The sequence below is a fragment of the Agarivorans sp. MS3-6 genome (assembly GCF_054112545.1).
In genome coordinates, this window is sequence record NZ_CM134202.1 from 4,576,120 (window position 1) to 4,633,790 (window position 57,671).

Below are 57,671 nucleotides of genomic sequence, written 5' to 3' on the forward strand. Positions count from 1 at the left end.
CTTTGCCAGTTTGTTAGCGTGGTCACCTACTAGGTGGTTATTTTTCCTCGGTTGGCCTGCCTCGGTCATTAATGTCTGCGAACTTTGGTCAGTGACTTTTACATAGTTGATGCTCGGAGAGCTAAGTAATTGTTCGGCAAGCTCCTTTAGCACAGCCTTATTCTGACTATTTACTGCTTTTCTTGCACTTATCTCGAAAATACTCAGTGATGTTTTCACTTCACTTTCTATGTTGTTACGCTGTTGTTTATATAGAAAAGGTAAGCTTATAGCGACAAGGCTAGCGACCACGATGAGGCATACTAAATTAATCAGCAGGGCATTTTTAAATGTTTTACTCACAGTCATCCTTTGTACTGCTAGTTATCACTAATGGGTGAATCACGCTTTTTTACTTATCGAGTTAGAATGCATATCCAAGACGTAGATACAGTGTATCAAACTCAATTTTTCTGAAGGTTTTAGCATTGTCTTGGTCACGCTTATAATAGTTATAACCGCCACCTATGTCCCAGCGAGCATTAAACGCGTAATTCAAACCAATGTCCGTAGATACGAGTTCGCCATCACCATTATTTCCGTATTGGCCGCTAAATGACAGGTCAAAGTCGGGGGTGAATTTATAACCTAAAGTGGCATTGACTAAAGGATATAACAGCCATTCTTCGTCGCCGGAAATTTGTTGACTGAAACTAGAATCGGGATAAAGGGATGCTTGTGCGTACTGAACTAAAACACCTAAGCCAGCTTTAGCTATCCACTGCTTTGCAAGTTGTAGGTCATATTGCCAATTAACCATGTTGTCCCAAACTTGGTATTGAGCATAGACACTATCACCACTGTCGAGCTTACCTTCGTCTCGAGCTTCGTAAGGTTGTGACAAAAAGCTGAAGCTGTGGTGGGTATTTGGTGTCCAAGTCCAACGAACAGCTGCACTTGTAATAGTATCTTCTTGGCCAAATTCGATGCCCTGTTGGTCGCTAAAACTGCCTATGTCATTTGATTTTAATCTGGTAGGGCCCAATAGGAAGTCAAATCTAAATTTGGGGTCAAAGTGGGTGGCGGGTGTTTTAGAGCGCGTACCACCCTCGAAAAAACTGTTAGAGACAGACACTTGTAAACCGGTGGCATCGCCATCAACCATTGGGCTGACGCGTATATCTTCGCTTATTGGATTAACAAAAAATAAGTTACTCAGGGTCGCAATGCTGGCACCAGCAATAACATCATCCCAATAGTGTTTATCACCATGCACCCGGCTCCAGCCGGTATAGCCCGCTAACGCGTAGGCAGGGACGCCCCACGCAGAGCCATAACGAGTCTGAAAAAATGATGCGCCACTAAAGGCTGCAGCAGTATGACCAGAAGGAAATGAGTTATTAGTGGTAAAGTTTGGACGGCGCTTATCAACTGAAAATTTAATGCCATGAGTGAATATCATGGTAGTAGCAAAAGACTTGGTTAGTTGTAAGCTCCCATGGTAGTCACCCTTAGCTAAACTAACGCCTAGACCTCCAAGAGGCAAAAGAATTTGTGTGTAGTCACCTATCTGTACATAAGTGTCTTCTGCTACAGCATGATTACCTAACAAAAACAGTAATGCAGCACTGGCTGCTTTCATTTTTAGACGCATAAATATTCCATATTATAATCGTTCTTCCATGTTGTCTGTTTAGCCAACTTAGCCGATGATACCGACTGTCCAAGCTTTTATCTAGCATTTAACTACGGCAGCAAACAGGCCTCTGTTTCGGTGATTTAAGAAATTGAATAGGGAGGGTGAATTTTCACAAATTCACTGGTACATTAGCTTCGCTAAAACAAAGTGTAGTGGAAAATAATGAAATATAGCCCCAGTATAGACAGCCTCATCAAATCTTTACAAGTATTACCAGGCGTGGGCCCGCGTAGCGCTCAGCGTATGGCATTTGATTTATTAGAAAGGAAACGTCGCGATGGCCTAAAGCTCGCTGCGTGCATTAATAAAGCAATGGACGTGGTTGGCCACTGCAATGCCTGCCGCAATTTTGCTGAAGAAGAGCTATGTGTCATTTGCCAGTCACCCAAGCGGCTAAGTAAAGGTGTTATTTGTGTTGTAGAGACACCGGCAGATGTAGCCGCAATTGAGCAAACGTCACAATTTTTTGGTAGTTACTTTGTGTTGATGGGCCACTTATCTCCGCTAGATGGCATCGGCCCCAGTGAGTTGCACCTCGATAAGCTCGAGCTACGCCTACAAAACGAACAGGTGCAAGAGCTTATACTTGCTACTAACCCTACGGTAGAGGGTGAAGCGACGGCTTATTACATCGCTGACATGGCCAAACGATACCAAGTAAAAGTATCGAGAATTGCCCACGGCGTGCCTTTGGGCGGAGAACTCGATAGTGTCGATGGCACCACCTTGTCGCATTCACTGATAGGTCGACAAAGCTTCGATTAGTCAGACCAAATTATATTGCTGACAAAACGCTAAGGTAATCCTCTACGTTAGCGCCTTATATCATCTTCATTGCTTAGTCTTCTATCTAATGCCTCTTTTATTTTGCACAGTTTTTGGGCGATTAATGTTCAATCTGGTGCTTAGTTGTAACCATATTGCTTGATTGTTTCGCTCGTAATCGCCGTGAACGCTATCGGTTGTGCTATTGGTACATTTATTGAAATAAAAATTGTTAGTAAAGCACGACAAAAAGTCTTCAATAAACCTGTTGTGGATGGCACGGTCCTTGGAAGGTATAACTTGAACGGATTCGTTTTCAATTCAGGAGAAAGGCAATGAGTCAAACAAATGATTTTCCGCTAAGTGCTGTGCCAGATGACCAACGTAAGGGGTGGTGGTCTATGGCTTCTGTATTACTCGGTTTTACTTTTTTCACTGCTACCATGTGGGCGGGTGGAACGATTGGAACGGCTTTTAGCTTTAGTGAGCTGATATGGATTATTGTGATAGGTAATCTTTTACTCGGTTCTTATGCCGCAGGCTTGGCCTATGTGGCGTACAAAACGGGCTTAAACTCAGTATTGTTAGGCCGTTATTGTTTTGGCCTGAAAGGCAGTATGCTTTCTGACTTCGTGTTAGGTTTTACCCAAATAGGTTGGTATGCATGGGGCACCGCTACTATCGCCATTGTGCTGGTAAAACTATTAGGCTTGCCTGAAGGATTAACGATTCCATTAATGGTGTTGTTTGGTTTTGGTTTTTGTATCACCGCAACCATTGGCTACCGAGGTATTGAACTATTATCAAAAGTGTCAGTGCCTGCGATGTTGGTCTTTATTGCCATATCTCTTTTTCAAGGAGTGATTGATGTCGGTGGCCTAAGCCAATTAATAGGTATTGAGCCGACGAGTACTATGCCTATGGCAGCCGCCATTACGATGGTGTTTGGTACCTTTGTTAGTGGTGGGACGCAAGCGACCAACTGGAGCCGTTTTTCTAAGAGTGGCAAAATAGCTGTCACTACCACTTTGGTCGCATTTTTCATCGGTAATGGCTTAATGGTGTTTGTTGGCGCTTTTGGCGCGCTTGTTTACCAGCAAGCGGATATTGTTGATGTGTTGGTCGCTCAAGGGTTCGTATTAGTGGCGGTATTAATGTTGTTCACCAATATTTGGACAACACAAGATAATACTATTTATAACTTTGCAGCAGCAGGCTGTAATTTGCTACGCACCGATAAACGCCGTGCAGTCACCATTGGAGGGGCCGCCATAGGCACCTTACTGGCGATATTTGGCATGTACAATATGTTGATTCCTTTCCTCATATTGTTAGGCACATTTATCCCGCCAATTGGTGCGATTATCATGACCGACTTCTGGGTAAAATATAAAGCAGCACCACCAAGTTTAGAGCAAGTCTCGCTACCACAGTTTAATATGCAAGGGCTGGCCGCTTATGGCGTAGCATCGGCTGCTGCCTACTTTTCACCTTGGGTGGCGCCGTTGGTGGGTATTGTGGTTGCCAGCGCGTTTTATAGCTTATTGGTGTTTATTTCTTCAGCGCAACCTAGCTTAGCTAAAGAGGCCTAATGCCCTTAAAAGTAAGTGAAATAGCTGTTATTCCTGGCTTAGAAGCTTTTAAGCTTCGGGCTGGGGAGAGCGGTTTGAATAATATTATTCGTTGGCCCTATGTGGCGGAAAACCGAGAGCTTGGGCCCTGGCTTCTAGGGGGAGAGTTAATATTCGTTACAGGGATCAATCTTCAACGCAGTGTTGAAGAATATCAGCAGTTAATCCTTGAAGGGCAAGCTAAGTCTGCGGCTGGTATGGTAATTCTTACTGGTTCTGAATTTATACAGGTGATCCCAGAGGCCGTGTTACAGTTTGCAGATCGGCAAGGTTTTCCGGTATTTGAACAACCCTATAGTCTACCTATGGTGAAAGTCACAGAACTGATTTGCAACCGGATTATTCAAGTCGACTTAGCCGAACATTCCTTACGCTGGTTTTTAAGCCATGTAATTGAATCTCCCAGAGCTTTGCCGGCTTTAGCTATCCAACGCGCTGAAGCACTTAACTTAGACTTTGAACAGGCTTTGTTGGTGGCGTTTTTATTACCCTTAACAAGTGAAGGTTTAGATTCAAGTGCTTGGGCCTTTACTCTAAATCGATTATTAGAACCTTACCATCGGTGTTTGCCGGTTTTAGAGTATCAAGATGGATGGTACCTATTCCTTGGCAATCCAAAGCAGCTTAATCACGAGCAGCAAATTCACTTATGGACAGATATAGTTGATACATTGAACGAAGCCCAATTGTTTTGCTCGATAGGAGTGAGTGAAGCAGGACTCGGTTTTCGTCAATTGGGCTTAGCGGCCCAGCAAGCAAAGCAGGCTGCGCATTTTTCAAAAAATTGCTCTCGACAAACAGTACTGCACTATAGTGATTTAGGTATTAACAAGATATTTGTTGCGGTGGATAACCAAGAATTATTAACCGAGTTTTGCCGTCAGCACTTAGGGTCACTATATGCCAATACTGATGCGCAAGCGCTAATACTTAAACAAACTGTAGCAGCTTATTTTGACAACCTCTGCGGCGCTAGGCAAACCGCACAAAGCCTCGCTATTCACCGTAATACTTTGCAACATCGCTTGCAAAAGTTCCAATCTTTAACGGGGATGCAACTAAATAATGCCCAACAGCGATTGTCGGTACAAAACGCCTTAATGATGGAAGCGTCACTATTAAACGAAAGTAAGCACTATGGAAGATAAGCAATGAAAATTATTAATGCCCGCCTACGAGGTAAACAACCGTTATTTACTTTGCTAATCGAAAACGGTTTGTTTAGCCAGATTGAAGCGCAGCAAGGCGTATTAACGGACGACTCGGCGACCTATGATGCCAAAGGGAATCTATGCTGTGCGCCTTTTGTAGAACCGCATATTCACTTAGATGCCGCGTTAACAGCTGGCGAGCCAAACTGGAATATGAGTGGCACCTTGTTTGAAGGTATCGAGCGTTGGGCTGAACGTAAACCGCTACTTACCCGACAAGACGTTGAACAGCGCGTATTAAAAACAATTGAATTACTGGTAGCAAATGGGGTGCAGTATATTCGCACCCACGTAGATGTTACTGACCCTGACTTAGTCGCCCTAAAAGCGATTGTTGATATCAAACAGCGTATTAAAGACAAGATACATTTACAAATTGTGGCGTTTCCACAGGAGGGAATTTGGTCGTATCCAAATGGGCGACAATTAATGGAAAGGGCCTTAGAAGAGGGCGCTGATGTTATTGGTGGAATCCCTCACTTTGAGTTTACCCGAGAGTATGGGGTAGAGTCGATGCGGTGGGTCATCGAGCTAGCGCAGAAAACGGGTAAGCTGGTCGATGTTCATTGTGATGAGATAGACGATGGTGCCGCCAGGTTTTTGGAGGTGTTGGCCACTGCAGCCTTAGAAGCAAATTTGGGGCCTCGAGTAACCGCCAGTCACACAACAGCAATGCATTCTTACAACAACGCCTATTGCTCAAAGTTATTTCGATTATTGAAAATGTCCAAGATAAACTTTGTCTCTTGCCCGACCGAGAGTATTCACTTACAAGGGCGTTTTGATACTTACCCAAAACGTCGTGGCATCACCCGGGTAAAAGAGTTGCGAGAAGCGGGGCTAAATGTATGTTTTGCTCAAGATTCAATCCAAGATCCCTGGTATACCCTGGGTAATGGAAAGTTACTAAGGGTATTAGATTCAGGCATCCATAGTTGCCATATGATGGGGTATAGCGAGTTACAAAACTGCTTAGATCTTATTACTGATAATGGCGCTAAAACCCTACAAGTAGAACATGAGTATGGTATTGAGCTCGGTAAGCCAGCTAACTTAATTGTGTTACAAGGTGGCAACGATGTAGAAGTACTGCAGCAGCAGGGAGAAGTGTTGTTATCAATACGCCATGGTAATGTGTTACTTGAACGTAAGCCGGCGGAAGTCGTGAGCATGACCCAGTTTGTTGATAGTTAGGCTTGACGCCAAGAGCAGCCTGGATGCTGCTCTTGGTTTAGTAGACATCACTGTCACTTATTTGCTAGGTTTTTTTCGGGGCTTATAGTGACCTGAACCCTTATTCGATTTAGGACGAAAATTTAAAATCGAAACAGGGACTTCTTTAATCGGTGTAAACCCCTCAACCTCTTTTCGTTCAATTAATTGACCTAGGCGGCTTTCAATAGCACACAAATTTCTAAAATCATCTCGTGAAACAAACGATATAGCTTCACCAATAGCGCCTGCACGGCCAGTTCGACCGATTCGGTGAATATAATCATCGCTTTGATCGGGCAAGTCATAATTGACTACTCGGTCTAAGTCGTCAATATCGATACCACGCGCGGCTATACCGGTTGCAACGACAAACTGCACTTCTCCAGATTTAAAGTCCGCCAGTAATTTGCTGCGTGATGCTTGGCTCCTGCCACTATGAAAGGCCTCGGCTTTAATGCCTCGCTTTTCTAATTGGCTCACTAGTTTTGCCGAACCGTGTTTGGTTTGAATAAAGATCAACGCTTGCTGCCATTGGTTAGCAAGGATCATTTGGCTTAACAGCGCAGACTTTTTGTCTTTATCTACAGTAACCAGCCATTGGTCTATCTTAGGGGTGTTGTCACTGTTACTTGCAACGGAAATCTCTGTAGCATGCTCAATGGTACTTTTAGCTAACTGACGAATTTGCGGTGATAAGGTAGCAGAGAACAATAAGCTCTGACGCTGTTCAGGCAGTCTATCTACAATTTTCGTGATGTCATCGATGAAGCCCATATCGAGCATGCGGTCTGCTTCATCTAATACCAAGGTGTCTAATTGGTCAAAATGAACGGCCCGTTGATACATCATATCTAGCAGCCTACCCGGTGTAGCGACTAAAATGTCGATACCATAAATTAAGGCTTGTTTTTGTGGTTCAGAGTCAACACCACCATACATAGCTAGTGAGCTAATCTCTAAGTGTTTTGCATAATCAACGATGTTTTCTTCGACCTGAATAGCCAGCTCTCGGGTAGGTGTTAAAATTAATACCCTTACTCGTTTACCGCGTAATGCTTCTTGCTGTTCAGTCAGCTTCTGTAAAATGGGTAACACAAAACTGGCCGTTTTACCGGTGCCTGTTTGTGCTGCTGCTATCAGGTTTTTACCTGATAGCACTACTGGAATAGCCTTTTTTTGGATAGGCGTCGGTTGTTGATAACCGCATTCATTTAGCGCTTGAAGTATCGGGGTGCTTAATCCGAGTTTAGAAAATGGCATTGTAGATCTCAGGTGGGTAATAACAAGATAACTGTTACGGCCTTTGTCGATAACAGCTAATATCGGGGCATTATAACATGAAGCTAATTATTCACTGAGTAAAGTTGAATGTGACGGCGGGTATAGTGGCTTAGTAGAGTAATAATGGTTGTCACAAGACTCTGCAGTTCATTAGATAAGGCTTAGATTTTTTTAGCCAGTGCTTTATTGTTTATAACTTCGAAGCTGTGTTAGTACGCTGTTACAATTTATATGAGGACTTAGGGTGTGTTGGTAAATACGTTAGATAAAGTGTTGTTTGCAGTGTTGTTATTAGCCTTTTTCCAAATGCCAATCTTAACCGAGCATTATTTACAGTTTGTAAATGGCCAATACCACTCGGCAAAACAACAAGTGGACAATTTTCAAATCAATGCAGACTTGCACCAGTACGCCAGTATTGACGCTATGATTGATGATTTTAAACAAAATTCTAATCTTGCTGTGCGTACTGATGCAATGCAAAAACAGCAAACAATGGCCAATTTTAGGCAACTTGGTCAAGCAATTGAATTGTTTACCCAGGGGAATCTTTACCAAAAATCAATATATATGTTTAGCCCTGAGCGCTGGCAAACCTTAAAAAAAGTATTAGCAAACTTCACTCCGGGGATTTCCTTAAACCCGCTAACCATCGTTTATAGCGTGATCGCTGCATTGTTCTTAGGGGGCATGCTTATGTGGCCTATACGCCGCATGGCTGTCAATGCGACTAGTTAGCATCATTCAAACAAAATATGCAAAAAAGCCGAGTGATTCAACCCAGTACTAGAAATGGGGCCTAACACAACTAGGTAGTCACTAGCTAAACAAAGCCAGTATGATTCGAAATGTTGAAAGATATGGGGTTTAACGTAGGACCGGGCAGTAGCAGCAAACGCAACTTGAAATGGGGCGCTTTACTAAAAGCCTTACTTATGTGCTTTAATCGCCGAATAGCTGCTAACGCAACTAGGTAGTCACTAGCTAAACAAAATATGCAAAAAAGGCTGCGCGATGCAGCCTTTTACCGGATTAAGTATTAGCTATTAGAGTTTTGCCGCAGCATCAAACACGACATGCGTGTAAGCACCTTCTGGTACTTTAGTAATCACGGGTGACGAATCACTATCAAGTAGTACTTTTACGGTCCGGTCAAACGCAGCAGGTTCTAAATAACCCACACCTTTACCACTGCTAGCTAGTAATTTAGCCACTTCGCCAGCCATACGAATTTGATGTTCTTCGGTTTGCGCGCCGGTATCATCGTAATCTAATACGATTAAGCCCGCTTCTTTAGGGTTAGCTGCAGCCCATTCCCAACCTTGGATGGTTGCTTTTAAAAACTTAGCATAAGCGTCTAATTTCTTGGGATCTTTTAATGAATCTTCTAAGACATAAAGACCGTCTTCTAGGGTAGCTACACCTTCATCTTCGTATTTAAACAAAATGAGTTCGTCGTTGCTCAAACCACCATCTAGTACTTGCCCATATTCGTTGTAGGTCATGGTTGAAACGCAATCTGCTTGGCCCTGGAAAATTGGATCTACGTTGAAACCTTGCTTAAGAACCGTTACACCGTCTTCTCCGCCTGTGGTTGAGTAACCTAATTTAGACATCCAGCTTAAGAAAGGGTATTCGTTACCAAAGAACCACACACCTAATGTTTTCCCCTTAAAGTCTGCAGGACTGCTGATACCGCTAGATTTTAGACAGGTTAACATCATTCCAGACTTGCCGTAGATTTGTCCGATATTGACGAGTGGTAGGCCTTTTTCTCGAGTTGCGAGTGCTGAGGGTAGCCAGTCAACAACCACATCGGCACCGCCGCCGGCCAGTACTTGAGCGGGGGCAATATCGGGACCACCGGGTTTAATGGTTAAATCGATGCCCTGATCTTTATAAAAACCCTTGTTTAACGCGACATAGTAGCCAGCAAATTGTGCTTGAGTCACCCATTTTAACTGAAGGGTAAGTTTTTCAGCGGCGTTAGCCCCAAAACTGGCCGCTAATAGCGCGGCGCCAGATGCTAGTGAAATCAAAGTTCTATTCATAGTTAATTCCCTTTATTGCTACGATTATTAAGAGTGAGTAGTTAGTGTTTGTTGTTGCCTCGAAACGAGGGGTGCCAAAATAGCAGTGATTTTTCTAACAAGGCCAAAGCCCCATAACTGAGTGAACCAGCGACTGCTGCTACCACAATCGTGGCCCATACCATGTCCATATTCATTCGCCCAACTTCAGTAGAAATGCGAAATCCCATGCCAACGATAGGTGTGCCAAAAAACTCAGCGACAATCGCGCCTATCAGCGCAAGTGTTGAATTGAGCTTTAAAGCGTTAAAAATAAATGGCAGCGCCTGCGGTAACTGACTTTTGAAAAAAGTCTGCGACTTGCTGGCTGCGTAGGTATGCATCAAATCTTTATGCAGTGCATCGGTTGATTGCAGCCCCGTTAAGGTATTAATAAACATTGGAAAGAATGTCATTACAACGATTACAGCTGCCTTCGACTGCCAATCGAAGCCAAACCACATCACCATAATTGGCGCTATCCCAACAATGGGGATGGCTGACATAAAGTTACCTAATGGCACTAAACCCTGACGGAGGAAGGCGCTTTTTACTGCCCACTGCGCCATCAAGAAGCCTGATGCACAACCCAATAAATAACCCGCTAGCACCGCCTTTAAGTAGGTTTGCCTAAAGTCTGCCCATAATATTGGTAGGTTGTTAATTAGTGCGTCAAATATACTTGAAGGAGCGGGCAGTAAAACCGGCGAAATGGCGTAACCTTCAACAATGCTCTGCCAGGCTAATATCAACATGAAGGCAAATATTGTGGGTATTAAAGGCTTGATATAGCGAGCCTGATTTGGCTGTGATGAACACAATTGAGTCAATTGATTTAACAGCGCTGCAACGGCGTAAAACGACATCAACAACAGTAATATCAGGCTAGGGGAACGTTGATAGAAGCCAGCCTCGGCACTTGTCACCAGTACTAACTGTAATGCGATCAAGCCAAGGTGCAATGCACTAGCAAAATAATTAAGCATTAGTTAGGCCTCCGCGACGTTTTAATAAAGCCGTTTCAGCGAGGCCAACCAGCCAAACCAATATTGAGCCCAGTAGTGCTGCCATTAATAGGGCCGCCCAAATTTGTTGTGTTTGTCCGTAGTAAGAACCGCTTAATAGACGCGAACCTAATCCCCCTTGAGCGCCGGTAGGTAATTCAGCAACGATTGCTCCCACCAAAGCAGCCGCGATGGCCACTTTTAAACTAGCGAATAGATAGGGTTGTGCAGAGTACCAACGTAATTTCCAAAAGGTTTGTAATACACTGGCGTTGTAGGTATGCATTAATTCAACATGTAAAGTATCTGAAGCGCGTAGTCCTTTAACCATGCCGATGGTGACAGGGAAGAAAGATAAGTACATGGATATTACCGCTTTAGGTACCACGCCAGTGATGTTGAGCGCACCTAACACCACCACGATGATCGGTGCGATCGCAAGTATAGGAATAGTTTGTGATGCGATTACCCATGGCATAAGGCTCGCTTCTAAGGTTTTATTATGCACAATACCAATGGCAATCAACATGCCCAACATTGAGCCGAACACGAAACCTAGTAAGGTCGAGTTAAGGGTGATAACGCTATGAAAAACCAAGGAACGTTTAGAGTTCACTGAAGTATCAAACACTGATTTTTTTAGCTCTAATGCTACCTGATGAGGTGCCGGTAACATGGGGCGTTTAACTTGATAAGCTTGGCTCAAAATTTGGCTGTAAGTCCAATCTTGTTTTTTCCGCTCTAAGTTTTGTATCAGCTGATTTCCATTCATGATCAAAGCAGCTAAATACCATATAGCGATGATGATGACGATCAGGCTAACTAGCGGTAGCCATTTACGAACCGTGCTGTTGCTGTTCATATTTACTGATCTCCGCGTGAATTAATCAATGGCATGATCGTTCGCCAGTGCTGTGCGGATCTCTGCAGCTAAGTCATGAAAAGCCGCTTGGTCACGTAAGGCTAGGGTTTTTAACCTAGGTAATGGGCTTTCAATTACTTTAACAATCCGCCCTGGTCGCGGCGACATCACCACAATATGGGTGGAAAGAAGAACGGCTTCGGCTATCGAATGGGTAACAAATACCACGGTCTTTTGGGTTTCCTGCCAAATTCGCAGCAGTTCCATATTCATGTGGTCACGGGTTATTTCATCCAAAGCACCGAAGGGCTCATCCATCAACAACAATTCGGGATTAATACAAAGAGCGCGTGCGATAGATGCCCGTTGCTGCATGCCGCCAGATAATTGCCATGGAAATTTTTTATGAAAGTCTTGTAGACCCACCATCTTTAAATACTTGTCTATTTGCTTTTGCTGATGTGAGCCCGATTGACCAGAAATTTCCATCGGTAAGGCACAGTTTTGTTGAATCGTGCGCCAGGGTAATAAACCCGGTGCTTGAAACACGTAGCCGTAAAGCCGATTAAGCCTAGCGTCTGTTGGCGAGGTGCCATCTACCTTAATGGTTCCTGATGTTGCCTGTTCTAAATCGGCGATAACCCTAAGCAAAGTTGTTTTACCGCAGCCCGATGGGCCAATAAACGAAACAAAATCACCCTCGTTAATAGTGAGGTTAATATTGGATAGGGCGTTAACGGGGCCATCATTAGTATTAAAAACCAGCGAGAGATCCTCTACCGTGATCATCTCTCTCTTACCATGAGGGTCTTGCTCCATCGGTTGGTCTGTTATTGCTTGTTGTACTGCTAACATAGGTGTTGTCTCACTGTCTTAAGCTTCACAAAGCACTAGCGACTTACCGCTACGGGCGTCTTTGCTTGGTTATATTTTGTTACTGCATCAAAGATTGATGGGAAAGCAGGGCGTTTTATGTAACGGCCGGCGCCTTCTTCTACAAACAGTTGGCCGTCTTTAAACACAACCTTTCCTTGGCTTACGGTGATGTGAGGGGCGCCAAATACAGTCCGACCTTCGAAGATGTTAAAATCGATTTTTTGGTGATGCGTTTTTGCAGAAAGCGTATGTTGTTTGCTAGGGTCCCAAATCACGATGTCGGCATCTGATCCTGCTGCGATGCAGCCCTTTTGAGGGTAAAGATTGAATATCTTGGCACTGTTGGTGGAGGTGACGGCAACAAATTCTTGTTCGCTTAAGCGTCCTTTGTTTACACCTGAGTCCCACAACACCATCATACGGTCTTCGACTCCTGCTGTGCCATTGGGGATTTTACTAAAATCATCTTTGCCTGCGGCTTTTTGGTCCGCACAAAAACAACAATGATCGGTGGCGGTTGTTTGCAGCGTTCCGCCTTGTAGGGCTTTCCATAACACTTCTTGATGGCCTTTGGGCCTAAACGGTGGGCTCATAACATGGGCAGCTGCAGTCGCCCAATCTTCATGCTGGTAGACACTGTCATCGAGTTCTAAATGTCCCGCTAAGCATTCACCGTATACGCGTTGTCCTTCGTGGCGCGCTCGGGCGATCTCATCCACCGCTTCTTTGCAAGAAACATGAACAAGATAGAGCGGTACACCGAGAGATTGAGCAATTCGAATAGCGCGGTTTGCGGCTTCTCCTTCAACTTCAGTCGGCCGTGATAAGGGATGAGCTTCTGGGCCAGTTAAACCCGCTTCAATCAGTTTATTTTGTAAGTGATAAACTAATTCGCCATTTTCAGCATGTACAGTGGGCATCGCCCCCAATTCTAGACAACGGTTAAAACTGTTAACCAAGGTTTCATCTTCGGCCATAATGGCATTTTTATACGCCATGAAGTGTTTAAAGCTGTTCACGCCATGCTCGGTAACCAAGCGTCCCATATCTTGGTATACACTGTCATCCCACCACGTTACTGCCACATGGAACGAGTAATCAGATACCGAGCGAGAAGCCCAATCCATCCAAGTATCGAAAGCTTCCATTAAAGGCTGTTGCGGGTTAGGTATGACAAAATCGATAATCATCGTGGTTCCGCCAGCCAAACCCGCCGCGGTACCACTATAAAAGTCTTCGCTGGCCACGGTGCCCATAAACGGTAATTGCATATGGGTATGTGGATCAATGCCTCCTGGCATCACAAGTTTGCCGCTAGCATCGATTATTTCTGCATCGTTAGGGACGCATAAGTTTTCACCAACCGCTTTAATAACACCATCTTCGCAATAAACATCAGCAAAGATACTTTGATCGGCGTTGACAACTTTGCCACCTTTAATTAGTAAACTCATCACTAACAAACTCCATCTCAGTTTAATCAAAGGAAGTGCATCAAATTGAGTGCTTGATGTAAGTTCCTTGTTTGTTAGCTAACTATGCAATTGGTTGACCAACTGGACAGCTAGTAGCTGAGATGGCTTTCAAGGCCCCGTAATTACTCGCTTTAACTAAGATAGACAATGATTGTTATTGGGGCTTATAGGCCTTGATAACGCTCCATAGCAGGGCATTAAGTGCTTTTTTAGTGCATAAAAACTGAGCAGTTTGCTAGGGTATTTCCTTTTTACCTACCTTTATAACTAAAAAATTTTAAAAATACTCTTTAATTACAACGATATAAAATCATTTGCTCTATGACCTGTCCAAATGGTCAGCCTATTGCATGGCTATCGCTTAGCAGATTGATATTTTGCCCAGTTAGCGTCAGTTAACAGGCAACCTTTTGGTTATTGGAGGCCATGATGAGTAGCTTTAAAATTAACAGTGATCGCTTGTGGGACAGTTTAATGGAAATGGCAAAAATAGGAGCCACCGAAAAAGGAGGTTGCCGCCGCTTAGCCTTAACTGGTCTGGATAAACAAGGACGCGAACTATATATCAAGTGGGCCGAAGAGGCGGGTTGTGCAGTAAAAATTGATGCTGTAGGGAATATTATCTGTACGCGTCCAGGCGATGACATGAGCTTGCCGCCGGTAGGTACGGGTAGTCACTTAGATACGCAGCCATCGGGTGGAAAATTTGATGGTGTATTTGGTGTGCTATCGGGTTTAGAAGTGGTGCGCACAATGAATGACTTAGGCTTAAAAACCAAACACCCTATTGAAATTTCAGTTTGGACAAACGAAGAGGGTTCCCGCTTTGCTCCCGCAATGATGGGCTCTGGCGTGGTATCGGGGCGTTTTAGCTTACAAGAAATATTAGATAGCACTGATGTCGATGGCTTGCGCTTAGGGGATGAGTTAGAGCGTATTGGTTTCGCTGGCGATACGCCGGTCACGGGGCGCAAGTTTCACGCGTTCTTCGAAACTCATATTGAGCAAGGTCCCTATTTAGAAGCAGAAGAAAAACAAATTGGCGTAGTAACTGGTGGGCAAGGGCAGCGCTGGTTTAACGCTACCTTAACTGGCAGAGAATCACATGCTGGAACAACCCCAATGCACTTGCGTAAAGATGCATTGTTAGCCAGCACCCTACTGATTCAAAAAGTGGAACAGATCGCTAAGGCGCACCCTCCAGGTTGCGGCACCGTCGGATTTGTCCAAGTGCTGCCCAATTCACGTAATACCATTCCTGGAAAAATCGAAATGAGCATCGATTTACGCCACCCGCTTGATGAAGAACTTAGCGCGATGGATGTAGCCTTAAATAATGCAGTAGCTGAATTGATGGAGCAAACCGGGGTTGAAGTCTTATTAGACCCATTTTGGTACTACGAGCCAATTCATTTTGACTCAAATTGCGTAAATGCAGTACGTGACGCGACGGTAAATCTTGGTTACAGCCATATGGATATCATTGCAGGGGCTGGCCATGACGCTTGTTATGTCTCTGATTTTGCGCCAACTAGCATGATTTTCACGCCCTGTTTAGATGGTATCAGCCACAATGAAATTGAGAGTACCACACAAGAAGAATGCGAAGCAGGTTGCTCGGTGTTGTTAAATGCGATGTTAAGTATGGCTGAAATAACTACCCAAAGCTCAGCTGTGGAGCATCAAGATTTAGCGACCAGTAAATAAGACTGGTAGGGGAGCAGCACCAAGCTAGGTTGCTCCCTTGCACCACAAACATTCGGGCAGCAGCGTTGATCCAAACGGTGTTCTACAGCAGTTTAATACCGCAGCCCTTTAGTACTAATCGTGAAAGAAACTCTACGCCTGCTTCATAATCGCTGGCTTCCAAAGCTTCTTTATCCATCATCATGCTGCTTTGTAAGGCGTAGTCTGCATAGGCTTGGGTTGATGACCATATCATAAACAATAAGTGTTCTGGGTTGATGGGTTCCATCCACTGCTTAGCTATCCATTCGCGAAATACTTGGCAGGTTTTATCGAACTGTTGTTTAAGCTCGGTAGCGAGTTGCTCCCGCAAATAAGGCGCGCCATGCAATATTTCGGCGGCAAATATTCGAGAGGCATTAGGGTGCTCTTTAGACAATTTCATTTTTTGCAAAATGTAGTGTCTAAGTGCGATGTTGGGATGCTGTTCAGCTGTCATTTCATCCATGTGACTCATCCACACGACCAATAATTGGCTTAAAACACCCTTATACAACGCTTCTTTGGTTTTGAAGTAATAAAGCACGTTGGCTTTTGGCAAATTAGCTTTAGCCGCAATCGCAGCAATAGTCGTACCTGAGTAGCCATTTTCAGCAAAAAGCTGCTCTGCGACAAACAGAATTTGTTCTAGATTGTCTTTGCGTATATCAGCTAGTTTGCGGCGTTTAACCCCAGTAGCTTGTGATTTTGTCATTGTTTTGTTGGTCTCGACATCCTAAGGGCCTGCACTAATATGTCGCCAGCTGCCTTAAAAATGGGCAATGTAATTAACTACATATGGCTTAAAGCATAACCCTAATTGAGCCATGATGTAATAGTTCTAAACAGATGATTTAAAATATTATAAATTTTATGTAATTAAAACAATGTGTTAATCAGGTGATTCGCTTTGACCATTCATCTTCTGACCGTTTGGTCAGAAGGTGGTATGGGCTTTGCTTTGTTTTTATACAACGAGATTCGTTTATCTCAGTATTATAAAAATAGGGAGATCCCATGGTGATGAGTATGGAAAAGCCTGAAGGCTATTCACAGCAACAGCTAGCCCTTGATCAGATGTTCAAGGATATAAACCCCGCGTTAAGTGCCCGCCAAGCCGGAATCGAGAGTTCACGTTGTTACTATTGTTATGACGCGCCTTGTATCACCGCTTGTCCTTCAAAGATTAATATACCCAGTTTTATAGCCAGTATTCATGCTGATGATTTAACTGGAGCGGCAAAAACGATTTACCAAGAGAACATCATGGGGGGCAGTTGTGCCAGGGTATGTCCTACTGAAATATTGTGTGAACAAGCTTGTGTTCGCAATAAAGAACAAGAGCAATCACCGGTAAAGATTGGTTTGTTGCAACGCCATGCCACCGATAACGCTGTTTTTTCTGGTCACCCCTTTGAACGAGCCGCCTCTACTGGAAAAACCATTGCTGTGGTCGGTGCGGGGCCCGCGGGCTTAAGTTGTGCACATCGCTTAGCCATGCTGGGTAATGATGTTGAGATATTTGAAGCAGCGGCTAAACCGGGTGGTTTAAATGAGTACGGCATTGCTAAATACAAACTGACTGACAATTTTGCTCAACAAGAAGTAGAGTTTATTTTGAGCATTGGTGGAATCACGGTTCATACCGACACCGCCTTAGGTCGCGATATCAGCTTAGCTGAATTGAAAGGACAATTTGATGCGGTGTTTTTAGCAATAGGTTTGCAAGACGTTCAATCCTTGATGCTGGTAAACGAGAGCCACCCGCAGATCCTCAATGCTGTTGATTATATAAAAGAACTACGCCAAGCCACTGAACTAAGCCAACTTAACGTGCCACTAGATAGCGCAGTCGTGATTGGTGCTGGTAACACAGCCATTGATATCGCTTGCCAACTTAAACGTTTAGGCACTGAAGAAGTGACTTTGGTATACCGACGTGGTGCAGAGCATATGAGCGCGACAGCCCATGAGCAGCAAATTGCGAAGAACCACCAAGTCATCATTAAAACTTGGGCGAGACCTGAACAGATTAACCTCGATCATGATGGCGTGCTTCGTAGCATGAGCTTCCGCAAAACCTACAGTGAAGATGGCCAACTAGAAGATACAGATCAAACTTTTGATGTGGCTTGTTCTGCCGTATTTAAAGCGGTAGGGCAAAAGTTTACTTATCCAGATAAAGAGCAACTTATCCCGACTGTGAGTAACGGGAAAATTACTACTTTTGGTCAGCAAGTCACCAGCATTGATGGCGTATTTGCCGGAGGAGACTGTACCAGCGTGGGACAGGATTTAACAGTAGAGGCTGTACAACAAGGCAAGCTAGCGGCTTTAGCCATTCATCAACAAATTAACGCAGTGGAGGCATAAGACTATGGCCGATTTATCAATAGAATTTGCAGGAATTAAGTCTCCAAACCCTTTTTGGTTGGCATCAGCCCCTCCTACTGACAAAGCCTATAATGTAGAACGAGCATTTGAAGCAGGATGGGGAGGCGTGGTTTGGAAAACCTTGGGAGAGGATCCCGCGGCTGTAAATGTTTCATCGAGATACTCAGCCATTTACGACCACAATGGTGAAGTTGCAGGGTTTAATAATATTGAGCTAATTACCGACCGAAGTTTAGAGATTAACCTAAAAGAAATTGAAGCGGTCAAGAAAAGCTGGCCAGACAGGGCATTGGTGGTGTCGCTAATGGTGCCTTGTGAAGAAGAGGCTTGGAAAAAAATCGTTAAGCAGGTCGAACAAACTGGTGCGGATGGCTTAGAGCTAAACTTTGGCTGTCCACATGGAATGCCTGAGCGCGGAATGGGCGCAGCGGTAGGTCAAGTGCCTGAATATATTGAAATGGTTACCCGTTGGTGCAAAACCTACAGCAAACTCCCGGTGATTGTAAAACTCACCCCCAATATCACTGACATACGCTTTTCAGCGCGGGCAGCTAAGCAAGGTGGTGCTGACGCGGTATCATTGATTAACACCATTAACTCGATTACAGGCATAGACCTAGACAAAATGGCAGCCAGACCGGTTGTTGATGGTAAAAGTACCCATGGAGGTTATTGTGGGCCAGCGGTTAAACCGATTGCACTCAATATGGTGAGTGAAATAGCCCGCGATCCAGAAACCGCCGGTCTGCCTATCTCGGGCATTGGTGGAATTGGCAATTGGCGGGATGCGGCTGAGTTTATTTCGTTAGGCTCAGGTTCGGTACAGGTATGTACTGCGGCGATGATTTACGGCTTTAGAATCGTTAGTGAGATGCAAACCGGTTTATCTAACTGGATGGACAGTAAAGGCTACAAAAAGATTTCTGATTTTCAAGGTTTAGCCGTTCCGAATACTACCGACTGGAAGTATCTGAACATGAACTACAAAGTTGTGGCTGATATTGACGAAGATAAGTGTATTGGTTGCGGTCGCTGTTATATCGCTTGTGAAGATACTTCACACCAAGCGATTGATAAAACTGTTCGGGCCGATGGCAGCGTAGCTTTTGAAGTGATAGAAGATAAATGCGTAGGTTGTAACCTATGTCAAATCACCTGTCCTGTTGACCAGTGTATTAAGATGGAGCAAAAAGAAGCAGATAAACCTTATATGAACTGGACCCAAGACCCGCGTAACCCCTACAAGGACGCTTCTTAAGTTCAGTGGTGTCGTCACTTTGCTCTGCGATATTGCAGAGCAAAGTAATTAGCGTTTTGCTGTGAACCTAAAGAGGCTCTTAAAACTAGGTTTGTTGCTTGGTCATCTCTTTTTTAAGTTGTTTTGCAACATAATCCGGTGAATGAGTAGAGCGTGCCAGCAGTTGATACATCGCAGGAATGACCAGTAAACTGACCACCGATGCGAATGCCATTCCAAACAATACGACAGTTCCTACCGATATTCGACTTTCAGCTCCAGCACCGCTAGACATGATTAACGGAACTGCTCCGGCGACTGTTGTGAACGCCGTCATCATAATCGGTCGTAGGCGACGAGATGCGGCTTGTACCACGGCCTGGTTAAACGCAATACCTCGATCGCGCAGTTGGTTGGCATATTCTACGATCAGTATTCCGTTTTTGGTCACCATACCGATCAACATAATCATCGCAATTTGGCTGTATATATTAAGGCTTTCGTTCATTAGGTACATCCCGGCAAGACCGCCGAAAATGCCCATGGGAACGGTAAACATCACAACCGCCGGGTTAATAAAACTTTCGAATTGGGCCGCAAGTACTAAATAAGCAACAACTAAGGCCATACAGAAAATGATCACAGTACTGCTTTGATTTTCTTTGTAATCTTTAGATTCGCCGCTAAAGTCGATGGATATATCGCTGGGCAGGTTTTTAATGGCTAACTGCTCTAAGTGGTCAAGTGCTTCTCCCAAGGTATATCCCTGATTCATGGTCCCTGAAAGAGTCACCGCCCGTTGTTTATTTAGGCGACTCAAGCGATTTGCTGATGCGGTTTCAACCAGTTGGGTTACGCTATCTAAGGTGAGTAAAGAACCATTGGCTGCACGTAAGTAAATTTTGCTTAGATCAGTTGCACTATTAAATCCTTCTTCACCCCCTCGTATGTAAACATCGTACTCTTCACCGCGATCGACAAAGGTAGTTTCGCTGCGTCCACCCAGCATAATTTCTAAAGTATCTGATATTTCGCTAACACTTAAGCCCAATTCAGCCGCCCGCTGTCGGTCAATCTTAACCAGTAATTCAGGCGTTTTCTCAGAGTAATTGATATCAAGAGCGCCGATTGAAGGATGTAATTCAGCCTTTTGTAACATTATTTGCCCCCAATGATTGAGTTCTTCGAAGCTCGCTCCTGCTAAAACAAATTGAATAGGGTCATCAGATTTCCCGCCAAAGCCGGGTTGGCGTGGTCTAATAGAAATATCTGCAATATTGGCTAAGGTTTTTCGCAATAAATTTACCGCATCAGCCGCACTTTGCTCTCGTTGTGCCCAATCTTCTAATTGCACAATAATAAACGCTGTATTATCGCCGGCTTGACCGCCAAAAGCCGGTGTTTGCAGATTAAATGACTTGATTAAGCCTTGGCCAACCAAAGGCATGATTTGCTGCTCTACTTGGTCCATGTTGGTGGTCATTCTATCGTAACTTGTACCTTCAGCCCCTTTGACCATGATCTGTACTACTCCACGGTCTTCTACGGGGGCTAACTGTGCAGGAATCAATTGCATTAAACCAACGCTGCCTAAAATACATAGAATAATCGCGGTAGGTGCAGCAGTGCGTGATTCAATTATTTTGGTTAACAAACCTTGGTAAGCAGGGAGCAATTTGGCAAATAACTTCTCCAGGCCCTGGCTAACGCGACTAGGTTTGGCATTTAGACTGAGTAATTTACTGGCTAAAGCCGGCGTCAAGGTGAGTGCGATTAACGATGAAAAAACCACTGCGACCGACAGTAGTACTGAGAATTCAGTAAACATTTTTCCAACCATGCCGTCCATGTAAGCAATCGGCATAAATACCATCACCAATACTAAGGTGGTTGCTATAACAGCAAAACCCACTTCGCGGGTACCCCGATAAGCCGCTAATAAGGGTGGGGTGCCTTGCTCAATGTGATGGTAGATGTTTTCTACGACGACGATAGCATCATCAACCACTAAACCAATCGCAAGAATTAATGCCATTAGGGTTATTAAGTTGATGGAGAAGCCGAAACTTTGTGCGGCGATAAAAGCGGCAATAAGCGATACCGGCACCGTAACCGCCGGTATAATGGTAATTTTTGCCTGACCGAGGAAGATATACAGTACTAAAACAACTAAGCCACCGGTAATCATTAAGGTTTGATACACCTCACTAATTGCCTGCTCAATAAACACCGTGGAATCATAGTCAACTTTAAGTTCAGTGCCTTCGGGAAGATAGGTTTGCAAACGTTCTACTTCAGCGCTGACTTGCTGTGCAACGTTTAGCGGGTTGGCATCAAGTTGTGGGATGATACCCAGACTCAAGTTTAAGATGCCGTCACTTTTAAAACTTGAGTTTTCGTTTTCAGCGCCCACAAATACTTTTGCTACATCTTTTAGATATACGTGAGTACCGTCTTGGCTGGTTCTAAGACGAAGATATTCAAAGTCTTTTGCGTTGGAGTATAAGCGCTCGGTACGCACCGGCATAACCGTGGTGTCGTTTCTGATTTCTCCGCCAGGTAATTCGAGGTTCTCACGCTTAAGCGCAGCAACTACATCGCTAGGGGTGATTTGCCGTCCAGCCATTAGGCTTGGGTCTAGCTTTACATACATTACCTTATATAATGCACCAGTCAGTTCAACTGAACTTACGCCACTGATTAGATTGAATCGATCGACCAATACACGCTCAGCATAATCGGTCAGCTCAGTACGATCCATTTTGCTAGAATTTACATTTATGTAAATTGAAGACTCACCCGATCCGTTGTCTTTGGAAACCACGGGATCAGTAATATCATCGGGCAAGCTTCGTTTTGCACGGTCTACAGCATCTCGAATATCGCTAACTCCCTCGGTTAACGGCCAATCGAGCAAAAAGGTCACGGTGACTCTAGACATCCCATTGCGAGAAACCGAATCAATTTGATCAACCCCACTAATGCCCGAGAGTTGGTCTTCGATAATTGCGGTAATTTGGCTATCAACAATGCTAGCAGAGACACCTTCGTAACGGGTAGTAATGGTCACTACTGGGTTTTCTACATCGGGCATTTCCCTAACGGCTAGTTGATTAAAAGACGCAATGCCAAATACACAGAGCAAGGCGCTAAGTACGAAAGCTACAACAGGCCGCTTTACTGATATGTCGGACAAGAGCATTAAATCGGCTCCTGCATGTTGCTGGGTTTAAGTGGCTTGCCTTCTGTTGATTTAGCGATCTGTTGCTTTAGATCTCTAACATTTACTCCATCGCGAATGTTGACCAAACCTTGTACCACAATGGTGTCATTTAGCTTAATGCCTTGGTCTATCAAAACATAGTTATTGATACGCGTACCCAATTGTATTTCGCTACGGTGAGCGATTTGTTCGTCATCTACAACATAAACGAAACGTTTGGTGCCTGAGTACTCGATGGCCTGCACTGGAATCATTGGCTGGGTGGTAGGTGGTAATACTAAAGTGGCTCGCATCATCATGCCCGGCTTGAGTTGATAATCATGATTGGTAAAGCTAACCCGTACCTTAAGATTTAAGGTATTACTATCAACCCTCGGATCAATCACTTCAATGATCCCTTGATATACTTTGTTTGGCCATGCCGGCGTTGACGCTTGGATTGGCATGCCTGTTTCCAACGATGATAAATATCGATCAGGAATACTTAAATCTAGTTGTAGCCTATCCAGATTATCTAAATTCAGTAAAGTTTGATTGGCGGTGATGAGCGCGCCCTTACTGATGTCTACTAAGCCAATAACGCCGCTGAAAGGAGCAGTGAGTTGATGATCGTAAAGATCAGATTGCGCCGATAGTAGTCTGGCTTCTGCAATTGAAACGCTGGCAAGTTGCGCATCATAACTAGTTTGAGACACGGCTTTACGTTTAAGCAATTGTTCAAATTCATGCAGTTTTCGCTGTTCGTCAGCTAAGTAAGCTTGGGCTTCGGCTAATAGCGCCTTGGCTTTTAAATCGTTTAGTTCAATCAGTAACTCGCCAGCGTGCACCGATTGGTTTGAACGGACGTTGATTTTTTCAATTTTCCCCGTCACTTCTGCGGCGATAGCCACAGCTTGCTCAGCATCTAAGGTGCCGATTAAACTTAGTGTTTGTGAAAGACTGTGCTGTTGAACTTGCTCTGTGCTGACCAATGTCGGAGCCAAAGTTCGAACCGCTTGAGTCTCCTCTGACTGTTGGTGAAATAAAATTAGGGCAATTAAACTGACAATGAGAAATGGCGGAACTAAAAAGCGCAATAACATGGTGATCCGAACAGCTAGAAAACAAGCTGCTATTCTAGTTGGTCTTAGTTACAGCTGCGGTAAAGTAGTGTAAAGAAGTGCAAATTTGTCGCCAAATTGTGTCCATTATTATTGTGTAGTTAGCCTATTGATGTTTGTTTAACGTTTACACTGTTATTTTTATATGTTTGGATCATTTTTTAGGTGGGAGCTTTTTATCATGCGTCAGCCTTTTTCGGTTAATGTGTTTCTCTATCGTTTTAGAAGCGGGGCGATAGAATATCTAATGTTAAAGCGTGTCCCTCGACCAGATATGCAACTGGGCGCTTTTTGGCAAGCCGTTACTGGTGGCATGGAGGAGGGCGAAAACATCCAACAAACGGCAGTTCGAGAAGTGTATGAAGAAACCAATCTGAGAATAGCGCGTTTGCAATCCACTAACTTTAGTTACCGATTTTTGATAAAAGACCAGTGGCGAGACACCTATGGTTATGCAGCGGATGATATTTTAGAAACGGTATTTTGCGCAGAAGTTTGCGACGAACCGATCCTTTCTAATGAACATAGTGACTATCAATGGTTACCCTACAATGAAGCCATCGACTTACTCGAATTTACCTATAACCAACAGGCTATTAGTATCGTGGACAACATGCTTAGATCGAACAGTTAACCTTGAGGCACCTTGAAGGTGCCTCACTGGTTTAACGGGTATAGCCGTTGAATTGTTTTTCGTGGCCTATCGTAGACATCGGACCGTGACCAGGGCAAAAATTGATAGTCATCGTCGAGAGTATATAGCTGAGTTTTAATCGCATTAATTAAGGTAGGGTGATCGCCTTTGGGGAAATCTGTTCGACCAATAGAACCGTTAAACAGTACATCACCAACAATGGCTAACTTGTTGTGGTGGTCAACAAATACTACATGGCCAGGAGTGTGGCCAGGGCAGTGGCGAACCTCCAATTTTAGATTACCCACTTCAACGAGGTCACCATGTTCTAACCATTGGTCTGGGCTAAAACTGGCTACGTCAGGAAATCCAAACATTTGACACTGCATTGCCATTTTGCTTAGCCAAAAGTCATCATCTTTTTGAGGGCCAATCATTGCCACTTGGTAACGTTGCTTAATAATACTACTGGCTCCAACATGGTCAAGGTGACCATGGGTTAGTAATATCTTACTCACCGTCACACCTGCTTTATCTACCGCAGCCTGAATTAGCTGTGGATCACCACCAGGGTCAACAATAGCTGCCTGCAGGGTTTGTTCACACCAGATAAGACTACAGTTTTGTTGAAAAGGAGTTACTGGAATAATTTGATATGCCATTTTGTCTTACTCTAATTAATTACTGCTCTAGTGTACGGATGCAGATGAATTTTTCTATAGTTGCGTATAACTAAACACAGAAATAGTCTCGCATATGTTTATAATAACAACATCGCTTAATGGTAGGAGAGACCTTTGATAATCAAAGATATTATGCAAACTCGCGTGGTGAGTGTTGGTATGGACCAACGCTTATTTGATATTAAGGACATTTTTGACAATGTTAGCTTTCACCACTTAGTTGTTCTCGATGATGAAGATAAAGTGGTTGGCGTTCTTACTGAAGCAGATGTGCTTGCTGCTTTAAGCCCATTCTTAGGTAAAGCAGCTGAAAGCCAACGAGACATCCAAACCCTCACTCAACGTGTTCATCAGTTAATGTCTAGAGATCCTCAATGTTGCTTGTCTGCAACAAGTATCAGCGACGCGGGAAGTATCATGGTAGAGCAGGGTCTAAGCTGTTTACCGGTAGTTGATAGTGATAAGCAATTACTAGGTATTGTTACTTGGAAAGATGTTCTTGCATTTTTGCTGGTGAGTAGCAAAAACGGATGAACTCCCAACCGTCTTATTTGCCTATCATGTTTATGGGCTGTACCAGTGATGCGGGTAAATCGTTAGTGACCGCTTTGATTTGTCGTTACCTTGCTAATACAGGGCTAAACGTTGCCCCATTCAAAGCACAAAACATGAGTAACAATGCCGCTGTTACCCATGAAGGCGGCGAGATTGGGCGTGCTCAATACTTACAGGCCTTAGCTGCCAATCAAATTGCTACTATCGAAATGAATCCTGTATTACTAAAACCGCATAGTGATATTGGCGCTCAAGTAATAGTCAATGGCGAGGTAAGCCATCAACTTAACGCCATAGATTGGCATCAACGTAAAGCCATTCTGTGGCCAGCGGTTACCGCAAGCGTTGAACGTTTGCAGAGTAAACATCAATGTTTGGTTATTGAGGGCGCAGGCAGCCCTGCGGAAGTTAATTTAAGGAAAAGCGATATTGTTAATATGGAGCTAGCCTTACATGTGGATGCTTCTGTTTACTTGATTGCTGATATCGACCGCGGTGGTGCTTATGCGCACTTATTAGGCACTTGGATGTGCCTTAGTAAACAAGAGCAAGCGCGAGTAAAAGGATTTGTACTCAATAAATTTCGTGGTGAGCAAGCCTTGCTGGAAGATGCTAATCATTGGATATTGGAAAAAACTGGGATTCCGATAGTCGCGGTTGTTCCCTGGACTAAACATCAATTGCCAGAAGAAGATAATTTTTTCCATCGAAATCAATGGCAAGCTGGGGCGACGAACATTGCATTGGTGGTTTATCCCTACGCCAGTAACTTAGATGAATTTGACCCTCTCATATATCAGTCTGGGGTGAATGTCGTGCCAGTGAGAGAATGGCAAGATTTAAGTCAATATGATGCGGTTATTTTACCAGGGTCAAAACACGTCGCCGAGAGCTGTAAGCATTTGCTTAGCACTGGTTTAGATAAGGCTATTATAGATGCTGCGCACACGGGTGTGAGGGTCTTAGGTATCTGTGGAGGCTTACAAATTTTAGGTGATAAAGTATTAGACCCGCAGCATATCGAAGGTGATCAGTTTAGCGGTTTGTCTTTATTACCTATTACCACAGAATATGATAGTAACAAGGTGACCATTCAACGGAAGGTTGATTGGGCGGGTGAGCAACTAAACTGTTACGAAATCCATCATGGTAAAACCCAATGTACTGAAAACTTAGCGCCATTTGTAGAAGTTAACAATGGTTGGCAACATGGGCAAGTTCAAGCCAGTTATTTACATGACCTATTTACCAATAAAAGTTTTCGCCAGCACTGGTTAGAAGGTCTGGGATGGCGTGGGCAATGTGAAGACTGGCAGGACGTTATCGATAAAGAACTAGACCGATTGTGTGAACAATTAGCAGAGCCTTTAAAGCAGATTTGTGAGCACGCAAAGCTTAATTAGACGACGCCACTATTACATCCAACCTTGCTCCTGATAATAGCGTAATGCGCCTGGGTGTAAAGGTGCAGAGAGGTTAGTGGCAATCATTTCTTTTACGTTCAACTCAGCCAGCGCCGGATGCAAAGAACGAAGAGTATTAATGTTTTCGAAGATCGCGGCCACAAAATTATAAACGGTTTGTTCAGACAACATTTTGTCGGCTACCAGGGTCGCACTCACGCCAATAGATTGGATATCTGTCGGATTGCCATGGTAGGTACCGCCCTTAATGGTTACCGGAGAAAAGTATTCATATTTTTCAGCTAAACCTACGATGGTTTTCTTAGAAAGCCCCAGTAATTTAGATTCGCACATGGTGGTGGCACGTGTAATAGACGTATTGGGGTGGCCTACAACATAAACAATGGCGTCATTCTTTTTACTACATAAGGCGCGACTTTGCTCATCGGGTTTCAAATTAGTTAATTCTGAGAAGTCAGCATCTTGCCAATCTAGTTGTTCCATGACTAACTTCATCGTTGAATATTGGCCTGAGCCGACAGGGCCTACATTAACCGAATGACCTTTCAATTGATCAATTTGGCTAATATTTACATCCTCATGGACCAACACGGTAAAAGCTTCAGAATATAAAGAAAGTAATGAGCGCATATCGGTGTAAGCCCCATTTTCTTCATACTGACCAGCACCTTGGTAAGCTTGCCAGTGAACATCAGATTGGACAATCGCTAAATCAATATCATTACTTTGTAGAGCCTCGACGTTGTCGCTAGACCCTCCTGAGCTTTCCGCCGTACAGCTAATTTTTCGATGTTCGTTACTCTGCTCTAAAAGGCGGCATAAGGCGTTACCTGTAGGATAATACACACCACTGACATTACCGGTTCCAACGAATAAATATTCGTTACTACTGGCGAGTCCGCTGCTTAAACTTAAGGCGGTGAATACTAAACAAGCTGTAAATCGTTTCATTTTTTCGTCCATAAAACTTATTGCCGATAGAACAACAACCCTAATATACACGCTAAAATCACAAAACGCTTGTTCAACACTACAAGTTGTGAGCTTGAAAACATGAAGGTTTTTGCATATCTAGCGAAAACACAATCTATTGGTCGGACAAGTTGGTACTCAGGCTTTGCTTGTTTTACGTTGACTAAGTTGTTAAAACATCCCGCTGGCTAGCTGTTACCCGGTATTTCGCTAGCAATTCTAAAGGACTAAATATCGCTGATGATTAATCAACAGTAGTGGTAATAATTCGTTATAATAAAGCCACTTAGTATCTATGTGTGTTGACATTAAATTGCTAAAATCCCTCAGCCATCAGAGCTTAGAAATCTGTTGTTATAGTCTAGATGATATTGAAAGTGCTATTCGTGGCGGAGCCGATCGGATCGAATTCTGCGCTGGCCAAAATGACGGCGGTGTTACGCCAAGTTATGGCGCCTTAAAACAAGCACAAAAATATCTAAAACAGCTACCTATCGTAGTCATGGTTCGCCCTAGAGGCGGAGATTTCTGTTACTTGCCAGATGAAATTGAGCAAATGATAAGGGATATTGAACTGATTAAAGAACTTGGTTATTCCGGAGTAGTAACCGGTTGCTTGAGTCCAGACGCTAGCCTAGATGTAGCGGCAAACCAAAAACTGGTTGATGCATGTGGCGATACAAAAGTAACTTTCCATAGGGCCTTTGACTGTGTCGCCGCTCCTATACAAGCGGCACAGCTTATTGCTGACATCGGCTTTAATCGAGTATTGAGTTCTGGCCAAAGCAACAATATTGAGGGTGGATTACCATTGCTACTTGAGCTTCAAGATGCTCAACCGGCATTAGAGTGGATTGCCGCTGGTGGCGTAAGGGCCCACAATATTCAATGTTTAGTCAACAAGGGGCTTCGGTTTTTCCATAGTGCCGCGGCTAAACCGTTGAATACTTTATTTGACACTCGTTACTCACTTGCGATGGCGGCGTCTAAAGACCTAGCGAAAGAATTGAGCAGACAAACAGTAGATACCGCTCAAGTACTTGCAATGGCCGATTTACTTACAAGGGCTTAATGAAGCGATGTTTACTCCGTTGTTCCACAGAACTCGACATTTTTCATACTACTTGCTGAATTCAATCAGGCATCGTGGAATAGCGATGTTCTCAGCCTATCTATTAGTTCAAGCATGCTGGTTAGCTTTATTTGCGCCCTTATCTATTGTTGTTAGCGAGTCTTTGATGTCTTGGCATGGGCTAGGAGGAGTCGCTAATCAAGAGTTGCTTGGATTTTTCTTATCGCCCGTCGGTTACTTGTTTGCTATTTGGTTGGTGGCGATGTCGCTATTCAATTTTTTTTTGCAACAAGGCGTCGTAACCCTCTTGTTAGCGCAACATGAGGTCAACAAACGCTCGATTTCTCAAGCTATTAGGCTGTTAATTCAACGTTCTTGGCTAATCGCTCGATTAGCATTCATGCAGTCAGCCTTGCTGATAAGTATTAGCTGTACGCTACTATTTATTGGGCGATGGCTATTTGGTTTTATGTTAGCGGATTGGGATATTAATTATTATCTTGATCAACAACGAGGCCAGGTATGGATTTACTTCTCGGCTTTATCCCTTGGAGGGATCCCGTTAGCGCTTTGGCTTGGCAGTAAGTGGCTTAATTGGTGGTTTGCATTGCCATTTTGCATGCTGCAGAAACAACCTTTGGGTAAGCAGCTAACAGATTCAACCAGGCTAAGTGTTGGCCAGAGAAAACTTATTTTGGGATTAAACATTGTTTGGTTAGCGTTAAGAGCATTGGTGTTTTTGATGTTGATAGCGGTAAGTATCTGGGTATTACGCTTTAGCTTAGATTGGTGGGCACCAGAAGATGTAACGAGTACAGAGCTTTTCGTATTTAGTTTTGTGGTGCTAGCTGGTGGTTCAATATTAAGTTTTTTGGACACTTGGCTATATGCCAGTATTCAATTTTATATGTTTAAAGTCTTAGTGAAAAAACGAGGTGGAGAGTTACACAGCGAACACCAACGAGTCCTCAAAGAAAACCACAGTTTACATTTAGGTTTTAGATTAATGCTATTGGCTATTCTGTTAGTGGGAGTTAGTCAGTTGGCAGACGATGTAGATGGCTTCAGCCAACGCTTTGCCGCTCCAAGCGATTTTACCATTATGGGACATCGAGCGGGCGGGTGGTTAGCACCAGAAAACAGTTTGGAAGGTTTGCATCAATCTATAGATCTTGGCTTAGCGGTGACAGAAATAGATGTGCAATTGACTAGCGATGGTCAAATAGCAGTCGTCCATGATAGAGATCTTCGTAGGCTTACCGGTAGTTCTGAAATTGTATATTTGAGTACCTTTAAGGAGATTCAAAATGCATTTGTGTCAGCGGGCTTGGAAAAACCGCAGCCTCTTTCCGAGTGGCTAGAGCAAAGTGCCGGTAATATAACCCTTAATATCGAATTGAAACGCTACGATCGCGCTATGGATTTAGTACCAGCCGTTGTAGACGCGCTGCAACACTTTCAGCACCCCGTTATTATCAGTAGCTTAGATGTGGAATTACTTAACGCTGTAAAACAAAAAGTGAAAGACAGTCTGTTAGCTGAAAGGGTGAGCATTGCGTTTATTGCAGCAGCAAGCTTTGGCGAAACGAAGTTACAAAAAAATGTTGATATGCTGATCGTTAATCAGCAGTGGGTTAGCGCTTGGCGACTATTGAGTGCTCAACAAAGAGGCCAGCAAGTACATGTGTGGACCGTGAACAACGCCGCTGATGTAGAGCGTTTGTTCTATCTACGGGTTGACGGAGTAGTGACAGATTCACCTGAAATGGCTATCGCCACCATCGAGAACCTTCAGCAACTAAACCAAGTAGAACATGTGATTAATAGTTTTCGATATTGGCTAAGGTTTTAAAACGCCTGTCAATTTTAGCGCGAGACAACCAAAATGAAGCATTATTCGGGTTAATATTGAGTTCAATTAACTAAAAAACTGTTGGAAGGCTGACCACTTTTCATGTTCAACTTCCCAAGAGCTTAGATAAAACTTCACAGTTTGATTAGGACGACGTTGATTTAGTTGGTATAAACTCAAACGAGATACACAGCCCAGTTTGCTGTAGCCTCCTATTGTTTGCCTATCGACCGACAATATTATTGGTAACCCGTTAGCTGGAACTTGTACCGCTCCTAAGGCGATGGCTTCTGACTCAATATTGTTGGGGACATGTTTAAACGCTTGTCCGGTTAAACGCACACCCATTCGATCACTTAAATCACTCACCTTGTAAGTTTGTTGGCATAACAACGCGATATCTTGATTGGAAAATTGTTGAAATTGATAGCTAGGTATTAACGCTAAATTTAATGGTTCTAAGTAGTTCGGAATGAAGCGATAGGGCGTTTGCAGAATCGCTGAAGAAGCGCTTATGTTGTATTCTATTTGCGGATTATCGTGGTAACTAATACGGTCATTGTTTTTTAACCAGCGGCCGTCAAAAGGTCCTAATAGTTGTTTAACTGAACTACTCGCACTGCCTAACTCCTTGTTTACGATTAGCCCTCCCTTTACTGCCAAATAGGCTCTTAAGCCGCTACGTGCAGGGTTAATTTGCAAGGTATCACCATCTGCTATCTGAATGGTTTGCCAAGTGTCGGCGTTCACAGCAGCGCTGTTTTTTGAAGACAATATTTTAAGCGGTGTATCAGCGCCGCATACTGCAATGCTACACGCTTTCTCAAACTGTATGCTCGCGCCACCAATCGCGATTTCAAGACAAGCTTCATTAGCTTGATTTGAAAGCAATCTATTGGCCCAGTAAAAGGCTTGTAAGTCTGCCGCCCCGCCCGGACTAATACCAATATCTTGGTAGCCGATTCTTCCTTGGTCTACAACACAAGTTTGGGGGCCGCTACGCAACAGCGTAAGGTTAGCTCTTGCCATCATAGGCGGTCCAACATTTGCTGGTACTCTTGATAACTAATACTATAAAAGCCTATTGAATCGCCAACCTGTAATGGGCACATTGGTGAATGCGTTTTGTTAAAAAAATTCATAGGGCTTCGACCTATAATATGCCATCCACCCGGGCTTGCAGCCGGATAAACCGCGGTCATGTCTTCTGCAATGGCAATGCTTCCCTTTGGCACACTGGTTGCCGGAATGGCCTTCCTTTTTAGCTGAATTCGCTTATCTAAACCGGCCAAATAGGCAAAGCCGGGCATAAAACCAATGGCTTTTACTCGATAATGCTTTGCTTGATGTAATTCAATGATTTGCTCAGTACCCATATTAAGTCGCGTAGCTATGCTATTTAAATCGGGTGCTAGGCGTGAATCATAACAGGCAGGTACCATTATCGTGTTGCCAAGCTCAGCACTTTCTGTGAAACCGATTTGGTCGATTGGAAACTGGCTAACGGCAGTCATTAGTGAATGGATATCTGCGGTATAATTAACCATGCATAACAAGCTGTCAGCTGCAACAATAACGTCAGTGACTCCACTTATTTTTAGCTTTAACTGTTTAGCCAAAACCGGGAGGGCAGCTTGATATTGAGTTTGCTTACTCGTTACCAACAAACTGTCTTCGTTCACCCACTCCATGCAGAACATCTGGTTAACCTAACTTGATGCTATTAAGTGTCACTAGTGAACGGATGTGTTTTATCTGATTGACCGCCGCTTCATTATCACCGTGCACACACAATGTATCTGCCTGTACTGCTAGTAAGCTGCCATCATTGCATTTTAGTTGGCGACTCATCAGCAATAACCTTACTTGACTAAGTAGCTCTTCCTGCTCAGTCAGCACGGCGCCTCGTTCTGTACGCGCCTGTAATTGCCCGTTACTAAGATAACGACGGTCACAAAATGCTTCTCTGATTAATTCGACATGATGCTGGCGAGCAATCTCTTCTACAAACCCCTTAGTTAAGGTAGCTGAAACCATCAGTTTAAGTGGCTTATTAAAACTCGCTACAGCCTTGATTACCGCTGTAAAAATCTCTACATCCTTATGCATATCATTATATAAGGCGCCATGGGGTTTAACATAATCAACATCTTCACCATGGTAGTGACATAAGGCCTGTAAACTGCCAATTTGAGAGACCAATAATCTGCTTAGCTGTGCAGGGCTGTATAACATTGAGCGTCGACCAAAACCTGCGATGTCAGCATAACTAGGATGTGCCCCTATGGAAACCTTGTGTTGTTTGGCTAAGACAATAGTCTTGCTCATTACGTCAGGATCAGAGGCGTGACCACCACATGCTACATTGGCCATATCAATGTGTGGCATGGCTAACTCATCAACGCCCATAGACCACACCCCAAAACTTTCACCCATATCGCAGTTTATAAGCATCAATCGTCCTTAACGTGCTGTCTTACATTGTTGTTGTATCAGTTTAGAAAAAAGCTGACCAGCAGGACCTAGCTGAGTGGGTCTTGGTATAACCATATAAGTGACGAGGGTTTTAGCCGCGCCTCCTTGAATGTTGAGTTCTACTAAACTGTCTTTTTCAAAATAGGGGGCAGCAATGTGTTCGGGTACCCAGGCAAAACCAAGGCCTTGACTTAATACCGACATAACTTGGTTAAAACTACTAAATGTCCAACGTTGCTCTGCGCGTAACCAACCCCTATCTTGGTGAGGATTTTTGCCGCTGTCCCTAATCACCAACTGAACGTGTTGCAATACTTCATCTATTGATACGGGTTTAGGCATTTTAGCGAGCGGATGGTTACGATGTACCACGGGTAACATATTTATAGTGGATAGTTTTTCACCCAATACACCTTTAGGCAATGAGGCGGCGATTGCAATATCGACTGAGGCTTCATCTATGACATCATCGGTACCACTAATTACGGTGTCTAGTATCTCAATACGGGTACCTCTACTATCTGGTAAGAAAGCTTTAAGGGCCTTTATTATCGGCACTTGAGGCTGCACGATATCGCAAGCTATGGTAAGTTTTGGCTCCCAGCCTTGCTCTAAACTAGCGGCTAACTGTTCAAGTTCTTGAATGTTTTGGCTTAATAACTTGCTACGTCTAAGCATGACTTCACCCATAGGGGTTAAATACGCTTTTCGGCCCTTAACTTCGAGCAGTTGAACACCCAATAAGCCCTGCAGTTTACTGACGGCATGATTAAGTGATGATTGGCTTTTATTTAGCTGACTAGCGGCCTGAGCGTAACCGCCGTAATCAACCACCGCCTGAAAGATACGCCATTGCTCTAAGGTACTTTTTGCTCTAAAGGTTGCACTCATTATTGCTCAGCCTTCGCTTATTTTATCTGTGCGTTTATGCTTTGCCCTGTGATACCGATGCTTGCATCACTCATTAAATACAAATAGCTAGGCATAATATCGAGTGGTGTTTTTAAGGTTTGAGGATCTTCTCCAGGGTAAGCGGTTGCGCGCATTAAGGTCTGGGTTGCACCTGGATTAATACAATTACTGCGTAAGCCTGTTTTATCGTATTCATCGGCGATAACTTGCGACATACCTTCGATCGCGAACTTAGACACACTATATCCGCCCCAATAGGCTCTGCCTTGCTTGCCGACACTTGAAGAAGTGAATAGCAAAGAAGCATGGTTTGATTTAGCCATTAAGGGAAGCAGCGCTTGGCTTAACAAAAACTGCGACTTTACGTTGACCTGCATCAGTTGATCCCAGTGATCTTCGCTGATTTGTACATATTGACTTAACACTCCTAAGTGAGCGGCATTAAGCAACGCACCGTCTAAACGGCCAAATTGATTCTCAATAGTGGCAGTCATATCTAAGTAATGCTGTTGGGTGGCACCGTTTAAATCTAACGGAATGATCGCCGCTTGAGGTGCGCTAATGGCTTCAATCTCGTCATAAACAGCTTCTAACTTTTTCACCGTACGGCCGAGTAAAATAACGGTAGCGCCACATGCGGCAAAACTTAACGCAGCTTGGCGGCCGATTCCATCGCCGGCTCCGGTTACCAAAATAACTTTATTTTTTAATTCGTCAGCGCTAGCGGTGAAAAGGTGAGGAGAGGTTTCCGTGCTCATTTTTGGTTCCTGTAGATGTGCGTTAGTCCACAAATATTTGATTAACAATTAAACAAGTGTTTAACATCTGGTTAGACCTGTTGCAAAAATGTTAACAAGCGTTTAGGGTTTCGTTGAAGAAACATACTATAAAAAGGAATTTGCTAATATGCGTTTGTCCCGAATAGCTACAGCTGTCACTCTATTTGCTTCTGTTACTCTAACGGGTTGCGGTAGCAACTCGCCCTTCGATTTCACTAATGATATCACGCCAAATGAGCCTAACTCAGTAAAAATTCGATTCAATCCGCTAACCGGTGATGTATCAACACCAAATAATTTGCTGTTTAACGGTAGCTTAGACGGGACGATTAACTTACCTGCAGAATCCGCGATACTGGTGACCCAAGAATACCAAGCGATTACCAATGTATTGGGTGCGTTAGATGGTTGGCAAACCAGCGTGCCTTTTAGTATCCCCCTTGGTTACGGTGATGACGAAGCAGAATACAATGCTGAGATTGATACCAAACTGGATAGCGCTACCTTCCCCGATGGAATTTTATTGTACAAAGTAAGAGCGTCTGGTTTTGCTGATACTTGTGCAGATGTGACCGAAAATGGTGGTAGTTTTTCTGCTGGTCAAACTTGTCGCATTGATGAACAATTAGTATACGGGGATGACTACATCGCCACCTTTAGTGATGGCAGCATTATCGTCACGCCACTTAAACCATTGAGCCCAGCTACGTCATTTATGGTGGCGATTACAGATTCACTATTAGATGAAAACGGACGAAGTGTTGAAGCAGGTTCGGGTTATCAGTTGTTGAGTACCGCACCATCGGCCGAAGATAACGCGACAGTGCAACAGCTCAAAGGTTTAACAAACTGGAATAACGGTTTGCTAGCTGCTGAAGGCGTAAACGGATCGGTGAGTTATGCTGCAGTGTTTACCACTCAATCAGTGGGCTCTGTGTTGAGCAGCTTACAACAAATATATGGTGGTATGGCGTTACAAGGTTTGTTGCCAATGTCTGCATTAGTAGATACCGGCACTACAGCTGAAGATGTAGCGAATGTGGCACTAGGTGGCAGTCAACCGGCCTTTGCCGCAGCTAAGTATTTTAAGTCAAGCTTGTCAGTTCCTTATTATCTTTCTGATCTAGATAGCCCTGACCTAACCGGCGGTGACGTAAACAGATGGGCACAAGCGAGAACAGATAGTCCAATTGCAATTTTACAGTTGTTACAAAATAACGCTGATTTTGCCGACCAAGCGAGTGCAAGCAGCTTTTGGGCGCAAGCCGGAGCAAAAGGTTTTGATGTGGCTAGTTTTGGCGCCTTAGTGGCAGGCGGTGATACTAGCACTGCTGCACAAATGCTAGCTCAAGCTGATTTAGTTGGTTTGACCTACATGGAAGAAGGTGAAGCTAAACCTGTTGATTCTCACCGTCATTTAACGGCATTCAACCCGATCCCTGAAACTAGAAGTATGGCTAATTTGCAGGTAGATATCTATTTGCCTGATGAAACCTTAACCGGTCAAACTATGCCCGCAAACGGCTGGCCAGTCGTGGTGTTCCAACATGGTATCTCTTCGGTTAAAGAAACAGCCGCTGGATTAGCGGCAAGCTATGCTGCACAAGGTTACGCAGTGTTAGCAATGGATTTACCGTATCACGGGACTCGCGGTATCGACTTAAACGGAGACGGAAATGCCGACATTAGCGCTAATGCTGACGCTCAAGTGTTTGCAAACTTAGGCAGTTTTTTAAGTATTCGCGAAAATCTTCGCCAATCTAGTGCCGATATACTGGCCTTACGTGCGGCCCTGCAAGCTGGCACGGCTCCTGCTGAGTTGGACGGAAGCAAAGTACACTTTGTCGGACTATCGTTGGGTTCAATTGTGGGAGTAGGTGCAGCGTCCATGGCTAAAACCGTGACGGTGAGCGGTATGGAAGTTGATTACAACTTACAAAGTGTCTCTCTTAGCGTGCCCGGTGGTGGCTTAGCTGGAGTGTTCCAGTATTCACCTTCGTTTGGCCCTGCGGTTGAAGCAGGACTTAAGGCAAACCCTGGGTATTTAGGGCTAGTCGCTGCAGGCTTAGGTTTTGTTGATAACGAAACCGCTACCGCGCTTGAGCAATTTGCTGCTTATCAAGCTACCTACCCAGAAGCTGCACAATTAGTCATTGATTCAAACTATTCAGCTTTTGCCAGTGTATTTGGTTCACTCGCTCAAACGGTTGTCGACGGAGCTGACCCACTAAACTACGCACAATCTAACTTAACAATGCCGGTATTGGTGCACGAAGTGATTGGCGACCAAGTTATTCCAAACAGTTTAGCGACACTGCCATTAGTTGGCACCAACCCTCTAATTGAAACAATGGGCCTAGATGCAACAGAAGTCACCTCTGCCGGCAGTTATGCTATTCGGTTTAACGCAGGCGCGCATAGCTCACTACTTGCACCTACAGCGAGCTTAGCAACGACGGTTGAAATGCAAACTCAGTTTGTTTCTTACGCTGTAAGCGCCGATGCTGGAAACGCCACTGTGGTGGTTAATGATAATTCGGTGATTGCTGCACCATAAGCTTAATGCTTCTCAATCTAAGGCCTGCATCGCGCAGGCCTTTTTTGTTGCTTGGTTAGTGATTAAAGCTATGGTACTAATAGCTGCTTGAAAATAAGAGGGCATAAGTTTGGATTTTTTGATTGAGTTTGGATTGTTTTTTGCGAAGGCTTTAACCATTGTTATCGCCATTATTGCCGTGGTTGTTGTCGTTATTGCAGCATCGTCTAAAACTAAACATAAAAGTGGTGAGTTAGAGGTTACCGACCTTAGTGAGCGACAAGATGATTTAGAAGATAAGCTGAACAATAACTTAATGAGTAAAGATCAGCTCAAGCAACATAAAAAACAATTAAAGCAGCAACATAAACAAGATAAGAAAAATGCCGATGCTCAAGCTAAGCCTCGTGTATTTGTTATTGATTTCAAGGGTAGCATTGACGCTAAAGAAGTGACTAGCCTGCGTGAAGAAGTGACCGCAGTATTAATTGCCGCTGGTCCGCAAGACGAAGTTCTGGTTCGTTTAGAGAGTGGTGGCGGTATGGTTCATGGTTATGGCTTAGCGGCTTCCCAGCTGAAACGCATAAAAGCTAAAGGTATTAAGCTAACCATCTCTGTAGACAAAGTTGCAGCGAGCGGCGGCTACATGATGGCCTGCATTGCAGACAAGATTATCGCCGCACCATTTTCTATTGTTGGTTCTATTGGCGTGATCGCTCAGATCCCTAATTTTAATAAAGTATTAAAAAATCATGATATTGAGTTTGAGCAGGTGACGGCTGGTGAATTTAAGCGCACCTTGACAATGTTTGGGGAAAATACTGACGAAGCTCGCGCTAAGTTTAAAACTGAATTAGAAGAAACCCACGTATTGTTTAAAGAGTTTGTGCAAGAGTTTCGTCCTCAGTTAGATATCGCTAAAGTAGCGACAGGGGAACATTGGTATGGCACCCAGGCCTTTGGTCTTAAACTTGTAGACGAAGTAAGTACCAGTGATGATTACTTAATGAGCCAATTTGCTGACAAGCAAGTCATCCAATTTAAATATCATGCTAAGAAAAAGTTTGCAGAAAAACTAAGCCAAGCTGCGAGTGTCGGGGTAGAGCGCGGAGTAATGAAATTAGTGCAATCTCAATCTTGGGATTGGACGAAATAAGCTGCCAAAGATGAAAGTAAAAGCCTGATAATTATCAGGCTTTTTTTATATCTATAATCTTTAGGCTTGCTGAAAAGGATACACCGAACCTAAATGCAAAATCTGCGTGAGTTGGTCTAAAGCGGTATTAACCTCGGTGATTAGCTGTGGGTCTCGCAAATCATCAAACACTAGGCTATCTCGGTAATGTTTATCTACCCACTGATTTAGCGTGTTAAACAGCTGCTGGTTCATCAAGGTATGTTGATTTACGGCAGCTAGCTCCATATCGTTTAAAGCTACTCTCAGGCGCAGGCAAGCTGGTCCTCCACCGTTACTCATGCTTTGTTTTACATCGAAGTAAAGCACTTGTTTTATTGGTGTATTACGTGTCACTAATTGTTCTAAGTAGCGGCGTACTGGTTCTGATTCTTGACAGTTTGTTGGCGCGATTATGGCCATTTCACCTGGTGCAATGGTAATAATTTGGGTATTAAATAAGTAGCTTTTCACTGCTTCACTTAAAGCCACTTCTTTGTCGCTAACTTCTATAAAATATAGCTTATTTTCGCCGAAACGCTGCTGAATACGCTGGAGTTGCTGCTGCGTATTCAAAAATGCTTGCTGATGATAGAACAGCACATTTTGATTACCAACGGCAATAACGTCGTTATGGAAAACCCCTTGGTCTATCACCTCTGGATTTTGTTGGATAAACAATGCTGTTTCATTATCTAAGCCATGCAAACGTGCCACTGCTTGACTGGCTTCAAGAGTTTGTCTGGCAGGGAACTTGCGCGGAGCGGGAGCATTGCTATCAGCAGCTTTTCGTCCGTACACGAAAAGTTCTAAGCCGGCTTCGCCATAGTTATTACACAAGCGAGTATGATTCGCGGCGCCTTCATCTCCGTAATAGTCATTTTCTGGAAGATGCTGGTGATGTTCAAAATGCTTACTGTCGGCAAAAACCGCTTGTAAAATATTACCGGTAACTTGTGGCTCGATAGAGCGATGCAGTTTGTTGGTTAAATTTGCCGGAGTAAAATGTACTTTACCGTTTTCAGTATCAGCGCTAGGTGACACAGTGGCAGCATTTGCTGTCCACATGCTAGAAGCAGAATAACTGGCGAGTAGGGCGTCTGGCGCTCTTTTCGCGGCTTGTTCTAGTACATGGGCATCATTCCCAGAAAAGCCAATGCGTCTTAGTAGGTTAAGGTCAGGTCGCTGTTGAGGCGCGAGTACCCCTTGAGTAAGGCCTAAATCATTCAAGGCTTTCATTTTTAACAAGCCTTGCTTTGCGGCTTCTCTTGGGTTCGAGGCATTTTGGGCGTTAGACAATGAAGCGACATTGCCGAATGAAAGACCAGCGTAGTTATGGGTAGGCCCCACTAGACCGTCGAAATTGACTTCAAAATGTTTCATATAATTCCTTTTACTACACTTATCGCAAAAATGAGTTGCCTTTTATTGCAAAAGTTTCAAACAATGGTTATTTATATTGGCATATAGACAAAATCAAGCGTATAACTCTAGCCAAATTTGAGAGTTGCCGATGTTATCAGTTTGTATCTTTGTGGTCGAGTGCTTAATTATTCGCCCAATAAACCAAAGAATTAAAAAAGTTATTGACCTATGCTAACTCTCAAGCGTTATATAAAAAAGAACCAATAACTACTGCTTTCCGTCAGTGGGCCACTTATGACGGACATAATGGTAAAAAGAATAATATGAGTAAATCTCTGGTAATAGTAGAATCACCAGCTAAAGCAAAAACGATTAACAAATACTTGGGTCGCCAATATGTGGTGAAGTCGAGTGTTGGTCATATTCGTGATTTGCCTAGTAGTGGTAGCGCGACAAATAAAAAGAAAGCCGCACCTGTTTCAACCAAAGGAATGAGCGCAGAAGAAAAAGCCAAACTCAAAGCTGCTAAAGATAAAAAAGCCTTAGTGGCTCGTATGGGGGTAGACCCTGAGAAAGATTGGAAGGCTAATTATCAAATTCTTCCCGGTAAAGAAAAAGTCGTTAATGAGCTCAAAACTCTCGCCGAAAATGCTGACACCATCTATCTCGCAACCGATTTAGACCGCGAAGGAGAGGCAATAGCGTGGCACTTGAAAGAAATCATTGGTGGGGACGATAGTCGCTTTAAGCGCGTGGTATTTAACGAAATCACCAAGTCTGCGATTAAAGATGCATTTTCTCAGCCTAGCGAATTGAACATGGACCGAGTTAATGCCCAACAAGCTCGTCGCTTTCTAGATCGCGTAGTGGGTTACATGGTTTCACCGCTGCTTTGGAAAAAAATAGCGCGCGGCTTATCTGCTGGCCGTGTTCAATCCGTTGCCGTTCGTTTAGTGGTAGAGAAAGAACGAGAAATTAAAGCATTTGTTCCTGAAGAGTACTGGGATATTCATGCTGATTTAGCAACCCAATTAGGTGAAGGCTTCCGTCTAGAGGTGGCCAAAGAAAATGGTCAAGCATTTAAACCGGTTAATCAACAGCAGGCTACCGCTGCCATTGATAGTTTAAAAGGCGCAGATTACCAAGTGGCCAAGCGTGAAGATAAGCCGACACGCTCTAAACCCAAAGCCCCTTACATCACCTCTACACTGCAACAAGCTGCAAGCACCCGTTTAAGCTTTGGCGTAAAACGCACCATGATGTTAGCTCAAAGGCTCTATGAGGCAGGTTACATCACTTACATGCGTACAGACTCAACTAACTTGAGTAACGATGCTGTAGAGGCTGCCAGGGGCTATATTGTCGATAATTTTGGCGATAAGTATCTTCCAGAAAATCCTTTGCGCTACTCAAGCAAAGAAGGCGCCCAAGAAGCACACGAAGCAATTCGACCATCAGACGTCACAGTAGTGAGTGAGCATCTAGACGGCGTAGATGCCGATGCAAAACGACTTTACGACCTTATCTGGCGCCAATTTGTGGCATGTCAGATGACTGACGCTCAATACGATGCAACTACTATTACAGTCACTGCCGCACAATTTGAACTGCGGGCTCGCGGTAAGATTTTGCGCTTCGAAGGTTGGACTAAAGTACAGCCAGTTGGCAAAGCTAACAAAGCAGAAGATGGCGTGTTACCCGCGGTAACCAAGGGTGATTCGCTCAAGCTTGTTGAACTCGATCCAAAGCAACACTTTACTAAGCCACCAGCGCGTTTTAACGAAGCTTCGCTAGTACGAGAATTAGAAAAAAGAGGCATAGGGCGACCATCGACTTACGCATCTATCATCTCTACCATTCAAGACCGTGGTTATGTACGTACCGACGCGCGTCGCTTTTATGCCGAAAAAATGGGCGAGATTGTCGCTGAACGCTTAACCGAAAGTTTCCAAGATCTAATGAGCTATGACTTCACTGCCGAGATGGAAGAGCGTCTTGACGAAGTCGCGGATGGCAGCTTTGAGTGGAAACAAGTGTTAAATGAATTCTATAAAAATTTCAAAGGTCAGTTAAGTAAAGCTGATGACGATGAAAATGGAATGCGTAGCAATACCCCGGTGATCACCGATATCAAATGTCCAGATTGTGAAAGACCTATGGGCATTCGCACTGCGAGCACGGGTGTTTTCTTGGGTTGTTCAGGTTATGCACTGCCGCCAAAAGAACGTTGTAAGTGTACGATCAATTTGATCCCAGGCGAGGAGGCGGTGGCCGCCGACTCAGAAGAACAAGAAACCGAAGCGTTAAGGGCTAAAGAACGTTGCCCAATCTGTGGCACGGCCATGGATAGCTATTTAATCGACGAGACGCGTAAACTGCACGTCTGTGGTAATAACCCCGATTGTGAAGGTTATGTTGTCGAGCAGGGTAGCTTTAAGATAAAAGGCTACGATGGCCCCATTGTCGAGTGTGAGAAGTGCGGTAGTGACATGCAATTGCGTACTGGCCGCTTTGGTAAATACATGGCTTGCACTGGTGAAGATTGCAGCAACACCCGTAAAATTCTTAAGAGTGGGGAAGTTGCACCACCACGGGAAGATCCTGTTCACCTCCCTGAATTAGAATGTGTTAATAGCGATGCTTACTTCGTATTACGGGACGGTGCCTCGGGTATCTTTATGGCGGCGAGTAACTTCCCACGCTCCCGGGAGACTCGTGCTCCTTTAGTGGAGGAGTTAAAACGCTTTAGAGATCGCCTACCTGAGAAATTCTACTATTTAGCCGATGGGCCAGTCGCCGATCCCGATGGGGTAAAATCGTTAGTGCGATACAGCCGTAAAACCAAAGAGCAGTACTTAAGTACTGAAGTTGAAGGCAAAGCAACCGGTTGGCGCGCCTATCACACCGATGGTAAGTGGGTGATAGAAGACAAACGTAAAAAGCCGAAGAAATAGAGAAGGCGTAAATATAAAAAAGGAAGCTTAGGCTTCCTTTTTTAATGCTGTGATACGGGTAATTAGCCGTTTAATTGTAATTGGGCGAGCTTTTTGTCCATGGTGGCTTTTAGTAGTTTATAAAGAAGGATTGCCGCGTCAATTTCTTCCTTACGATTGGTTAGGCTTTCAATGTTCAAACCTAATGGTATACCCAGTGGTAAACAGGCTTCTAAAATCTGCACCAAATTGTTATAGCAAATTAGAATGGATTCTTTTAAGGGTTTATCTGCGTTCAAGATACGTAAACTTGTCGCTTCCGGGACTGATATACCTAACCATTCGATAAACTCTAAGGTTTTAGCGCTACCACAGGGAGAGAAAGTAAGAATAATCCGCTGAGGCTGTTGCTGATGTTCTCGGCACTGATGAGCGTAACGAGTTAACATATCGATGGTGGCTTGAGCGTTATATACCGCTTGAGACACAAAATACTGGCAACCTTGGTGTGTTTTATTCACCAACCTAGTATGTTCATCCCCTTTTTTAGCATGCCGCTCTGCAATAGTAACGCCACCTAGATAAAATTCTGAGGCATGTTGGCCGATGGCAGCGTAAGCATCAGCCAAACTTAATTGAATATCATTGCTGGCTGCTGGGCTACCCACTAACACCAAGTCTCTAATACCGTATTGGTGCCAAGCTTCCTTTAGCCATGCGACAAAGTCAGCTTGATTGCGTTGCGATACACTTTTGTAGGTGATTACCGCACGCTGGCTCTTTTGCATCAGCAATTGCGCATACAAGCGAGGATCATGGGTTTGCATGTAGGGGAAAGGACGAGGTTTATCAATGCGACTGCTTTCGTCTTGAATGTCATAAACAATCAAACCGTCGTATTCTATTTCATCTAATCGTGATAGCAATTTGTCTGCTATATCGCTAACTTTAGCAATATCAGTATTACTTTTAGGCGGGGTCGTACCGATAAAATAAACCCCGTGGTAAGGGTCACTTGAAATTTGTTGAAGTGTTTTGCGCATCATTTTTTAAATTTGTATTTTGATTGAGGCTATTCTCGCATAGCTTCAATCAAAAATCTTTAGGCGAAACAACATGAATAAGTAGACCCGTTGCGAATTACCACTTTTTCTTGGGTTGAAAAAGCACGTCTAATTCATCGGTTTCTTTATCGGCTTTGTCTTGCGCTTCTTGCTTACTGGCCGATTTTAACTTATCGCTCATCTCTTGATTCATTTGCTTCATGTTTTCCAGTTTCTTTTCTAAATAAGCATCTCGATCTGAAATGTTGCTAAGTGCAGAAATACCTTTATTAAGAAGCTGTCGAGCAGTACCCCATTGGCGTAGGGCTTGAGCTTCGATCGCACGTTTAAGAGCATTTTCGATATTGATTTTTAATTGCATCAACTCTAGACGCCGATCTTCTAATACAAATACTTGGGTATTTAACCGACCTTTAGCGTGCTCTGAACGGACTACCGCGCGAATTTTTTTAACTATTTGCAACATTTGTAGTGCGTCTTTGTCGGTATCGGGGGCTCTAAAAGCGCTGTCGCTAATTTCGCTAGCATTGCTCATTTGGTTTAATTGCCCTTGAGTCGCTCGAATTCGATTGTTTAAGCCTTTCACCGTAGGGTCGATGGCTCGAATTTGATTCAAAGCGTCCAACATTCGTTTGTGTAGCAGTTCTACCAATTCTTTACTGTACGGCAAAATCGAAGAGTGCAGCAACAATTCTTCGGTTTCGTTAATGATCGCTTTATGTTTAGCGATAGCCAAACGGCGCTCAGCTTCTTGTTTTTGTTTGAATTGCTGCACCATGTTATAGCCAATGATCAAAAATAACAGGGCACCAACACCGAGCAAGACTAAGGTAAATACCATAATTGGACCGAATAATTCCTAATTGTTCTTTTTAAGGAAGAAATAAACTGAAACGACTGCCACCTAGCGCACTATCATTTTCAAGTTGTATTCTACCTTCTTTACCATTATTGATGTGTGCTTTAGCGATCAATTTCGCGAAAAATAGACCTAAACCACTGCGATTCTTAACAAAATTCAAATGTGATGCATTTTCACTATTGGCTAATTCAATAATTTCCGATGGAAAACCATCACCGTCGTCTTCGACTTGTATACAAAGACAGTTATCGGCCTGAGTGGCAGAAATTTTAATTTGTTTTTTCGAATAACGTAACGCATTCATGACAATGTCGTTAAGCATGTAATCAACTAACACCCCATCAAAGTACCAACTTAACGAGTCATCAACCTCAATGAGCACTTTCATGTCTGCTTGTTCTATAAAGGTTTGGTTTTTGAAGTAAATATCATTGAGTAAATCTCCGATATAGTTTTCTTCAATGGTCATTGGCATTTGTTCTTTTTCGAAACGATACAGTGCCAAAAGTTGCATTAAGCTCCCATTTAAACGCGATACTTCATAATGTAGCCGGGATAACTCTTCGCTATCTTCTCGACCTAATTGCTTAGAGCGAAGGGCTATCGTTTCTGTTGATTGGGTCAACATACATAGTGAATTTTTCATATCGTGTACTGCTGTAGCCAGTACCGATGAAAAATCTAAACTGTCATTTGATAGCATTTTAGCTCCTTTCGACGACTTAAACTCAGTGTAACTGATGCGCAGCTTCCTCGCAAAATCAACAATTTCAGAATGTTAGTTAGGGAAAAAAGACCGTTCACAAATTTGTCATTCGGGATTGTTAGTGTAGTAAATTTTAAACTAGACGAAAAATGCCAACCCAACATTATTTGCCCGAGCTAGAACAATTAGCTGCACTAACAAATCAGTACGCAAACTACCTAAGTGTAGAGCGGCTCTGTGAGGTATCTCATCTGAATATGCGCTTTCCTGTTGAGGCAATATCTTTGGGAATAAAGGATAAATCTAAGCCCTGTATTTGTTTTATAGGTGGCGTGCATGGCGTAGAACGGATTGGTAGCCAAGTGGTGTTGTCATTCATGAGCAACTTACTGTCGCGCTTAAGTTGGGACCAGCAACTCAATCAATTACTTACTAAGATTTGCGTTTATTTTATCCCGATAGTTAACCCGATAGGTATGGCGTTACAACGTCGGTCAAACGGTAATGGTGTTGATTTAATGAGAAACTCTCCGACAATAGCGCCTTTTGGAGCGAGCTTGTTAGTCGGTGGGCAACGTTTTTCAAAGCATTTCCCTTGGTATCAAGGTGACAAGAATCAACCAATGGAACTTGAATCCCAAGCATTATGTGAGTTTGTTAAACGTAGCTTGTTGGGAAGTCCGTATAGTCTGGTACTTGATTGCCATAGCGGTTTTGGTCAACATGACCGAATCTGGTTCCCTTACGCGAAATCTGCTAAAGCGCCAATTGACGACATTGCTTCGGTCTACCGTTTAAGAGAAGTGTTTTTTGAAAGCTTTCCCCATCAAAACTATTTATTTGAACCGCAAACTAAACACTATACTTGTCACGGAGACCTCTGGGACTATTGCTACGATCAATCCTTACAACAGCCCGGAATATTTATCCCCTTAACCTTAGAAATGGGCTCTTGGCGATGGCTAAAGAAAAACCCACTGCAGCTTTTTAGTGGTGTAGGGTTATTTCACCCAATGAAAAAACATCGCGTACAAAGGGTATTGCGACAGCACCTAGTTTTAATGGAGTTTCTAATGAATAGCTGTTACTCATGGCGTCACGTAAACCAAGCAAACCGTTTGCTAGCAGCACAGCAACAGGCTAAGCAATTTTGGTATTAGAATCTACAGTCAGCTATCAAAGCGGACCAATAAGCCCGTATGCACGGCCAATACTGTTAGTGAGAGGATTGATAAGGGAACGTCGTCACTGGGGGGCGATCTACTCAGTATTAAGTCGTCTATTTCCATCACGGCCGATATTAAGTTTTGATATCCCTGGCAACGGTTCTATGGCACATTTGAAAAGCGCCTCAACGATAGCCGAATTAAGGCAAAGTTTGCGTATTCAGCTACGCTTACAGGCCATGAGCATAAGTAGTATTGATATAGTCGCTATATCTTTAGGTGGGATGTTAGCACTTGATTGGCAACATAATTACCCAAATGAAATAAACTCTATAGTGTTGATCAATTCTAGCAACGCGCGATTTTCGCCTTTTTTTCATAGGTTAAGCTGGCGCAGCTACCATCGCATAATTTTAGCTTTGGCGTCACGCACCATACGGCAACGGCAACAGCGCATACTTTGTTTAACCAGCAACGCTGCCTACCGCCATCAAGATACCTTAAATCAATGGGTGGAATGGGCAAGGCAAAGTCCAACCTCTCTAAGCAACGCCTGTTACCAATTAAAAGCTGCGGCTACATTTAACTTTCCACATCAGCCCAAGGTACCGACTCTTATTGTCAGTAGTAAGCAGGACCGCCTAGTAAACTCAGCGTGTAGTGAGGCCTTAGCTTGCCATTGGAAAGTCAATCACAAACAACATTCTACGGCTGGTCATGATTTACCTCTAGATGCGCCAGATTGGTTAATTAAACAATTAAGCAATTGGTTTAGGCTTGTTGACCCTGATACCCCTCTACACTAAGTTGTAAGCACATGAATAAATAGGAAGGTAGGCATAGTGATGAAAAAATGGACATTGTTACTGTTGTTTTATTGCCCGTTAATTTGGGCAAATCAAGTATCTATTGAGGTCATTACAGAGGCTTACCCGAAACTCAGTGTATTGATAGAAAATACCAAACAAACCGTATTACGCGAGTTCGTTGCTCAAAACAATGAGAGTAGTTACACCCAACAGCAACATGTTCTCGCGCTTGAAACTGCTTCGACGACTCATTGTCTTTCGGACTCTTTAGATAAATTGAATGGTCGTATGATTATTTTGGATTTTCAACTTAGTAACACTGTGAATAAACAGCTAAATGTAATAAGTCAAAATGCTAACCGTTCCGATCTAGAGTATTTGGTCAGTTTCCCTAATGGTGTGACTGACTGCCTACACCCAATAGTACTATTACATTTCCCTAGCTTGTTTCAATTTTCCAGCGCTTGGGGGCGAGTAGAAAATTATGAGGATTCTTCTAGCCACGCCAGCAATTTTTTTGTTATCCACAAAGTAGGCGCGGTTTACAGGTTTCAATTAGCGCCCCCCGAACCGCAACGGGCCCAGAGTTACTGGCTTAACTATTACGCTGAACAATGACCCTAGCATATTAATTAAATTGTCATAATTGATTGCAATCTATGTGGTTCAATAAACTACCCTTATTTGCTGTTGAACCTACACTTGCCACAAACCAAGAGCAACCAAACGAGTCAAAAGTTTAAGCCATTGAAACGCTACCAGTATGAACGGTATGCGCTGTTATGTCGGCTTGCTTATCCTTCAGCGATAGATTCAACACCATCTAAATTAAAAAATTACGTTTCAGTTGATGTCTTTGACCAATGGGGGCGACCGACGAGTAGAGTGTTATGGAAAGCCAGCAAAAATGAAGTCATCGTGGTGTCTCGTGGTTCGACAAATTTTACTGATTGGCTGGTTAATTTGGCTCTTTTCCCGACCAAATATACGGTTCAACCGGGCTTGTCTTATTTCGTACATTGGGGCTATTTACAGTTATTGGAGCAGCCAAACTGTGACCCAAGTAGAGAGCAACAAACGCTTAGTGTTTATCAAAAAATAGAAGATATTTTACTCCCTCTTATTAATAGCGGTAAACGCGTTACCTTTACAGGGCATTCGTCGGGCGGAGCGATGGCGGTTCTAATGGCAGATAGGTTTGAACGTAAATGTCCAAACAAGGTAAAAAGAGTGGTTACTTTTGGCCAACCCGCTATCGGCTTGTCGAGCTTCAAACGCCATTATCTATTGCACCGTAAGACCTACCGAATATGTTGCGATTTGGATATTGTGACTTTCTTACCTCCGTTGCCTTTAGTGTATTGGCACGTAGGGCGAATGTTATGGCTGCACGACGAAACTATCTACGAAAACACACCCAGTGGCTATCGTTTATACAAATCAATTATCAGTTGGTTATTACGTCCATTTACCTACCACTATATGCGCAAGTATATTCGTAATAAAGATTACTTTGATGAGATCTAATACGGGTTAGTTGAACCAAAAGACTGCGCAGCTCTAATACCTTTCTTACTCACACTAACCACTTCGGTTCTTGGCCATCTTCCGCAAAGTAGGGTGATATCTTGCTCGCTTTCTTTGTAGTAAACATATCTTTGGCCTTTGCCTAAGGCGCAACAAACGGGTTTATTATCTAAATAACTAATGCTTACAAACCCCTCTTCAGAGCGAACACTAGGGCACCAATCTTTAGTCGTTCCGCCATGGTGATTTGGTTGTTGTGCTAACAGTACAGTTTCTACATCCAATGTATTGGCAGGATGTGTTGAGAACCAATTTAGGTAGTCAGTGAAACTTAGTTGCTTCTCATAGAATTTAGCTAAGGTGACTTTTTGCATCTGTAAGATGAGTAAAACCATCACGAGTAACACGATGATGAAAGGGAACAAAATTCTATAAAGGAAAGTCGCTAGCATATTTTCTGCAATAGAGTGAACAATGGGCGTTGATTCTAACAAAAATGTGACATATGTCTAATTAATATTCCATTAGATGATCACTTATGACTGTTGGGGAACTCTAATAAAACCTGCTAAACCTACCCGGTATTTTTGTGTTAACTGGCTCTAGGAGTCCTTAATGATCAGCCTAATAGCTTATAAGTTAGTGGACTAGCTTATAGTCAAAGCGAATTTGTATAGCAGACCTGCTTGGGTAGTATGTTACCTCACCGAGGAGGGCTTATGTTTCGAAATCTTGTACTTATCTTTGTGTTGCTATGTTTAATCATCGCTTGGTTTAGTAGTGACTTGACGAGAGCGATATTCGAAGCATTGGCATTTTTCGCCATTCTAATTATGTTGGCATTCTCCTTCACGAGCAAGAAGACTAAACAAACGAACTAACTAAACTGTTTAGTGTTATTGACTACTCTCATCTAAGGCAAAGAGTCGTTGAGAGTACAACAATTAGCTAATAAAAATTTACGATTACCCATAGCGATGAACAAGCTATAGATACCCAAAGCCCAATTCCTAATAGCAAGGGTTTTAGCCCTGCCATTTGCAAGTTTTTTGCAGTAAGTCCATAACCAATAAAAAACAGGCAAACACCCAGTAGCTCTTTCGAAAGAGTAAACAATCCCTCATACACGCGACTAAATTGCGGTACATAGTTACTGATAAGCATCGCTAAAATATAGAAAAAGATGAAGTAGGGAACAGAGAATTTACTGTCTTTTTCTTTAAAAATTACCGCACTTAATAAAGCCACAGGTATTATCCATAAGGCGCGGGCTAATTTAACGGTGGTGGCTACGGTTAAGGCCTCGTCTCCATAGGCAGCAGCGGCGCCAACAACAGAAGAAGTGTCATGTATGGCGATGGCTGCCCAGTAACCAAATTGAATTTGATTTAGCTCGAGTAGATGGCCTAATAATGGAAAAATGAAAAGGCCACATGCGTTAAGGATAAACACTGTCGCTAAAGCCAAAGACATTTGTTTGCTGCTGGCATTAATTGCAGGCGATACCGCTGCAATCGCACTTCCTCCGCAAATAGCTGTACCAGTAGAAATAAGGTAGCCGGTTTTTTTATCTATAGCTAAAGCTTTTGTGGCTAAGCCCCCTAATATTAAGGTAAATAAGATAGAACCCACGATTAGTCCAAAGCCGTGTTGTGTATATTCAATGGCTTGATCGATGGATATACCAAATCCCAAACCAACTACAGAAATAGCCAGTAAACGCTTAGTGAGGTTGCTAACATTTATTGCCTTTGGGCTTAAGCCTATACTGGCTAGGCATGCGCCGAAAACTAATGCTGCGGGTCCATTGACCCAGGGGCTTAACACCAGTAAAGCGACTAAGACGCAGACAACATCAGCCTTGCTATATGCTTGTAACTTTTTCAGCATGATTCCCCCTAAATAACTAACAGTATTATAAAGTCTTTGGCTTTGTGGGGATATCAATATAAAAAGCCGACCTAAACGGCATGAAGCATCGTTAGTTATTGATATTAAATAAAAAAATAATTTATTATCAATAATATTGATTAAAATTATCGATATTATTATTGCCGCTTTTGGGCAGTTTTTGACAAAAATAGTTCTTCTTCGATTTGTGGGCGCATCAATTCTGTGACGCGTTTTCCTTCGGCAATCGCTTCTTCTGCACGGTGAAAATCCATAGTGCTAATGTTACCTAGTTTAGGCGATAGCAAAATATCAGGAGGATCACCTGCCATGCGAGTGCGGGTTAGGCGCTCTTGCATAATATTAATCGATGTAGACATCACGCCAATCATTCCTGGAGAGCGGTGACTTTGTTGTTTAAGGTTTGCCAGCATTGAGTTTAAGAAATCTTTACCGCCGCCTAGCAATCGCCAAAATGCTTGATTGTTACCATCGTTATGTTTCGAATCGTCTATATCGCCATCAAGCAAATTTAGCCGTGATTTATCACTATTAAGGTTTACCGCGATTACCACATCCGCTCCCATAGCTCTAACCAATGATACCGGCACAGGATTAACCACGGCACCATCCACAAGCCATTGTCCGTTTAACTGATAGGGCGCCATTAAACCCGGCATAGCACAAGAGGCGCGCACTGCATCGCGTACCTTGCCGCTTTGTAGCCAAATCTCTTTGCCCGATTCCAAGCCCGTTGCAACACAGCCAAATGGAATCTTGAGTTGTTCTATATTACTCGCGCCAATGTACTTCTCTGCGGCATTAAACACTTTTTCACCGGTTAATAAGCCTCCTCGATTAAGGGAAATATCAAGTAAATTAAAAACCTGCCAACTTGATAAACTTAAGGCCCATTCAGTTAACTCATCAACTCTTTGACATGCGTAAGCGGCCCCAACCAAAGAACCAATAGAACAACCGCCAATCACCTGTGGCTGCACGCCCATTTCTCGCAAGGCCATAATGACTCCCAAATGAGCCCAGCCTCTTGCCGCGCCGCTACCTAGTGCTAGGCCTACTACAATATTCTTATTCGCCACTACATTCCCCCTGTAGAAGACAATCAATCTACATGTTGTTGCCGTTAAACAATTAATAACGCCTAACAAATTGGCCTAAATTCATGGAACTGGCAACAATAAAGAATTTAACTTAACGCATCTTAGACGGTTATTGTCTAAAATATTCTTCAAGTGAGGAATATTGGCTAATAAATGATACATAAAAAAAAAGTCGGTCGCCCCAAAGGGGACAGTCAGGCAAGGCAAGAGTTGATAAACGCTGCCACCATTCTGTTTGTGTTGCACGATTACGACAAAGTATCTATACGAATGATTGCTGCTGAAGCTGCCGTTGATCCAGCACTCATCCGCTACTACTTTGGCAACAAAGCCAATTTATTTGGGGAAATGTTAAACAGCGTAGCCAAACCGGTATTTGCATCATTAGATGGACCTGTTAACCATCTAAATACCAGCAACCTGACAAACCTAATGCGTAATTACTATAAAACGATGGTCGATAACCCTAATTTCCCCAAGCTAATTTTTAAACTGGGATCAATGCCAAATGGACATGAAAGTACCCAGCAATTTGAGCACGTGATCAATAATATGGGTAAATTTAAAAGTAAGCGGCTTTTTGAACATTTGTGTAAGGATAATTCTTTTATCGATGGCGTGGATGCCGAGCTTGCGCAACTCAGCTTTATGAGCCTAATGGTCTTTCCATTTTTGATGCCTCAACGTTTATTAGAAAAAAATGGAATACAACTTTCAAAAGACAAATTTATAAAACTTGCCGAACACAATATTCAGTTGTTAGAGCGCGGACTATTTAAACAAAAGGATGATAACAATGAGAGTAGCTAAGCCATGGTTAATACTGCCCGGTGTCGCAGTGGGGATACTATTGCTTGCTGTAGCGATAATGACTAAAGAAGTGGTTCCACTTAATAGTGAACACCAAAACTCTCGTTTAGTGGAGGTCCGCATATTAGAAAAGATGGAGAGTGCGCCTGTTGCACTGGGCTATGGGAAAGTTGAGCCAAAAAATACTTGGGAGGCTGTGGCTGAAGTCTCAGGCAGTCTAGTTTATCGTCATCCGCAACTCGAAGAGGGCCGGTTTCTAGAAAAGGGCAGTTTGTTGTTAAAAATTGACCCACTTGAATACCATCTTCAAATGACTCAAGCAGAAGCAAACTTAAACGCTAGCAAAACTCAACTGGCAAGGTTAGAACAAGAATTGGCTAACTATCAAACCAGCTTAGACATCGAACAACAACGAGCAGTGTTGATTGAAGAAGAGTTTTCACGCAAGCAAAAACTAAAAGACCAGAACTTGATCTCTAGTTCAGAATTAGAAACCGAAAAACAAAATGTACTTACTCAAAACAAAGTCATACAAGATTTAGAAAACGCCTTGCAATTGGTGCCAGATGATAGACGGGTACTAGAAGCGCAATATGCAGTAGAGCAGGCTAAATACCAAGACGCTCAACGCCAATTAAGTAAAACCGAGATTGTGTTGCCTTATGACGCAAAAATAGCCGAAGTAAATATTGAAACTAATCAGGTCGTGAACCTGCAATCAGTGATGGTGGTTGCTCAGAAGTTAGATACCATGGTGGCTCACGTACAATTGTCATTGACTGATATTAGAAAGCTAATGGAGAGTGTCCAGCACTATCGTAGTCAAGCAGGTTTGCCCTCTATCGACGATTTAGAATTTACTGCGAGCATCAGCTTAGTGGCGTCTGGTATCGAGTATCGTTGGCCAGCTAAAGTGGCGCGAGTTGCTGAATCTGTCGATGTAGAGCAGGCGACTGTAGGCATGTTTTTAGAAGTCGAACAAAACCTAGCTAACATGGATTTTGCCAATCAAATCCCGCTTACCAAAGGGATGTTTGTTGAGGCTGAGATTACAGGCTACCCGCAAAGTCAGTTTGTTGTACCAGAAAAAGCCTTACACGGTGACAGTATCCATTTAATTGACGAAAACAACCAATTAAGAATTCAACCGGTTAACATCTTATTTAGAAGCAAAAATGGGGTAGCGATTAGTGGTGATCTGCAACCTGGCCTGCGCTTAATACTGAATGACCTTATCCCAGCGGTGAACGGCATGGATTTACGGGTAGAGGGTGAAAGCAATGCTTAACTTTTTCATTCGTCATCCAACTCTAGCCAACTTATGTATGGTGAGTTTTCTGCTATTGGGTTTAAGCAGTTTAGGAACGCTAAAACGCGAAACCTTTCCAGAATTTACCAACCCTTTTGTTATCGCTACTGTCGTTTATCCTGGCGCGTCTCCTAGTGAAGTTGAAGAAAGTCTCTGTATGCGTATGGAAGATGCTGTTGACGGCTTATCGAATATAGAAGAAACACGCTGTGAAGCGGTTGAAGGGCTAGGTTCGTTAATCGTAAAACTTGATGGTAAAGCTGATGTAGGCCGTATGTTAGTCGACATTCAAACTGAAATTAATGCGATTAAAGATTTTCCCTTAGAAATCGAACCGCCCGTGGTTAAAGAAATGGATTGGGCTGAACCGGTTGTTGATATTGCCATTAGCGCTCCGGCTTCTTGGCCAGATCTGAAAGCCTACGCTGAACAACTTAAACATACTTTGAAAGTAGATTACGGAGTGGCGATTGTGACGGTCAGTGGTTTTTCCGACCACCAACTTCGTGTTGAACTCGACCACACCGCGTTACGCAGGCTTAACTTAAGCGTCACGGATGTTGCCGATGCTATCAGCAATCAAAATATCAATTTGCCAGCCGGTACCATTGAACTATTCGAAAAGAACTTACTTATACGTTTTGACCAACGAAAACGTGATCCGGTGGCGTTAGCCAAAACCGTGATAGCCGCCGACCCTAAAGGTAGCGTGGTGTATCTTGGTGACATCGCAACCATCACTGATCGTTTTGAGTTAGACGAAGAGAAAATACTGTTTAACAATCTGCCGTCAGCGGTGCTTAAAATTAGTAAAAACAAAGCCGATGATGCACTGCGTATTAAAGCTTCTGTGCAACAATTTGTCGATGATCAGCGTTTGATAGCGCCAACAGGGGTCCAGCTTACCTTAACCAATGACATGTCCTCCTTGCTCAACGACCGCTTAACCATGATGCTTAAAAATGGCTGGCAAGGAATAATTTTGGTTTTCTTAAGCATGTGGTTGTTCTTCTCGTTACGCTATTCTTTTTGGATTGCAGCAGGATTGCCAGTTGCTTTTATGGGTGGCTTGTTTTTGATGTCAGTGGTTGGCTTATCGATCAATGTCATGACACTGGTTGGCCTGTTAATGGCTATCGGCATTATGATGGATGACGCAATTGTGATCGCTGAATCGATTGCTTCTCATCTTGAAAGAGGCATGAATGCCGATCAAGCCGTAATAGAAGGCGTTAAAAAAGCCGCACCCGGTGTGATATCGTCGTTCTTTACCACCATCTTTGTACTTGGCAGTTTAATGTGGTTGGACGGGCAAATGGGAGCAGTGCTGAGTGTCGTACCCATGGCCTTGCTATTGGTGTTGTGTATTAGTCTTATTGAAGCATTTTTGATTTTGCCTAACCATTTACGCCATACCTTGCAGCATCAACCCATCGAAAAACCTGTTTCAGGTCTGAAAGCACGATTTTTAGCAAGTTTTGAAAATTTCAGATTATATAAATTAGTACCAGCGGTAGCTTGGGTAGTTAAATGGCGCTATGCGTCTTTGGGCGTTGTATTTGCGTTGTTTTTAATGTCGTTATCTTTAGTAGTAAGTGGCGCTTTAAAATTTACCGCATTTCCTGAGCTAGATGGAGATATTGCAGAAGCAAGACTGATTTTACCACCGGGTTCCAGCTTGTCACAAACCGAGGCCATGGTAGAAGAAATCGTCAATGCAGCCACGCTTGTCGGTCAACAATTCACTAAAGATAACAATGAGCCGCAAGCGCTTATTCACGATATTACCGCGCAATATAACTTTAATGCCAATGCCGGCGAAGTTGGGCCACACGTCGCTACTGTGCGTCTAGACTTGCTGTCGGCAGAAGTCCGTAACAGCTATATTGAAGACTTTATCAGTGCTTGGCGAGACAAGGTAGGAGAGCAGGCATTGCCGGTGTCTCTGGCGTTTACTCAGCCAACTATGGGGCCAGCTGGCAGAGCAATTGAAGTTCGATTACAGCATTCTGATCTAGATACATTAAAAGCCGCGTCAGTTGATTTGCAAAATTATCTTGGTCAGTTTTCTGGGGTAAATAGCATTTTAGATGATATGCGTCCCGGTAAAGAAGAGGTTGTGGTGTCTCTGCGTAATGGGGCAGAGTCATTTAACATTAATGGACAATTGGTGGCTCAACAATTACGAGCGGCTTATCAAGGCGCTATCGCAGACGAGTTTCAACTGGGTGCTGAAAATATCCAAATTGATGTCAGACTTAACAAACTACAAGCGGGAAATTTGCAGTCATTAGCTAACTTCCCAATTGTTCTCAATGACGGAAATCAAGTACCGCTATCAGCGGTAGCAAATATTGAATACCAACGTGCTTATGTACGTATTCAGCGTATCAACGGCCTACGTACTGTCACTGTAATGGCTGATGTAGACAGCCGAAAAGCCAATACCAGTGAGGTAATGAGTTTAGTACAAGGCGAATTCTTGCCCACATTGGTTGCAAAATATTCAGGCTTGCGCATTGATTTTGAGGGCGAAGCTAAGGAGAGCGCAAAAGTAGGCGCTTCGTTAATGAAGAGCTTTGGCATTGGTATATTTGGTGTTTTTGCCATTCTAAGTTTCCAGTTTCGTAGTTACTTAGAGCCCGTTATTGTGCTTACCGTTATACCGATGGCTTTGATCGGCGTATTGTGGGGGCATTTTTTACTTGGTCATAGTTTAAGTATGCCATCGATATTAGGATTCATTTCATTAGCGGGCATTGTTACCAACGATTCAATCCTATTGGTTCAATATATACGGCACCATTTAGATGATGGCGATGATGTTTACGACGCGGTTGTTAGTGCGAGTAAAGAACGGTTTAGAGCTGTATTCCTCACCTCATTAACTACCGCTGCAGGTTTACTGCCATTGCTGCTAGAAACTAGCCTACAGGCCCAAGTTGTCCAGCCTATTGTCGTCTCGATTGTTTTCGGCATTTGTGCGTCAACCTTGATGGTATTATTTATTATTCCGGCGGCTTACGCGATTTTGGCTGATTGGAACTTGGTACATAAACATCAGCGCTTAGATTAATATTACCTACTGATGCTAAAGACTGGATAAATATCCAGTCTTTAGGGTAAGCTATTGCTAATTCAGGATTGGAGAACACGAAGTGATAGCCACGATTAAAGGTATCTTAGAAGATAAAGCCCCACCTTTTGTATTGATTGATGTAGCTGGAGTAGGGTACGAGATACAACTTCCGATGAGTTGTTTTTATCAATTACCAGAGTTAGGTGAGTCAGTGCG

Annotated in this window: 49 protein-coding genes (2 of these 49 only partly in view); 24 read left to right on the forward strand and 25 right to left on the reverse strand. The window is 43.4% G+C overall.

Translation table 11 applies throughout. From position 1 onward, the window contains the following. Together ACVFI8_RS20990 and ACVFI8_RS20995 are read right to left on the reverse strand one after the other, a co-directional pair. Positions 1-342, reverse strand: partial view of a hypothetical protein gene (locus tag ACVFI8_RS20990; RefSeq protein WP_457872580.1) — the beginning only. Its footprint begins 2,544 nt before the window's first position; the window shows 342 of its 2,886 coding nt (coding positions 1-342); its start codon is at positions 340-342; the stop codon falls past the left edge of the window. 61 nt (positions 343-403) lie between these two features. Beyond that, positions 404-1,633, reverse strand: a complete 1,230-nt coding sequence (locus ACVFI8_RS20995; RefSeq protein ID WP_457872581.1) for a phosphatase PAP2 family protein — start codon at positions 1,631-1,633, stop codon at positions 404-406. Positions 1,634-1,840: 207 nt separating this feature from the next. On the opposite strand from ACVFI8_RS20995, the gene recR reads away from it, so the two are divergent. From recR to codA, 4 genes are all read left to right on the forward strand, one after another. Further along, a complete protein-coding gene (gene recR, locus ACVFI8_RS21000; protein WP_248711644.1) occupies positions 1,841-2,443 on the forward strand; it encodes a recombination mediator RecR in 603 nt (200 codons plus the stop codon). A gap of 335 nt (positions 2,444-2,778) precedes the next feature. After that, positions 2,779-4,035: a cytosine permease gene (codB, locus tag ACVFI8_RS21005; RefSeq protein ID WP_248711643.1), complete on the forward strand. Its 1,257-nt coding sequence runs from the start codon at positions 2,779-2,781 to the stop codon at positions 4,033-4,035. Further along, on the forward strand, positions 4,035-5,222 hold the full coding sequence (locus ACVFI8_RS21010) for a PucR family transcriptional regulator (RefSeq protein WP_457872582.1): 1,188 nt from the start codon (positions 4,035-4,037) through the stop codon (positions 5,220-5,222). Before codB ends, ACVFI8_RS21010 begins: the two co-directional genes overlap by 1 nt. A 3-nt stretch (positions 5,223-5,225) precedes the next feature. Next, the gene (gene codA, locus ACVFI8_RS21015) at positions 5,226-6,479 is read left to right on the forward strand and encodes a cytosine deaminase (protein ID WP_457872583.1); all 1,254 of its coding nucleotides are present in this window, start codon (positions 5,226-5,228) and stop codon (positions 6,477-6,479) included. Positions 6,480-6,536: 57 nt separating this feature from the next. Here codA and ACVFI8_RS21020 read toward each other — a convergent pair whose 3' ends face one another. Beyond that, complete coding sequence (locus tag ACVFI8_RS21020) at positions 6,537-7,760, reverse strand: DEAD/DEAH box helicase (protein WP_457872584.1); 1,224 nt, start codon at positions 7,758-7,760, stop codon at positions 6,537-6,539. A gap of 267 nt (positions 7,761-8,027) precedes the next feature. Between ACVFI8_RS21020 and ACVFI8_RS21025 the strand changes: the two genes are divergently transcribed. Further along, positions 8,028-8,519 (forward strand): DUF2937 family protein, encoded by a 492-nt coding sequence (locus tag ACVFI8_RS21025; RefSeq protein WP_248715565.1) that lies wholly within the window; start codon positions 8,028-8,030, stop codon positions 8,517-8,519. Between the two features lie 308 nt (positions 8,520-8,827). On the opposite strand, the gene ACVFI8_RS21030 is transcribed toward ACVFI8_RS21025, so the two are convergent. The 5 genes from ACVFI8_RS21030 to hydA are packed head-to-tail and all read right to left on the reverse strand — an operon-like array spanning position 8,828 to position 14,046. Then, positions 8,828-9,832, reverse strand: a complete 1,005-nt coding sequence (locus ACVFI8_RS21030; protein ID WP_248715564.1) for an ABC transporter substrate-binding protein — start codon at positions 9,830-9,832, stop codon at positions 8,828-8,830. Positions 9,833-9,873: 41 nt separating this feature from the next. Continuing rightward, positions 9,874-10,836, reverse strand: coding sequence for an ABC transporter permease (locus tag ACVFI8_RS21035; protein ID WP_457872585.1), 963 nt, complete (start codon positions 10,834-10,836; stop codon positions 9,874-9,876). Further along, positions 10,829-11,716: an ABC transporter permease gene (locus tag ACVFI8_RS21040; protein WP_248715562.1), complete on the reverse strand. Its 888-nt coding sequence runs from the start codon at positions 11,714-11,716 to the stop codon at positions 10,829-10,831. Before ACVFI8_RS21040 ends, ACVFI8_RS21035 begins: the two co-directional genes overlap by 8 nt. A gap of 21 nt (positions 11,717-11,737) precedes the next feature. Then, positions 11,738-12,571, reverse strand: coding sequence for an ABC transporter ATP-binding protein (locus ACVFI8_RS21045; RefSeq protein WP_457872586.1), 834 nt, complete (start codon positions 12,569-12,571; stop codon positions 11,738-11,740). 35 nt (positions 12,572-12,606) lie between these two features. After that, positions 12,607-14,046, reverse strand: a complete 1,440-nt coding sequence (gene hydA / locus ACVFI8_RS21050; protein ID WP_248715560.1) for a dihydropyrimidinase — start codon at positions 14,044-14,046, stop codon at positions 12,607-12,609. A 447-nt stretch (positions 14,047-14,493) separates the two neighbouring features. On the opposite strand from hydA, the gene ACVFI8_RS21055 reads away from it, so the two are divergent. After that, the gene (locus tag ACVFI8_RS21055; RefSeq protein ID WP_457872587.1) at positions 14,494-15,774 is read left to right on the forward strand and encodes a Zn-dependent hydrolase; all 1,281 of its coding nucleotides are present in this window, start codon (positions 14,494-14,496) and stop codon (positions 15,772-15,774) included. 82 nt (positions 15,775-15,856) lie between these two features. Here ACVFI8_RS21055 and ACVFI8_RS21060 read toward each other — a convergent pair whose 3' ends face one another. Beyond that, entirely contained in the window at positions 15,857-16,507 is a 651-nt protein-coding gene (locus ACVFI8_RS21060; RefSeq protein ID WP_248715558.1) for a TetR family transcriptional regulator C-terminal domain-containing protein, read from the reverse strand. A 314-nt stretch (positions 16,508-16,821) separates the two neighbouring features. On the opposite strand from ACVFI8_RS21060, the gene ACVFI8_RS21065 reads away from it, so the two are divergent. Then, entirely contained in the window at positions 16,822-18,165 is a 1,344-nt protein-coding gene (locus ACVFI8_RS21065; protein ID WP_457872588.1) for an NAD(P)-dependent oxidoreductase, read from the forward strand. A 4-nt stretch (positions 18,166-18,169) separates the two neighbouring features. Next, the gene (gene preA, locus ACVFI8_RS21070; RefSeq protein WP_457872589.1) at positions 18,170-19,444 is read left to right on the forward strand and encodes an NAD-dependent dihydropyrimidine dehydrogenase subunit PreA; all 1,275 of its coding nucleotides are present in this window, start codon (positions 18,170-18,172) and stop codon (positions 19,442-19,444) included. Positions 19,445-19,529: 85 nt separating this feature from the next. Here the strand turns inward: preA and ACVFI8_RS21075 are convergent, their stop codons facing one another. Next, positions 19,530-22,625, reverse strand: a complete 3,096-nt coding sequence (locus tag ACVFI8_RS21075) for an efflux RND transporter permease subunit (protein WP_457872590.1) — start codon at positions 22,623-22,625, stop codon at positions 19,530-19,532. Then, positions 22,625-23,728 carry an efflux RND transporter periplasmic adaptor subunit gene (locus ACVFI8_RS21080; RefSeq protein WP_457872591.1) on the reverse strand — a complete coding sequence of 368 codons (1,104 nt, stop codon included), beginning with the start codon at positions 23,726-23,728 and terminating at the stop codon, positions 22,625-22,627. Before ACVFI8_RS21080 ends, ACVFI8_RS21075 begins: the two co-directional genes overlap by 1 nt. 199 nt (positions 23,729-23,927) lie before the next feature. Here ACVFI8_RS21080 and ACVFI8_RS21085 point away from each other — a divergent pair, with 199 nt between their 5' ends. Next, positions 23,928-24,380 (forward strand): NUDIX hydrolase, encoded by a 453-nt coding sequence (locus tag ACVFI8_RS21085; RefSeq protein WP_248715553.1) that lies wholly within the window; start codon positions 23,928-23,930, stop codon positions 24,378-24,380. A 23-nt stretch (positions 24,381-24,403) separates the two neighbouring features. Here the strand turns inward: ACVFI8_RS21085 and ACVFI8_RS21090 are convergent, their stop codons facing one another. Next, a complete protein-coding gene (locus tag ACVFI8_RS21090) occupies positions 24,404-25,042 on the reverse strand; it encodes an MBL fold metallo-hydrolase (RefSeq protein WP_457872592.1) in 639 nt (212 codons plus the stop codon). Positions 25,043-25,177: 135 nt separating this feature from the next. Between ACVFI8_RS21090 and ACVFI8_RS21095 the strand changes: the two genes are divergently transcribed. Then, a complete protein-coding gene (locus ACVFI8_RS21095; RefSeq protein WP_248715551.1) occupies positions 25,178-25,597 on the forward strand; it encodes a CBS domain-containing protein in 420 nt (139 codons plus the stop codon). Next, on the forward strand, positions 25,594-27,021 hold the full coding sequence (locus tag ACVFI8_RS21100) for a cobyric acid synthase (protein ID WP_457872593.1): 1,428 nt from the start codon (positions 25,594-25,596) through the stop codon (positions 27,019-27,021). Before ACVFI8_RS21095 ends, ACVFI8_RS21100 begins: the two co-directional genes overlap by 4 nt. A 12-nt stretch (positions 27,022-27,033) precedes the next feature. On the opposite strand, the gene ACVFI8_RS21105 is transcribed toward ACVFI8_RS21100, so the two are convergent. Then, positions 27,034-27,993, reverse strand: a complete 960-nt coding sequence (locus tag ACVFI8_RS21105) for a TAXI family TRAP transporter solute-binding subunit (protein ID WP_248715549.1) — start codon at positions 27,991-27,993, stop codon at positions 27,034-27,036. A 316-nt stretch (positions 27,994-28,309) separates the two neighbouring features. Here ACVFI8_RS21105 and ACVFI8_RS21110 point away from each other — a divergent pair, with 316 nt between their 5' ends. Both ACVFI8_RS21110 and ACVFI8_RS21115 read left to right on the forward strand, forming a co-directional pair. Next, positions 28,310-29,086 (forward strand): copper homeostasis protein CutC, encoded by a 777-nt coding sequence (locus tag ACVFI8_RS21110; protein ID WP_457872594.1) that lies wholly within the window; start codon positions 28,310-28,312, stop codon positions 29,084-29,086. A gap of 85 nt (positions 29,087-29,171) precedes the next feature. Then, complete coding sequence (locus ACVFI8_RS21115) at positions 29,172-30,938, forward strand: glycerophosphodiester phosphodiesterase (RefSeq protein ID WP_457872595.1); 1,767 nt, start codon at positions 29,172-29,174, stop codon at positions 30,936-30,938. Positions 30,939-31,004: 66 nt separating this feature from the next. Here ACVFI8_RS21115 and ACVFI8_RS21120 read toward each other — a convergent pair whose 3' ends face one another. From ACVFI8_RS21120 to ACVFI8_RS21140, 5 genes are read right to left on the reverse strand one after another with little or no spacing between them, the layout of a single operon-like run. Beyond that, positions 31,005-31,970, reverse strand: a complete 966-nt coding sequence (locus tag ACVFI8_RS21120) for a 5-oxoprolinase subunit C family protein (protein ID WP_457872596.1) — start codon at positions 31,968-31,970, stop codon at positions 31,005-31,007. Continuing rightward, a complete protein-coding gene (locus tag ACVFI8_RS21125; protein ID WP_457872597.1) occupies positions 31,967-32,629 on the reverse strand; it encodes a 5-oxoprolinase subunit B family protein in 663 nt (220 codons plus the stop codon). The genes ACVFI8_RS21120 and ACVFI8_RS21125 overlap by 4 nt, the downstream gene beginning before the upstream one ends. A 13-nt stretch (positions 32,630-32,642) precedes the next feature. Beyond that, entirely contained in the window at positions 32,643-33,392 is a 750-nt protein-coding gene (locus ACVFI8_RS21130) for a 5-oxoprolinase subunit PxpA (RefSeq protein ID WP_457872598.1), read from the reverse strand. A 9-nt stretch (positions 33,393-33,401) separates the two neighbouring features. Then, positions 33,402-34,304: a LysR family transcriptional regulator gene (locus ACVFI8_RS21135; protein WP_248715543.1), complete on the reverse strand. Its 903-nt coding sequence runs from the start codon at positions 34,302-34,304 to the stop codon at positions 33,402-33,404. Between the two features lie 17 nt (positions 34,305-34,321). Then, complete coding sequence (locus tag ACVFI8_RS21140) at positions 34,322-35,083, reverse strand: YciK family oxidoreductase (RefSeq protein ID WP_457872599.1); 762 nt, start codon at positions 35,081-35,083, stop codon at positions 34,322-34,324. A gap of 148 nt (positions 35,084-35,231) precedes the next feature. Between ACVFI8_RS21140 and ACVFI8_RS21145 the strand changes: the two genes are divergently transcribed. Next, a complete protein-coding gene (locus tag ACVFI8_RS21145) occupies positions 35,232-37,661 on the forward strand; it encodes a VolA/Pla-1 family phospholipase (RefSeq protein WP_457872600.1) in 2,430 nt (809 codons plus the stop codon). A gap of 109 nt (positions 37,662-37,770) precedes the next feature. Next, entirely contained in the window at positions 37,771-38,796 is a 1,026-nt protein-coding gene (sohB, locus tag ACVFI8_RS21150) for a protease SohB (RefSeq protein ID WP_248715540.1), read from the forward strand. A gap of 60 nt (positions 38,797-38,856) precedes the next feature. Here sohB and astB read toward each other — a convergent pair whose 3' ends face one another. After that, entirely contained in the window at positions 38,857-40,197 is a 1,341-nt protein-coding gene (gene astB / locus ACVFI8_RS21155) for an N-succinylarginine dihydrolase (RefSeq protein ID WP_457872602.1), read from the reverse strand. Between the two features lie 305 nt (positions 40,198-40,502). On the opposite strand from astB, the gene topA reads away from it, so the two are divergent. Beyond that, positions 40,503-43,133, forward strand: a complete 2,631-nt coding sequence (topA, locus tag ACVFI8_RS21160; protein WP_248715538.1) for a type I DNA topoisomerase — start codon at positions 40,503-40,505, stop codon at positions 43,131-43,133. Between the two features lie 62 nt (positions 43,134-43,195). Here topA and ACVFI8_RS21165 read toward each other — a convergent pair whose 3' ends face one another. From ACVFI8_RS21165 to ACVFI8_RS21175, 3 genes are all read right to left on the reverse strand, one after another. Then, positions 43,196-44,155, reverse strand: coding sequence for a methylenetetrahydrofolate reductase (locus tag ACVFI8_RS21165; protein ID WP_248715628.1), 960 nt, complete (start codon positions 44,153-44,155; stop codon positions 43,196-43,198). A gap of 97 nt (positions 44,156-44,252) precedes the next feature. Next, entirely contained in the window at positions 44,253-45,017 is a 765-nt protein-coding gene (locus ACVFI8_RS21170; RefSeq protein WP_248715537.1) for a DNA repair protein, read from the reverse strand. Between the two features lie 31 nt (positions 45,018-45,048). Continuing rightward, entirely contained in the window at positions 45,049-45,741 is a 693-nt protein-coding gene (locus tag ACVFI8_RS21175; protein ID WP_248715536.1) for a sensor histidine kinase, read from the reverse strand. A 152-nt stretch (positions 45,742-45,893) separates the two neighbouring features. Here ACVFI8_RS21175 and ACVFI8_RS21180 point away from each other — a divergent pair, with 152 nt between their 5' ends. From ACVFI8_RS21180 to ACVFI8_RS21195, 4 genes are all read left to right on the forward strand, one after another. Then, the gene (locus ACVFI8_RS21180; RefSeq protein WP_248715535.1) at positions 45,894-46,904 is read left to right on the forward strand and encodes a DUF2817 domain-containing protein; all 1,011 of its coding nucleotides are present in this window, start codon (positions 45,894-45,896) and stop codon (positions 46,902-46,904) included. Between the two features lie 59 nt (positions 46,905-46,963). Beyond that, positions 46,964-47,716 carry an alpha/beta fold hydrolase gene (locus tag ACVFI8_RS21185; RefSeq protein WP_457872605.1) on the forward strand — a complete coding sequence of 251 codons (753 nt, stop codon included), beginning with the start codon at positions 46,964-46,966 and terminating at the stop codon, positions 47,714-47,716. Positions 47,717-47,755: 39 nt separating this feature from the next. Next, a complete protein-coding gene (locus ACVFI8_RS21190; protein ID WP_457872607.1) occupies positions 47,756-48,337 on the forward strand; it encodes a hypothetical protein in 582 nt (193 codons plus the stop codon). A 129-nt stretch (positions 48,338-48,466) separates the two neighbouring features. Beyond that, complete coding sequence (locus ACVFI8_RS21195) at positions 48,467-49,246, forward strand: lipase family protein (protein ID WP_248715532.1); 780 nt, start codon at positions 48,467-48,469, stop codon at positions 49,244-49,246. Here ACVFI8_RS21195 and ACVFI8_RS21200 read toward each other — a convergent pair. The 3 genes from ACVFI8_RS21200 to rssA all read right to left on the reverse strand — a co-directional run bounded on the left by ACVFI8_RS21200 (position 49,243) and on the right by rssA (position 52,236). Further along, complete coding sequence (locus tag ACVFI8_RS21200) at positions 49,243-49,698, reverse strand: hypothetical protein (RefSeq protein ID WP_457872609.1); 456 nt, start codon at positions 49,696-49,698, stop codon at positions 49,243-49,245. The two genes, ACVFI8_RS21195 and ACVFI8_RS21200, sit on opposite strands and share 4 nt — an antisense overlap. A gap of 496 nt (positions 49,699-50,194) precedes the next feature. Then, on the reverse strand, positions 50,195-51,136 hold the full coding sequence (locus tag ACVFI8_RS21205; protein WP_457872611.1) for a YeiH family protein: 942 nt from the start codon (positions 51,134-51,136) through the stop codon (positions 50,195-50,197). Positions 51,137-51,294: 158 nt separating this feature from the next. Then, positions 51,295-52,236 carry a patatin-like phospholipase RssA gene (rssA, locus tag ACVFI8_RS21210; protein ID WP_248715529.1) on the reverse strand — a complete coding sequence of 314 codons (942 nt, stop codon included), beginning with the start codon at positions 52,234-52,236 and terminating at the stop codon, positions 51,295-51,297. A 174-nt stretch (positions 52,237-52,410) separates the two neighbouring features. Here rssA and ACVFI8_RS21215 point away from each other — a divergent pair, with 174 nt between their 5' ends. From ACVFI8_RS21215 to ruvA, 4 genes are all read left to right on the forward strand, one after another. Beyond that, a complete protein-coding gene (locus ACVFI8_RS21215) occupies positions 52,411-53,067 on the forward strand; it encodes a TetR/AcrR family transcriptional regulator (protein WP_457872613.1) in 657 nt (218 codons plus the stop codon). Continuing rightward, on the forward strand, positions 53,054-54,355 hold the full coding sequence (locus ACVFI8_RS21220; protein WP_457872615.1) for an efflux RND transporter periplasmic adaptor subunit: 1,302 nt from the start codon (positions 53,054-53,056) through the stop codon (positions 54,353-54,355). Before ACVFI8_RS21215 ends, ACVFI8_RS21220 begins: the two co-directional genes overlap by 14 nt. Then, complete coding sequence (locus ACVFI8_RS21225) at positions 54,348-57,452, forward strand: efflux RND transporter permease subunit (protein ID WP_457872617.1); 3,105 nt, start codon at positions 54,348-54,350, stop codon at positions 57,450-57,452. The genes ACVFI8_RS21220 and ACVFI8_RS21225 overlap by 8 nt, the downstream gene beginning before the upstream one ends. 82 nt (positions 57,453-57,534) lie before the next feature. Next, on the forward strand, positions 57,535-57,671 hold the 5' end (the start) of the coding sequence (gene ruvA, locus ACVFI8_RS21230) for a Holliday junction branch migration protein RuvA (protein ID WP_248715525.1). 484 nt of this gene lie beyond the right edge of the window; only the first 137 of its 621 coding nucleotides appear in the window; the start codon lies at positions 57,535-57,537; its stop codon lies off the right edge, out of view.

Coding starts and splice junctions, on each gene's coding strand:
- ACVFI8_RS20995 (WP_457872581.1), bottom strand. CDS start 1,633: ATGCGTCTAAAAATGAAAGCAGCCAGTGCTGCATTACTGTTTTTGTTA.
- recR (WP_248711644.1), top strand. CDS start 1,841: ATGAAATATAGCCCCAGTATAGACAGCCTCATCAAATCTTTACAAGTA.
- codB (WP_248711643.1), top strand. CDS start 2,779: ATGAGTCAAACAAATGATTTTCCGCTAAGTGCTGTGCCAGATGACCAA.
- ACVFI8_RS21010 (WP_457872582.1), top strand. CDS start 4,035: ATGCCCTTAAAAGTAAGTGAAATAGCTGTTATTCCTGGCTTAGAAGCT.
- codA (WP_457872583.1), top strand. CDS start 5,226: ATGAAAATTATTAATGCCCGCCTACGAGGTAAACAACCGTTATTTACT.
- ACVFI8_RS21020 (WP_457872584.1), bottom strand. CDS start 7,760: ATGCCATTTTCTAAACTCGGATTAAGCACCCCGATACTTCAAGCGCTA.
- ACVFI8_RS21030 (WP_248715564.1), bottom strand. CDS start 9,832: ATGAATAGAACTTTGATTTCACTAGCATCTGGCGCCGCGCTATTAGCG.
- ACVFI8_RS21035 (WP_457872585.1), bottom strand. CDS start 10,836: ATGCTTAATTATTTTGCTAGTGCATTGCACCTTGGCTTGATCGCATTA.
- ACVFI8_RS21040 (WP_248715562.1), bottom strand. CDS start 11,716: ATGAACAGCAACAGCACGGTTCGTAAATGGCTACCGCTAGTTAGCCTG.
- ACVFI8_RS21045 (WP_457872586.1), bottom strand. CDS start 12,571: ATGTTAGCAGTACAACAAGCAATAACAGACCAACCGATGGAGCAAGAC.
- hydA (WP_248715560.1), bottom strand. CDS start 14,046: ATGAGTTTACTAATTAAAGGTGGCAAAGTTGTCAACGCCGATCAAAGT.
- ACVFI8_RS21055 (WP_457872587.1), top strand. CDS start 14,494: ATGATGAGTAGCTTTAAAATTAACAGTGATCGCTTGTGGGACAGTTTA.
- ACVFI8_RS21060 (WP_248715558.1), bottom strand. CDS start 16,507: ATGACAAAATCACAAGCTACTGGGGTTAAACGCCGCAAACTAGCTGAT.
- ACVFI8_RS21065 (WP_457872588.1), top strand. CDS start 16,822: ATGGAAAAGCCTGAAGGCTATTCACAGCAACAGCTAGCCCTTGATCAG.
- preA (WP_457872589.1), top strand. CDS start 18,170: ATGGCCGATTTATCAATAGAATTTGCAGGAATTAAGTCTCCAAACCCT.
- ACVFI8_RS21075 (WP_457872590.1), bottom strand. CDS start 22,625: ATGCTCTTGTCCGACATATCAGTAAAGCGGCCTGTTGTAGCTTTCGTA.
- ACVFI8_RS21080 (WP_457872591.1), bottom strand. CDS start 23,728: ATGTTATTGCGCTTTTTAGTTCCGCCATTTCTCATTGTCAGTTTAATT.
- ACVFI8_RS21085 (WP_248715553.1), top strand. CDS start 23,928: ATGCGTCAGCCTTTTTCGGTTAATGTGTTTCTCTATCGTTTTAGAAGC.
- ACVFI8_RS21090 (WP_457872592.1), bottom strand. CDS start 25,042: ATGGCATATCAAATTATTCCAGTAACTCCTTTTCAACAAAACTGTAGT.
- ACVFI8_RS21100 (WP_457872593.1), top strand. CDS start 25,594: ATGAACTCCCAACCGTCTTATTTGCCTATCATGTTTATGGGCTGTACC.
- ACVFI8_RS21105 (WP_248715549.1), bottom strand. CDS start 27,993: ATGAAACGATTTACAGCTTGTTTAGTATTCACCGCCTTAAGTTTAAGC.
- ACVFI8_RS21110 (WP_457872594.1), top strand. CDS start 28,310: ATGTGTGTTGACATTAAATTGCTAAAATCCCTCAGCCATCAGAGCTTA.
- ACVFI8_RS21115 (WP_457872595.1), top strand. CDS start 29,172: ATGTTCTCAGCCTATCTATTAGTTCAAGCATGCTGGTTAGCTTTATTT.
- ACVFI8_RS21120 (WP_457872596.1), bottom strand. CDS start 31,970: ATGATGGCAAGAGCTAACCTTACGCTGTTGCGTAGCGGCCCCCAAACT.
- ACVFI8_RS21125 (WP_457872597.1), bottom strand. CDS start 32,629: ATGGAGTGGGTGAACGAAGACAGTTTGTTGGTAACGAGTAAGCAAACT.
- ACVFI8_RS21130 (WP_457872598.1), bottom strand. CDS start 33,392: ATGCTTATAAACTGCGATATGGGTGAAAGTTTTGGGGTGTGGTCTATG.
- ACVFI8_RS21135 (WP_248715543.1), bottom strand. CDS start 34,304: ATGAGTGCAACCTTTAGAGCAAAAAGTACCTTAGAGCAATGGCGTATC.
- ACVFI8_RS21140 (WP_457872599.1), bottom strand. CDS start 35,083: ATGAGCACGGAAACCTCTCCTCACCTTTTCACCGCTAGCGCTGACGAA.
- ACVFI8_RS21145 (WP_457872600.1), top strand. CDS start 35,232: ATGCGTTTGTCCCGAATAGCTACAGCTGTCACTCTATTTGCTTCTGTT.
- astB (WP_457872602.1), bottom strand. CDS start 40,197: ATGAAACATTTTGAAGTCAATTTCGACGGTCTAGTGGGGCCTACCCAT.
- topA (WP_248715538.1), top strand. CDS start 40,503: ATGAGTAAATCTCTGGTAATAGTAGAATCACCAGCTAAAGCAAAAACG.
- ACVFI8_RS21165 (WP_248715628.1), bottom strand. CDS start 44,155: ATGCGCAAAACACTTCAACAAATTTCAAGTGACCCTTACCACGGGGTT.
- ACVFI8_RS21170 (WP_248715537.1), bottom strand. CDS start 45,017: ATGGTATTTACCTTAGTCTTGCTCGGTGTTGGTGCCCTGTTATTTTTG.
- ACVFI8_RS21175 (WP_248715536.1), bottom strand. CDS start 45,741: ATGCTATCAAATGACAGTTTAGATTTTTCATCGGTACTGGCTACAGCA.
- ACVFI8_RS21180 (WP_248715535.1), top strand. CDS start 45,894: ATGCCAACCCAACATTATTTGCCCGAGCTAGAACAATTAGCTGCACTA.
- ACVFI8_RS21190 (WP_457872607.1), top strand. CDS start 47,756: ATGAAAAAATGGACATTGTTACTGTTGTTTTATTGCCCGTTAATTTGG.
- ACVFI8_RS21200 (WP_457872609.1), bottom strand. CDS start 49,698: ATGCTAGCGACTTTCCTTTATAGAATTTTGTTCCCTTTCATCATCGTG.
- ACVFI8_RS21205 (WP_457872611.1), bottom strand. CDS start 51,136: ATGCTGAAAAAGTTACAAGCATATAGCAAGGCTGATGTTGTCTGCGTC.
- ACVFI8_RS21215 (WP_457872613.1), top strand. CDS start 52,411: ATGATACATAAAAAAAAAGTCGGTCGCCCCAAAGGGGACAGTCAGGCA.
- ACVFI8_RS21220 (WP_457872615.1), top strand. CDS start 53,054: ATGAGAGTAGCTAAGCCATGGTTAATACTGCCCGGTGTCGCAGTGGGG.
- ACVFI8_RS21225 (WP_457872617.1), top strand. CDS start 54,348: ATGCTTAACTTTTTCATTCGTCATCCAACTCTAGCCAACTTATGTATG.